This window comes from Arthrobacter sp. UCD-GKA (genome assembly GCF_001863355.1).
Classification (GTDB): Bacteria; Actinomycetota; Actinomycetes; order Actinomycetales; family Micrococcaceae; genus Paeniglutamicibacter.
In genome coordinates this window covers 110,985-151,928 of the sequence record NZ_MOLR01000009.1, presented here as the reverse complement: position 1 = coordinate 151,928, position 40,944 = coordinate 110,985, and the positions used below count along the sequence as shown (strand labels likewise).

Annotated in this window: 26 protein-coding genes (1 of these 26 cut by a window edge); 11 read left to right on the top strand and 15 right to left on the bottom strand. The window is 62.1% G+C overall.

The features are described from left to right. Positions 1-892 (top strand): BCCT family transporter (locus BLJ79_RS16655; protein WP_175475512.1); only part of this gene is annotated, 892 nt, incomplete at its 5' end. Between the two features lie 394 nt (positions 893-1,286). Beyond that, the gene (locus BLJ79_RS16650; protein WP_139194920.1) at positions 1,287-1,811 is read left to right on the top strand and encodes a hypothetical protein; all 525 of its coding nucleotides are present in this window, start codon (positions 1,287-1,289) and stop codon (positions 1,809-1,811) included. Between the two features lie 919 nt (positions 1,812-2,730). On the opposite strand, the gene BLJ79_RS16645 is transcribed toward BLJ79_RS16650, so the two are convergent. The 7 genes from BLJ79_RS16645 to BLJ79_RS16615 all read right to left on the bottom strand — a co-directional run bounded on the left by BLJ79_RS16645 (position 2,731) and on the right by BLJ79_RS16615 (position 9,622). Next, positions 2,731-4,056, bottom strand: a complete 1,326-nt coding sequence (locus BLJ79_RS16645) for an MFS transporter (RefSeq protein ID WP_286135470.1) — start codon at positions 4,054-4,056, stop codon at positions 2,731-2,733. Positions 4,057-4,126: 70 nt separating this feature from the next. After that, on the bottom strand, positions 4,127-5,806 hold the full coding sequence (locus BLJ79_RS16640) for an FAD-dependent monooxygenase (RefSeq protein WP_071215887.1): 1,680 nt from the start codon (positions 5,804-5,806) through the stop codon (positions 4,127-4,129). Between the two features lie 153 nt (positions 5,807-5,959). Next, complete coding sequence (locus BLJ79_RS16635; RefSeq protein ID WP_071215886.1) at positions 5,960-6,940, bottom strand: NAD(P)H-quinone oxidoreductase; 981 nt, start codon at positions 6,938-6,940, stop codon at positions 5,960-5,962. Then, positions 6,937-7,332 (bottom strand): cupin domain-containing protein, encoded by a 396-nt coding sequence (locus BLJ79_RS16630; protein ID WP_083411385.1) that lies wholly within the window; start codon positions 7,330-7,332, stop codon positions 6,937-6,939. Before BLJ79_RS16630 ends, BLJ79_RS16635 begins: the two co-directional genes overlap by 4 nt. Positions 7,333-7,383: 51 nt before the next feature. Beyond that, positions 7,384-7,803, bottom strand: coding sequence for a nuclear transport factor 2 family protein (locus tag BLJ79_RS16625; RefSeq protein WP_071215885.1), 420 nt, complete (start codon positions 7,801-7,803; stop codon positions 7,384-7,386). Between the two features lies 1 nt (position 7,804). Further along, positions 7,805-8,749 (bottom strand): 3-carboxyethylcatechol 2,3-dioxygenase, encoded by a 945-nt coding sequence (locus BLJ79_RS16620; RefSeq protein WP_071215884.1) that lies wholly within the window; start codon positions 8,747-8,749, stop codon positions 7,805-7,807. Positions 8,750-8,773: 24 nt separating this feature from the next. Further along, a complete protein-coding gene (locus BLJ79_RS16615) occupies positions 8,774-9,622 on the bottom strand; it encodes a fumarylacetoacetate hydrolase family protein (protein WP_071215883.1) in 849 nt (282 codons plus the stop codon). 224 nt (positions 9,623-9,846) lie between these two features. Between BLJ79_RS16615 and BLJ79_RS16610 the strand changes: the two genes are divergently transcribed. Beyond that, entirely contained in the window at positions 9,847-10,542 is a 696-nt protein-coding gene (locus BLJ79_RS16610; protein ID WP_071215882.1) for a GntR family transcriptional regulator, read from the top strand. Positions 10,543-11,103: 561 nt separating this feature from the next. Here BLJ79_RS16610 and BLJ79_RS16605 read toward each other — a convergent pair. From BLJ79_RS16605 to BLJ79_RS16590, 4 genes are all read right to left on the bottom strand, one after another. Next, positions 11,104-11,784: a GntR family transcriptional regulator gene (locus BLJ79_RS16605; protein ID WP_175475511.1), complete on the bottom strand. Its 681-nt coding sequence runs from the start codon at positions 11,782-11,784 to the stop codon at positions 11,104-11,106. A 546-nt stretch (positions 11,785-12,330) separates the two neighbouring features. After that, positions 12,331-13,497: an RsiV family protein gene (locus tag BLJ79_RS16600; protein ID WP_071215880.1), complete on the bottom strand. Its 1,167-nt coding sequence runs from the start codon at positions 13,495-13,497 to the stop codon at positions 12,331-12,333. Positions 13,498-13,751: 254 nt separating this feature from the next. Continuing rightward, the gene (locus BLJ79_RS16595; protein ID WP_139194919.1) at positions 13,752-14,792 is read right to left on the bottom strand and encodes a choice-of-anchor Z repeating domain-containing protein; all 1,041 of its coding nucleotides are present in this window, start codon (positions 14,790-14,792) and stop codon (positions 13,752-13,754) included. 165 nt (positions 14,793-14,957) lie between these two features. Next, positions 14,958-17,180 carry an exonuclease domain-containing protein gene (locus tag BLJ79_RS16590; protein ID WP_071215878.1) on the bottom strand — a complete coding sequence of 741 codons (2,223 nt, stop codon included), beginning with the start codon at positions 17,178-17,180 and terminating at the stop codon, positions 14,958-14,960. 239 nt (positions 17,181-17,419) lie between these two features. On the opposite strand from BLJ79_RS16590, the gene BLJ79_RS16585 reads away from it, so the two are divergent. Together BLJ79_RS16585 and BLJ79_RS16580 are read left to right on the top strand one after the other, a co-directional pair. Further along, entirely contained in the window at positions 17,420-22,270 is a 4,851-nt protein-coding gene (locus tag BLJ79_RS16585) for a DEAD/DEAH box helicase (protein WP_071215877.1), read from the top strand. Between the two features lie 368 nt (positions 22,271-22,638). Continuing rightward, positions 22,639-23,757, top strand: a complete 1,119-nt coding sequence (locus tag BLJ79_RS16580; RefSeq protein WP_071215876.1) for a restriction endonuclease — start codon at positions 22,639-22,641, stop codon at positions 23,755-23,757. 1,227 nt (positions 23,758-24,984) lie between these two features. On the opposite strand, the gene BLJ79_RS23005 is transcribed toward BLJ79_RS16580, so the two are convergent. Together BLJ79_RS23005 and BLJ79_RS16570 are read right to left on the bottom strand one after the other, a co-directional pair. Further along, complete coding sequence (locus BLJ79_RS23005) at positions 24,985-29,325, bottom strand: nSTAND1 domain-containing NTPase (RefSeq protein WP_139194918.1); 4,341 nt, start codon at positions 29,323-29,325, stop codon at positions 24,985-24,987. Between the two features lie 101 nt (positions 29,326-29,426). Next, complete coding sequence (locus BLJ79_RS16570; protein WP_071215874.1) at positions 29,427-30,062, bottom strand: recombinase family protein; 636 nt, start codon at positions 30,060-30,062, stop codon at positions 29,427-29,429. A 585-nt stretch (positions 30,063-30,647) separates the two neighbouring features. On the opposite strand from BLJ79_RS16570, the gene BLJ79_RS16565 reads away from it, so the two are divergent. The 6 genes from BLJ79_RS16565 (at position 30,648) to BLJ79_RS16540 (ending at position 39,543) form a co-directional block, all read left to right on the top strand. Then, positions 30,648-32,876 (top strand): polyribonucleotide nucleotidyltransferase, encoded by a 2,229-nt coding sequence (locus BLJ79_RS16565; RefSeq protein WP_071215873.1) that lies wholly within the window; start codon positions 30,648-30,650, stop codon positions 32,874-32,876. A gap of 236 nt (positions 32,877-33,112) precedes the next feature. Further along, a complete protein-coding gene (locus BLJ79_RS16560) occupies positions 33,113-34,516 on the top strand; it encodes a M16 family metallopeptidase (RefSeq protein ID WP_286135469.1) in 1,404 nt (467 codons plus the stop codon). A 248-nt stretch (positions 34,517-34,764) separates the two neighbouring features. Continuing rightward, positions 34,765-36,282 (top strand): alanine/glycine:cation symporter family protein, encoded by a 1,518-nt coding sequence (locus BLJ79_RS16555; RefSeq protein ID WP_071215872.1) that lies wholly within the window; start codon positions 34,765-34,767, stop codon positions 36,280-36,282. A gap of 164 nt (positions 36,283-36,446) precedes the next feature. Further along, on the top strand, positions 36,447-36,989 hold the full coding sequence (locus tag BLJ79_RS16550; protein WP_071215871.1) for a PadR family transcriptional regulator: 543 nt from the start codon (positions 36,447-36,449) through the stop codon (positions 36,987-36,989). A gap of 6 nt (positions 36,990-36,995) precedes the next feature. Further along, positions 36,996-38,708, top strand: a complete 1,713-nt coding sequence (locus tag BLJ79_RS16545; RefSeq protein ID WP_071215870.1) for an ABC1 kinase family protein — start codon at positions 36,996-36,998, stop codon at positions 38,706-38,708. Between the two features lie 241 nt (positions 38,709-38,949). Further along, positions 38,950-39,543, top strand: a complete 594-nt coding sequence (locus BLJ79_RS16540) for a peptidoglycan DD-metalloendopeptidase family protein (protein ID WP_286135468.1) — start codon at positions 38,950-38,952, stop codon at positions 39,541-39,543. 89 nt (positions 39,544-39,632) lie between these two features. Here BLJ79_RS16540 and BLJ79_RS16535 read toward each other — a convergent pair whose 3' ends face one another. Then, the gene (locus tag BLJ79_RS16535) at positions 39,633-39,926 is read right to left on the bottom strand and encodes a MoaD/ThiS family protein (protein ID WP_071215869.1); all 294 of its coding nucleotides are present in this window, start codon (positions 39,924-39,926) and stop codon (positions 39,633-39,635) included. Further along, positions 39,927-40,944: the 3' portion of a GTP 3',8-cyclase MoaA gene (gene moaA, locus BLJ79_RS16530; RefSeq protein ID WP_071215868.1), read on the bottom strand. Its footprint extends 41 nt past the window's final position; only the last 1,018 of its 1,059 coding nucleotides appear in the window; its start codon lies off the right edge, out of view — the gene reads right to left on this strand; its stop codon occupies positions 39,927-39,929.

Below are 40,944 nucleotides of genomic sequence, written 5' to 3'. Positions count from 1 at the left end.
CCTCAAGGACGCCGAATCCGACGGCCCCAAGTGGGTGCGCGTCTTCTGGTCGGTGGCCACCGGCCTGCTGACCTTGGCGATGCTGCTGGTCGGCGGGGTGCCCACGCTGCAGAATGCCACGGTGATCATGGGCCTGCCGTTCTCGGTGGTGCTGGTGTTCATCATGCTGGGGCTCTACAAGGCGCTGCGCGTCGAGCGCGCGCTGGCCGGAAGCTACAAGAACACCCTGCACACCGTGCTTACCTCGCGCACCGGATCGACCGGGATCGACCACCGGCGCGGCTGGCGCCAACGCCTGGCCCGCACCATGGCCTACCCCGGCCAGCGTGCGGCCCAGCGCTTCGTCCAAGGGGTGGTTCGGCCGGCCCTCGAAGAGGYCCTGGCGGAATTCATCGCCGCGGGTGCCGTGGGTGAACTGAGCGTCGAACCGGTAGGGCAGCTCGGCATAGATTCCGTGGATGTGGTGGTCCAGCTAGGGGACGAGCGCTACTTTAAGTACCAGGTCTACCCGGTCCAGCTCAAGGTGCCCTCCTACGCACGGATCTCCTCCACCGGGGAGCACTATTACCGCATGGAGGTCTTCTCCCAAGAGGGCTCCCACGGATACGACCTCATGGGCTGCACCCGCGAGCAGATCATCTCCGACGTGCTTGACCAGTACGAGGTGCACATGTCCTTCCTGCGCGCGCAGGCAAACACCGACGGTCCGAGCCGGATTGCCGAGACCACGCTGCCCAAGACCGACTGGGACAGCGACTTCGACACCGGGATGATTCCCGTGACCGTCGTGAACGGGGCTGATGGCGATGCAAGGAAATCAAAGGAATTCACCTTAATCCAGGAACGAACCAGCCCGCCGATCGCGGCAGGAGAGGAAGAATCCCGTTCATGACCAGCACCAACCATTCCAATGGCATGGACCCTGAGCCTCGAGGGCGGAACCCGGGWGATCACCTGTCCGAACCCGGTGAACCCGTGGCCACCGTTTCCGGGGGCAGTGCAGAGGATTCGGATACGTGCCGCGGCCGCAGTGCGCTCCAACTTCTTACTCCCGGTAGAGGTCACCGCCTTGGGAAGGGGGAGAAGCTCTTGACCGGGTAGTGCAGGATCCGTGTCGCCAACTGTCTTTCATGGGCCCATCGATGCCTTTTGCCGGGTGTGGCAAGCCCGCTGGCATCACTTGGATGTATTGCGGGCGTTGGGCGCAGCCCGGTGGCCGCGGTTCTCTGATAGAAATCCTCAACCCGAGAGTCTGGACCCTGCGTTCCGGGGAATCCGCACCCACGGTGGGCAATGACCAGGACGCGGGCCCGGAATTGGTCAGTTTCCTCGGCGGGCCGTGCGAGGCAGACCACCTGGTGATGACCCGAGGCGAGCAGAACAACCACTGTGACAGGGACAAAACCGGGACCCTGTTCCGGGAGGATGAGGCAAACCACGATCGTGCTACCATCCAAGCCCAGGAAGAAGCAGCGAAGAAGGCGGCGCAGGAGACAGCCGTATCCGGAGCCAACGCGACGAAAGCTCCACAGGAGAAGACTGCTGCCGAAACCAAGGCCAAGAAGGCAGCCGACCGGAAAGCCGCGGCGGAATTGCTGCTCGGGGACGCACTTGAGGCCTCCACCTCCTGCCAGAAAGGTGATGCGGTGCGGGAGACGAGGACCGACACGATCTCCGTCGGAGACCCGGGGTACAGCCGTGATTTGGGCAGTGAGGGGGACGGCGTCGGCTGCGAATGGGGAACCTCCCACAGCTATGGCAGATTTTCCGGGATGTCCCTGGCGCTGTTGCCGCTAACCCAAACTCTATAAGACGAATCCGACGCTTCACCGCCGAAGGCTAGTCCGTGCCGTCCGTGCCGTCCGTGCCGTCCGTGCCGTCCGGCAACCGACCGAGGTCCGCGGCGAGCTGGCCATAGGTCCGTCTTCGGGAAGACAAGGAAGTTCGGTCGCTGTCATTCCTCCGCACTTTCCAAACCCCCGTTCCCTGCAAGCCAGCAGGGACGGGAGACTCATTCCGCCACCAAACGACCGGCAAGGTTCGTTCATTGTAGGAAGTTTTCCAACTGGCCGAAAGGACGCCATCTGTCCGGTCTCATCATATTTGTCAGTGCCGACTTGGGAACTGACAGGTTGGATGAGACAAGAATGGCTCGTGGCGTCTCATTCATTCTGTCAGTTTCGTATGGGCAGCTCGGCAAGTAGGGCTGCGCGTCGATAGCCGGTAGGCGGCCGGGCGGCCGTACGGATGCAGGATTATCAGCAACTGGCTTCTTTGAACCGGACTGACAGGTCAGATGAGACAGACCAGGAATTCCGTAGACTGACAGTTTCAATGAGAAAACTGACAACTATGGTGAGACCGGACACCATCAAAAGTGGGAAGGCCAAGGTCGAGAGCCGTTCTACAAAACGTATGAACCGTTATCGGCGTTTCGGCATGGCGGAGCGGCATGTTAGGGACGACTGCCAGCGTCGGCTTTTTACAAGAAACGCGATGGGTTAGGTGACGGGATCATGCCGGCGTTCTTGCGGGGTTGGAGTGGTACCCGGGGTGGCACCAGCCCGTCGTGGCCCGGTGCTCCGTCTTTGGAGCACCGGGCCGTGGGCACTTTCGGGTTTGTTGGACGGTTATCTGCTTCTTTGGGCGATCTGGGGACTGCTACAGGGCGAGGGGATGACTCGCGATCTGCCGAGAGTTCCCGTGGATCGTGTGCTCCCGCCCTGCACCCTAGAGCGTTCCGCGCGTTTCCCTGCTGAACCAGACGGCCAGGGCGCCGAACACGCAGAGCCCCGTGAAGAGAAGCGACACCAAATGGGTCCCGCCGCTTCCTGCGAACAGCAGTGATGAGGCGATGAGCGGGGCGAACCCGGCCCCCAGCAGCGTGGAGAGCTGGTAGGAGAGGGACACTCCGGTGTAGCGCGAACCCGTGTCGAACTTCTCAGAGAAGAATGCGCCCAGCGGGCCGTACATCATGCCGTTGGCGATCGGGTTGCCAATGACGATCGCGGCCAGGAGCAGGAGCACGTTTCCCGAGTCGATGAGCCGGAAAATGATCCAGATCATCGATCCGCCGAAAATGTACCCTGCCAGCATGACGGGCCTGCGGCCGATGCGGTCGGAGAGCGCCGCGAAGGCGGGGACCGAGAAGATCATCAGGAAGTTCGCGATGGTCACCATCCACAGCACCGTGGCCTGCGCATGTCCCTGGGTGACCGCGTAGGAGATCGCGAAGGTCGCCAGCAGCGACTGGAGGAAGAGCGGGGCGATGCCGGAGAGGATGGCGCTGGCCAATCGTCCCGGGTGCTTCTTGAGGACCGCCACCAGGGGGGCCACGGGCGCCTTTGCGTTGTCGCGCTCTGCCTTTTCGCGCTCGAACTCCGGGGATTCGGTGACACGGGACCGCAGGTACATCGCCAGGAACACCAGGCCCACCGACAGGAGGAACGCGACCCGCCAACCCCACTGCAGCAGCTGTTCTTGCGGAAGCATCGACACGGCTCCGAACACCAGGGTCGCCAGGACCGCACCGGAGGGGGCGCCGCTCACGGCCAGGCTGGCGGCAAAGCCGCGGTTCTTGGGTTGCGCGTGCTCCAGGGCCATCAGCGCGGCGCCGGCCCATTCGCCGCCGACGGCGATGCCCTGGACCAGGCGCAGCAGCACCAGGACCACCGGGGCCGCATAGCCGATGGTTTCGGTCCCGGGCAGCACGCCCATGGCGATCGAGACCAAGCCCATCATGAGCATGGTGATGAGCAGCATGCGCTTGCGTCCGACCCGGTCGCCAAAGTGCCCGAAGAGGATGCCTCCCACGGGGCGTGCGACGTAGCCTGCCGCCAGCGTGAGGTAGGACAGGGTCACGCCCAGCTGCATGGGCAGGTCCGTAAAGAACACCGTGGGGAAGATCAGGGCCGCTGCCGTCCCGTAGATGAAGAAGTCATAGAACTCGACGGTTGTGCCGAGGTAGCTGGCCATCATGGCCCGGCGCGCTGCGGTTTTCTGGCTCAGGGGCGGCGCTTCGATGGCCTGTCCCTCGGGGGTTGTTAGTTGCTTCACCATTGCTCCGTTTCACTTCGTTGGGTAACCGTGTGTTTCATGGTCTGGGTGGTCCTTGGCGGGAGGTTCCCTACCGGTGGGCCCCGGTCGAGGACCGGGCGGTCTGCTTCAGGTGGTCGGGGATGAGCCGGACCTCGTCGGTGTCCACGCCGTAGACGATGTGGTCAGGCCGGACGACGGCCAGGCGTGCGTTCTTGTGGCTCTGGAACCACTCCCAGAGCCGACCCACGGGATCGCCGACCTCGTCGGTCCCGGCCAGCAGCGTTCCGGTGCGGATCCGTATGAACCGTGCACCGAGCCGTTCCCAGGCCCGTACTTCTTCCGCGTCCAGGAGGGTGCGGGGGTCCTCGTCCAGGCCGAACACGGCGAAGTTGTAGCCGATGTAGTCGTCGATAAGCATGCGGCCGTGTTCGGTGCCGACATCGACGTTGGGGAAGGTCCTGCCCGCGGGGGTCTTCTTGTTCGTGGAGGCGGCCACGAAGCCCTCGGAGAAGCCGGGGACCGGCTTGCCCTTCATCGTGGTGGTGTAGGCGCGCAGCCCGGGGATGTGGCGCAGGGTCCGGTAGTAGGCGTTGCGCAGCAGCGCGAGGACCGGGGACTTGACCTGCACGATGCGACCGAGCTTTTCGGCGTACTTGGTGAAGGCCTCCACGTGCGGGCCCCGCTCCTGCTGGTAGGTGTCGAGCAGGGTGTCGGCTGCACGGCCGGCAAGGACCTCGTGTATCTTCCAGACCACGTTGACGGTGTCCCGGATCGCCGAGGCCATGCCCGCGCCGGCGAACGCCGGCATGAGGTGGGCGGCGTCGCCCACGAGCAGGATCCGTCCGGATCGCCAGTTGGCGGCCCGGCGGACCTGGAAGACATAGCGCCAGGTCCTTTTCATTTCCAGGTCCCGCTCATCGATGGACACCGAAGGGTTTCCGGTGGTCTTTTGCGCCAGCCGGCTGATCGTGTCCCAAACCTTTCCGTTCTCGGTGATTTCGGTGGGGTCTTCGTCCGGGTTCAGCCGCCACTCGTAGCGGTGCATCCCGGCCGGGCAGGGGCAGTCGACGCCGGCGCGTTTGGGGTCGCAGACGAACTTGAAGTGCGGGGAGCCGGGCATCTTTCCCAGGGCCTCACCCTGGACGTCGAACCAGGGGTCGGGCAGGGACTTGCCCTCCATGGCCAGGCCGAGGGACTTGCGCACCGAGCTGCTGCCGCCGTCGCAGGCCAGGACATACTTGCCGCGCAGGGTTTGGGTTTCCCCGGTGGCCACGTCCTTGGAGGTGACCAGGGCGAAGTCGGGGCCGTCCTCGACGCTGAGGACTTCGGCGCCGAAGTAGAGGTCGGCAAGGTCTTCGCGGCGCAGCACGCCCTTGCGTAGCTCGGATTCGAGGTAGGGCTGGTGGAAGAAGTTGCGCTGGTGGTAGCCGTTGTGCGTGATGGTGGATGCCAGGCTCAGCAGTGTCTTGCCCTTGGACGTGACGAACGTGGAGGTGACGCCCTCGTGCATGGTGGCCCGGATGGGAGCGACCAGGCCGATGGTCTGGAACACGCGCATGACTTCGTCGTCGCACGAGATGGCCCGCTGCCGGGGAAAGACCTCGGTGTCCTTCTCCACGACGGCGATCCGCATCCCCTTGAGGATCGCGAGGTTTGCGGCGGTGACGCCGCTGGGGCCGTACCCCACGATGACGAGGTCATAGATGAGATCGCCTGCCGGTCCGGCGGCCGTGTCGGGCTCCATGACCTGTGTCGATTCTGCGTTCATGTCGGTTCCTTAGGAGTGTTCTTGATTGTTGGATGTGACGGGCGCAATCGCGTCCGCCGGGGTGTGGGGCGGGTCCGTGCCCTCAGGTGCAGGCACGGACCCTGGGTGCCGGGTCGGGGAGAGCTTCAGCCTCGCCGGTGGCGGCGGAAGCCGCTACCGGGCCTGGAGGAGATCCAGGACGATCTTGCCGACGTGGCTCTTGGTCTCGAAGTGGGCGTGTGCCGCTGCCACGTCCGAGAACGGGTAGACCCGTTCCATGACCGGCTTGACGGCGCCGGTTTCCAGCAGCGGGACCACGACGCGCTTGACCTCGTTCATGATCTCGGCCTTCTGCTCCGGGGTGCGGTCTCGAAGCAGGGTTCCGGCGACGGACGCCTTCTTCTTCATCAGGGCCGCAAGGTCCAGGGTGCCCTCGGCCCCGCCCTGCAGGCCGATGGTCACGATCCGCCCGAACGTCGCCAGGGCCTGGAGGTTCGATCCGAGGTAGGGGCCGCCGACGGTGTCGAGGATGATGTCGGCACCTCCCTCGGCACTCATCCGGGCGGCGAAGTCGTCCTCGGTGTAATTGATCAGCACGTCGGCTCCCAGGCCCCGCGCCGTCTCCAGCTTCGCGTCGGTGGACGCGGTCACCGCGACCCGCCCGCCCAGGGCCTTGACCAGTTGGATCCCGAAGACCCCGATCCCGCCGGTGGCCCCGTGGATCAGCACGGTTTCCCCGGGCTGGAAGCGGGCGGTCCCCAGGAGGTTGGACACCAGCGTCGCGGCCGCCTCCGGTATTCCGGCCGCTTCGAGGAGGTCCATGCCGCGGGGGACTGGAAGGACATGGCCGGCGTTGACGGCAACGAATTCCGCGTACCCGCCCGAGGCCAGCAGCGCCATGACGTGGTCCCCGGGGACAAAGTCCTCGACCCCGGGGCCCACCTGGGCGATGGTGCCGGAGACTTCCAGTCCGAAGATCTCCGACGCTTCGGGTGGGAGGCTGTAGCGTCCCCGGCGCTGGAGCGAGTCGGCTCGGTTCAGGCCGGCTCCTGCCACCTGGATGAGCACTTCGCCCGGCCCGGGGGTTGGGGAGGGCAGTTCTTCGAGGGCGAGGGTTTCGGGACCGCCGGCCGTCCTGAAGCGCACGGCTTTCATTGTCCGTACCCCTGGTGTTCGCACAGTGCCAGGTAGTCCTCGCGCAGCGGGGCGAAGACGTCGAGGTTCAGCACCCTTTCCTCTCCCAAGGGCTCGGCGCAGTGCGGGGCGCCGCCGGGAATGTGGAGGACCGCCGGAGCAACCAGGTCAAAGACCTCGTCGTTGACATAGAACCGCATGGCCCCGGTCAGCACGTAGCTGAGCTGGTCGAAGGGGTGCGAGTGCGGGCCGGCCGTCTTGTAGCCGGGCTCGAACCAGTTGACGGTCGTGACGGCCTCGTCGGACCGGATCCCGGTGCGGGAAAACCCGGGTCGGACCTGCTGCAAATCCAGCTCGTTGAGGTTGTAGGCCTTGGCTTTCATGCCGGCACTGTGGGTGGAAGCGGTACTCATAAAGATGTTTCCCTTGCGGTGGTGGGGAGGTAACGGGCCACGATGTCCTGCCTAGCGTTGCGCCCGGAAGGCGCGGCGGATGACCCGGCGGCGGATTTTCCACTCGCCGTTCTCCTGCACGAAGTCGTCCTCGTAGTCGCCGACCATGAAGGGTGCGGTGTCGCTGGTATCCGGGCTGTCGCTGCGGTACACGGTGGCGCACAGCGTTCCCGTGAGTTCCCCGTCGACCCACTGCAGCCGGTGGTTGGTCTCGACGTGGCGGGAGGTGCGGGGCAGCTTGACGCGCTCGGCACCCCAGGCGGCCAGGGCTTCGCGCCCGATCAGGTCCCGGGGCGGCAGGCCGAGCATTTCGCCGTCCACCGAATAGAGTTCGTGGAGGGTGTCGGCCAGGCCGTGGTCAAGCCTGTAGGCGTGTTCCGCGGTGAGTGCCTGGATCGCCAGGCGGGTTTCGATGTCGATGGTTTTTTTCATGTCAAGACTCCTTCGAGATAGCTGTCATGATGCCGAATCCGGTCATCCATTCCTGCACCGGCCAGTACCAGCGGTTGGTCACCGTGTAGTCCCCGGTCGTGGACAGTGCGGCGTAGGACGCCACCCACGTTCGGATCTCGTGCGCGGAGTGCCCACCTTCCTTCTCCATCCAGTCGTTGGCCCACCCGTCGGTGGCCGTGACGTCGCCGGCGGCCAGGGTGTCCATGACCAAGGTGTCGTACCCGGGGTTGATTTCCTGGAAGGGGGAGTCCCCGGCCGCATGGGCCTTGCCGGCCTCGATAACCCGGCGTTCGCGTTCGGCGCGCAGCTCCGGGGAGGGATTGCGGCCATCGATCAGGCGTTCGATGACTTCCGGGGAGGCTTCCTCCAGCCGCGGCACCGGCGGGTCGTGGGACAGGCCGCCCGATCCAATGATCAGCACGCGCTTGTTCCAGGAGGAAACCTCGCGCCCCACCGCTTCGCCCAGGAGCCGCACGCGTTCCATCGGGCCCAGGGGGAGCCCCACGGCATTGATGAAGATCGGGACGACCGGGTTTTCGTAGCCCGGTCCGAAGATGAACTCCAACGGCTGGGAAATCCCGTGGTCGACGTGCATTTCCTCGGACTGGGCGACGTCGAGGCCCGCATCCAGGACGGCGGCCACCAGGGTTCGCGCCGCGGCACGGTCCACCGGAAGCGGGCCGGGCTCGGTTCCCCAGTCCCCGACGGAACGGGCCGCGGAACCGATGCAGAAGGCAGGCATCATGTCGTAGAAGACGCCGTTGTAGTGGTCGGGGCCGAAGACGATGGTGATTTCCGGGTCGAAGCGCTTCACGAAGTCGCGGACCTCATCGAGGGCCGCGTTGACCTCGGCCAGGGTTTCGGGTCCCGGGTCGTTGATGCCGAAAAGCGGCGAATGGGACAGGGTGCAGACTGCAACCGTCATGGTGTGTTCCTTTGCTCGGGGGTGTTAGGCGGCGTCGACTACGGTGTTGCGGAGTATGCCGAGGCCGGTGATCTCGACTTCCACCACGTCGCCGGCGGAGAGCAGGCCCTCGGGCGTGAACAGTCCCACCCCGCCGGGGGTCCCGGTCACGATGACGTCGCCGGGGGACAGGCGGGTGAACCCGGTGATGTAGGCGATCAGCTGGGGGATCGTGAAGTAGAGGTCTGCCACCGAGGCCTTTTGGCGGACCTCTCCGTTGACGCGGGTCTGCAGGGTCAGCTTGGTGACGTCCCCGAGGACCTGTGCCGGCACCAGGTAGGGGCCGAAGGCGCCGGTGCCCGGGAAGTTCTTGCCCGGGGTCCACTGCGAGGCGGCGCGTTGCCAGTCCCGGACGCTGAAGTCGTTGTAGGCCGCGTAGCCGGCGATGTGGTCCCACGCGTCGTCCTCGGAGACCCGGTAGGCTTCCTTGCCGATGACCAGGGCCATTTCGCCCTCGTAGTCGTACTGCTCGGTGGAGGCTGGCTTCAGGGCCGGCTGCAGGTGGCCCATTTGCGAATCGGCGAACCGGGTGAAGATGGTGGGGGCCTTCTGCTCGGTCTTCCCGGATTCCTCCTGGTGGCTGCGGTAGTTCACCCCGACGCAGATGATCTTTCCCGGGTCGGTGAGGGTGGGAAGGAATTCGAGCTCCGCCTCCGGGCGGGACGGTGCGTTGAGGTATTGCTCTCCCACTGCCCCGAAGATGCCCTTGACCACGGCTTCACGCAGGCCATCGGCCAGGCTCAGGCCCGTGGGGCCCAGGTCGTAGGCGGTGCCCTCGGTGATGATGCCCCAGGTGGGGCTCCCGTCGGTGGCGACAAAGCTGGCGTAGTTCACGCGTTGTTCCTTTCGTACAGGAAGGTTCCCTGTGGTTGGTGCCTGCCGGGACCGACTGGCATGATGCCGGGGCGGTCTCCGGCCCAGCGGAGTCTCCGCTTCAGGTGGAGGGAGATCCCTGGCTGGTCCGGAACCGGCGAGGTGTTGTGACTCACATGGAGCCTAGGGGTGATTTACCTACTTGTCAAAGATAATGTTTTATTCAGGGATGGTAGATTATTGCTATGGCTCTTGCATCGCCCAACAACATCACCCGCACCATTGACGCGGTACGCGCGGACCTCTTGGCCGCCCAGTGGCCCCCCGGGGGGAAGCTGCAGCCCGGGGTGCTCGCGGCCCGGTATGACTCGAGCACCACCGTCATCCGGGAGGCACTGACCAGGCTGGCGGGCGATGGGTTGGTGGTGGTGATCCCGAATAGGGGATTTTTCGTCAGCGAGCTGGACCTCAGGGAGTTGCGTGACATCACGGAGCTGCGGTGCATCACCGAGGAACTGGCCGTGAGCCTGTCCCTTGAACGAGGCGGCCTGGAGTGGGAGTCGGACCTGATGGCCGCCCACTACGGGTTGGTGCGCACCCCCCGCCGGGCTGCCGGGGACCTGGTCCACATCAACGGGGAGTGGGCCGCCGCGCACCGGGCGTTCCACACGAAACTGCTCGAGGCCTGCGCCTGCCCGCACATGACCCGACTGGCCGCGAATCTGGCCGACCACACCGAATTGTACCGATGCTGGGCGGCACCCTCCGATGCGGCGTCGGTGCGCGACGTGGAGAAGGAACACCTGGACATCCTGGAGGCAGCCCTCGCCCGCGATGCGGTCCTCACGGCCTCGCTGCTGCGGGCCCACTACCAGGCGACCGTTGACGTGATCCTGCGCGCCGGCCTGGTGCAGGGAGCAGCGTCGCCCTCCCGCGGCTAGCCCCACACCTCCGGGGACACGGGACGTTTCCCCGGAGGAACGCTCGGGCACGATCCGTGGTCCCCGGGCGGTTTCGAAGCCTGGCCGGGGGCCTGGCCGAACGCGGTTCGGCACACTGCCTCCCAAGCCAATCTTGGGTGCCTTTTCCCGCGGACAAGAGGCCTAGGACCCGTTCGAGGGGGATCCCGGATGGGGCAGGATTTACCGCACGCCGTTGAGCCCGGCTCGACGTGCCAAAAACGGTCGAACACCACGTCGGGGCGTTCCCGGGATTGCGCAGCGCGGAAGACCGGCTCGGGGGTCTTGGGTGGGTTCGGAAGCGTTGCGGGTGCCGTTGACGTGGAGGTCGTTCATTCCGAGCTGTTCGTCCCCGGATGTCCCCGTGACGTGCAACGGGGGTAGGTAGGGGAGGAAAATTCTCTGATTTGTGGCTTCCGTGCGTGTCGTCCAGCGGTATCGCGAGAGTCGGGAAGTGCCGGGGCAGCGGTTCCGGGCCACGGCCCTCTTGATGTTCCAGGTGGATCCGATTCGTGCGCTCCCGGTTGCCGGAGGCGTGGTGGCTTAATGTCGCGGGGACTTGCTCTCGTGCGCCAGTCCGGCAGCGAGGACCACATTTACCGTTTCTTCGTAGTGGGTGCGCAGGAGGCTCGCGGTCAGGGGTGCGTCGCGGGCAAGTGCCGCATCCAGGATGGCTTGGTGTTCCGCGTCGATGTCGCGTTTCGCCGACACCGGTGAAAGCGCGGCCCATCGCCTGTACAGAGCGGTATGGTCAGCCAGGTTCGAGGCCAGGTGATTGATCACCGGGCTCCCGCTTGCCCGCAGCAGAGCCTCGTGGAAGCCCCGGTGGGCGGCTACCCATTCCTCGCTCAAGTGGGTCGAATCCTCGCTGGTGTGCCGGGGGATTCTGGCCAGTCGATAGTGGGCCGCTACCAGATCAGTCTCCCACGTGGAGTCCCCGCGTTCGATGGCCAATCCGGAGGCGAGGGCCTCGGTGATGCACCGTAGCTCGGTGAGGTCTTGGAGTTCTCTCACGTTAAGTTCCGGAACGAAGAAGCCCCGATTTGGCTTGATGGACACCAAGCCGTCCCCGGCCAGCAAGGTCAATGCCTCGCGAATCACCGTGGTGCTGGTTTGGTACAAGTCGGCCAGGGTCGCCGGCTGCAGCTTGCCCCCGGGTACCCACCGGGCGTTGAGGATGTCGCTGCGCACCGCGTCGCTGATGCGCATTCCATTCGTCGTCACTTTTCCCACGGCTGGCATAAAAATAATATATCACGGCCCAAATCATATTTTTTAGAGCCCGAGTAGGTGGATCCAGTGGGTGCCACGGTCGCCTTCGGTGGGCGGGTGAGTCACGGCGGAGGATGAGGTTAAGCGGTTCCCAATTGAGCATGCGAGAACGGTGCGCTGCTGCGTGTGAGTCGGGCCCGCATCCGGCAGTAAAAATTGATCATTCCGCTGCCAGGTGGCGAAATCCACCCACAACTCAAAGCCCAGGACGGGATACGTGCCCCGGCTGATGGGGTCGACGTGTGGGGCCGGAGGAACCTGGCCTGGATAGCCAATCCAGTAGAGCGGTTTCATGTCAGATGTGCGGTTATCGGCGGTTGGAATGGATCGCCCCAGTAACAAGCCACTCCGTTTGGTGCGCCATGGCTCCAAGATCAGTCCGGATTTCCAAGAATCCCCGTCTGGGCATGCGTGAGTGGTTCGTGACTGCGCCCGGGCACAGCGATGGCCCCGAGGCCGCCGGTGATCGGGCAGCCGCGGGGCCATCAAGGAGTGTGACTATGCTCCGCAGACCACGCGTGCCGAGTACTTGGTGCTTCCAAAGGCGCCCTTGAGCACCTTGAGGTCCGCCGCATTGGCTTCGCGCCAGCCCTTGCCGAATGTGGCTACGTTGAACTTCGGGTTCGCGCCGGTGTCCTTGAGCTTCAGCTTGATCTTCGCATCCTGTCCCCAGTTGTAGCCGACGGTTGCGGTCTTGCCGGAGCGGACGCCATGGAAGCAGGCGCCGTCGCCGACCACGCTGCTTTCAAAGACGGTGACCTTGCGCCCCTGGACCGAGGTGGTGATGGCGGTCCCGTAGTAGTACTTGGTCTTCTTGTCGTAGCGCAACCCATTGACGTAGACACGGTTCTTGACGGTTCCCTTCATGGCCTTGGCGGTCGCCACTTCGCTCCAGGGCAGCAAGACGCTCGGTGCACCGCACGCACCGGCTCCAATCGAGTACTTCTCATAGTGGAACTTGATGCCCTTGGTTGAGAGCGTCCAGGCGGTGGGCCGGGGGATGTAGCCCTGTGAATTCTTGGGCGCCCTCGGGGCTAGGTCGTCGATGCAGGTGTTCTTCGCTGCATGGAAGTTGGTGGCCACCGCGACCTTGGTGGTGATGTCGTCCTGGGCCACGAAGGTGCCAATGCCAACCTTCTTGCCGGTCTTCAAATCCAGGGTGAATGACCGTGCCCCGCTATGGGCGCTGGCTCCGCACATGTACATGTAGCTGGAGAGGCTGACCGACGCGTACCGGCCCTTGTAGATGCCCTTGTCCAGTGGCGTGATCTCGAATTCGGCGGTGTTGCTGCCGCAGCCGCCCTTGCGACCGCTGTTGAAGGTTTTGAGCTCGGCTTTCACCGCGGCCTGGGCGAGCTTGGCAAAGGCCTTGCGGTTCTTGGCCGTGGAGTTCTGCAGGACCGGAAGCCTGACCTTTTGCACCGAGGCGTTGGGCTTCTTGGTCCTCGTGGTCGTGAGCTTGCCGTTGACGATCTTCGGCGCCTTGGCCTTCGCGGCCGCAACGGAGACGTTGAAGTTCTTCGTCGGTGCCACAGGTGCAGCGGCCGCCGGTGCGGCCAGGCCGATTGAGCCCAAGATGAGCGCGCCGGAAGCGAGCGCGGTGATGATCCGTTTGATGGTTCCCCCAGAGGTGTGTGCGAGTGTGATGACGGCAACCCTATACATCTACGGTTTTACTTGGGGTTTTGTGACAGGAGGCCGGCTGAATGGGTCGCAAATCAGCCTGGTGGCATGCGGCGTCCAAAGGCCATTCGCCCGTTTCGTACCCATCGTCCTTGTGGCCGATACCCCGAGAAATCCGCGGGAAGTTCTCTGCGGACCAGACTGGAACTCTCAAGTCGAGGGCCGACCGCGCAATCCCGTTCCATTGCTGCCCAGACCCGCAACACTTTATGCGGCCCTTCCCATCCAGCTGCGAACTAAACCTTGATGCCGTAGGTGCGGATGTAGCCCAGGGAGTTGCTGGCAATTTGGTTGTAGGCATCGCGGGTGGCGGCATACTCCGCGGCCTGGGTGCGATACTGCCGCGCCTTCCCTGCGTCTCCCACTTGTTCCGCGTAGCCGGCCATTTTCTCGAGGTTTTCGTACTGGTCGCCGGCGATGTTGGCCTCGCGTATGGCGTCGGAGTATTCCAGCGCGTAGAGGGCGATCTGCCATTGGTCGTAGGCCTTGGCTTCCCAGGCCTTGGGGGAGGCAATGTAGCCGCGGGCGTTCGCGTAGATCGTTTTGACCTTTGCCGCGGGGGCCCCGTAGCTGATCAGTGACTGGTCGATGCTGCGCAGGAACGTGGTGCGATCGGCATTGGAAAGGTAGGTGAAGTAGGTGATGTTCTTCGTGACGCGGCCGGCTGCCGAGGAGACAACCAGGCGGACGCTTTCTTCCATGTAGCCGCGCGGCACGGTGAGATCCAGCCGGGTCGTCCCGGTCTTCTTGAACTTCGCGGGATACCCATCAACGGTGATGGATGTGACGTCGTGGAAGTTCCGGCCGGTGATCCGCAACGTTGCGGCGCGTCCCACCTCGAAGGTTGTGGTCGAAAGATGCGACACCACGGGCTTGTAGTGGTTGCGTACGGTGAGCGTGGCCTTCTTGGAGGTCACCTTGCCGTTGGTGCCGGTGACGCGGACCCGGTATTGGTTCTTGGAGGCACCCGTTTTGATCTTCTTCAGTGTCAGTGACTTCCCGGTGGCCCCTGAAACATTCTTCCAGGCGGGTGCCTTGGACGTCTTGAGCTGCCACTGGTATTTGAGCTTGTGGCCCTTGGAACTCGCGGAGAACTTCGCCGTTGATCCCTTGACCGCGGTGACGGACCTGGGATGGGTGGTGATCGCGGTTTTGGCGACCGTTTTCTTGGCTGCCGGCAGGGCAACCGACACCGCGGCTTGGGCAGCCGGCACCGCGGTGACACTGCCTCCAAAGAGTAGTGATACGGTGAGTGCGATGGTCGCCAAGCGTTTCATTTTTCCCCCAAAAAAGCGCGTCCTGACTGGACACGATGTCTCCCAGAGTAGTTGATTTGTGGTCGAAGGGCTGGTTCCCGCCACTGCTCGGAAGCCCTCACATCCAGGGTGGAGTTCAGGCGCCCGCGGTGCCGTGGGTTCTTGCCCAGGAGAAGCACCAAGGGGCTAGGGAGATTCCAACGACGCTGCACCAAGGGAATCCTGTGCACGCGTCACTGCCACGTACGCCAGCCGTTGTTCGTCGGCCGCGGCTTTGGCGCCGCCACGTTGCATGGCGAGCTCCACGGCCCCTTCGAAGTCCCGGGAGATCTGCACCGATTCCCATTCCAGGCCCTTGGCCTTGTGGGCGGTGGAAATCACCGGGATACCCGGGGACAAGGGGACGGTCTTGGCGATGGCTTCGGTAAGGAATTTTGTGCCGTGGCCTTCAACCAGGGAAACCCATGTGGTCAGGTCGCTGCGGCCGTTGAGGGTGAATTCACGGACCTCGTTCCAGGAGGAGAAGTTCCGCAAGAGCTGGTGGGTTGCCCGCTGTCCGGCCTGCAAGTGTTCTGCACTTTTGATGAATCCGAGAACTTGGGCATTGTCGAGCTGCAGCGCGACCTGTTTCCCCTGCTTCTGCATTTCCATGAGCTCATACAGGGCGCCCTCGTTGGTCCGGGTGAGGACAGCCGCCGGGTGGGACGTGCTCTGGAGCGTTGAGATCCGGTCGGGGTTTCCCGTCAGGAAGTGCTTGGCGCCCAATGCCGTGAGCCACCTGTTGGCCACTTGGGCTATTTCGGTTCCGAAGCGCCAGGACGTGGTGAGGGGCAGTTCGTGTCGGGTCTTGATGGAGGGCAGTGCGTCGGCTCCGCCGGCGAATCCGTAGATTGCTTGGTTGGAGTCACCGACGAAGACCTTCTTGAGGTGGGTCTGGCGCTTGAGGAGGCCCGTCACCGCGGGGCTGAGGTCCTGTGCCTCGTCGACGAATAGTATCCCGCCGGGGCTGCCGATTTTCGGCTTGGTGAGCAGCCAGGTCTTGAGGTAGTGGTCGTGGCTGATCGGGACGTGGCGGTTGCGCGGGTCGATCACCTGGTCCCAGTACTCCTGGGCGAACAGCAACACCATTTGGCCGGCGTCCTTGCGCAGGGAGACGGGCATGCGTTCGAGGCTTTTGGTGGCGTGCTTGCGCAGAATTTGGGTGCTGTCGCTTTGGCAGAATTGGGCCACGGTTTCCATGGCCATCCGCGCAAGGTCCTGGGGTCCGCATGCTGCGGTGAGGTCTGCGCCGCCCAATCCCTGGATCAGGTTCCGGTCGGTGGTTCCCAGGCGTTGGGCGATCAGCCTGGTGGGTTCAAAACCGAGGTTCAGCCGGTCCAGCAGGGGAGACTGGGCCTGGGCTTTGAGGGTTTGGAAGGCCAGGGAGTGGATGGTCGAGGCGGCGACGTGCTGCCCGAATTTTCCTTGTGCGTCTCGGGCAATGGCCCGGTTGTAGGCCAGGTAGGTGATGGGGGCCGTGGTGGATTGGGCGAGATATTGGAGCGTGGAGGTCTTACCGGTGCCTGCGCCGGCCAGGATCTTGAGGTCGCCTTCGCTGTGGAAGGCATCGTAGATCGCCAGCTGTTCGCGGCTCGGATTCCACGAGGGCCTTCCGTCAAGGCCCTGGGGGTGCGGATACTTGGATTTCTGGCGTCGCTTGGGGGTCGGCTGGGTGCCCGGACTTGGCTGCGTGGTCAGCTTGATGCCCGGACTTGGCTGCGGGGCCAGCTTGATGCCCGGACTTGGCTGCGGGGCCAGCTTGGTGCCTGAACTCGGCTGGGAGGCCGGCTGGGGGCTCTTGCCTCGGGGTTCCATGGCGGATCGAACGAGGTGGACCGCTACCTGGGCGCCGGTTTCGGCATCGGCCAGGGCGCGGTGGGCGGTTTCCTGCTTGATGCCAAAATGGGCGGCGAGGGTGGCGAGCTTGTGGTTGGCGGAATCCTTCACGAGGCGGGTAGCTGCGCGATACGTGCAGATACCCCTGAACGGGGCAGGGGAGAGGCTCGCTGCCAGGAGCTCTTCGGTGAGGAAACGGTTTTCAAAGGACAGATTGTGGGCGACCACGACTCGGTTGCCGATGAAGTCGATGAGTTCGGACAGGACGGCGGCGATGGGTGGCGCTCTTCTGACTTCTGCCTCGGTGATGCCGTGGATGTGTGCACCCCAGTGGACGTATCCGGGGCCAGGGAACACGATCTTGGACAGTTTTTGACTGATCCGTCCGGAGCCATTGAAGCGCACGGCGCCAATCTCGATGATGCGTGCGGATTTGGGCGACAGGCCCGTGGTCTCGATATCCAGGGAGACGAATTCGGTTTTGCCCCTGAGCTCGGAGGCGAGGTTTTCAAGTGCGAGTACTTCACAGAACATGGATCCCCAATTCAATGCCGCTATTCCACTGATCCTAGGGCCACCGTTGAGGGAATATGAATCCTAGGCCACACGGATACGGAAACTGGCGACATGTGGGGGAATCCTGCGAACTCCTGCACCTCTGGTTTACACGGGTCTCGATCGTGGCCGATATGAATCGGGCTGGCCGTCCAACATAAGATCAGAGGTACACCTATACCCGGGTGTTCATTGGTTTCTTTTCTGGGGGTCTTTCCTTGTCCACGACGTTCGACACACTGCTTGGCTCCTACCGCGATCTGGCGGATTCGGAACGGATGAAGGGCAGCTACTTCGAGCAGCTGGTTGCCAGGTACCTGGAAAACGACGGAGTGCAGGCGCTGCAGTACACCAACGTGTGGCTGTGGAAGGACTGGCCCGAGCGCGACGGCAAGAAGGACAACGGCATCGACCTGGTCGCCGAACGCCAGGACGGCGGATTCACCGCCATCCAGTGCAAGTTCTACGCCGAGGGCCACCGCATCCAGAAATCGGACATCGACTCGTTCATCTCCGCCTCCGGCAAGCCGCCCTTCACCCACCGCCTGCTCGTGGACACCACCGCCGCGCAGTGGTCCCCGAACGCGGAGGAAATGCTCGAGGGGCAGCACCTGCCCATCCAGCGCATCGGCCTGACCGACTTCCGCAACTCCAACATCGACTGGTCCACCTATCGACTCACCGACCCCACAACTGCTCCCCGGCTCTTCGACAAGAAGCAGCTGCGCACCCACCAGCACGAAGCGGTCACCAAGACCCTGGCGGGCTTCGAGGAGAACGACCGCGGCAAGCTGATCATGGCGTGCGGCACCGGCAAGACCTTCACCGCCCTGAAGATCGCCGAACGCGTCGCCGAGCGGGAGGGACATGCACGCATCTTGTTCCTGGTCCCCTCCCTGGCGCTGATGTCCCAGTCCCTGAAGGAATGGTCGGACGAAACCTCGATGCCGTTGCATGCCTACGCGGTCTGCTCGGATACCAAGGTGGGTCGGCAGAAGAACTCGGACCTAACGGACGTGGCGATCCACGACCTGCAGATCCCTGCCACCACCGACGGGCATACCCTGCTGGCGGCCATGGGCCAGCGTGAACTGGACGAGGGCATGACGGTGGTGTTCTCCACCTACCAGTCCATCGAGGCCGTCTCCCAAGCCCAGAAGGCCGGGCTTCCGGACTTCGACCTGGTCATCTGCGACGAGGCACACCGCACCACTGGCGCCACCCTGGCCGGAACCGACGAGTCGAACTTCGTCAAGGTGCACTCCAACGCCGTCATCGCCGCCGACAAGCGCCTCTACATGACCGCGACCCCGCGCCTGTTCAACGACGCCACCAAGGACAAGGCCAAGGAACGCGACGCGATCCTCTGCTCCATGGACGACGAGGAACTCTACGGCCCGGTGTTCCACCGGATCGGGTTCGGCGAGGCGGTCACCAAGAAGCTGCTGACCGATTACAAGGTCCTGGTGCTGGGGGTGGATGAGACCCAGGTGGTCTCCAGCTTCCAGGGCCAGCTCGCGGATTCGAACATGGAGCTGCAGATCGATGACGTGGCCAAGCTGATCGGGTGCTGGAACGGGTTGGCCAAGCGCCGCTCGGGCATGCACGAGGCATCCTTCGGCAACGACCTGGCCCCCATGCGCCGGGCCGTGGCCTTCAACCGGGACATCAAGTCCTCCAAGCTCGTCGAATCGGAGTTCCCGGACCTGGTGCGCGTGCACCTGGCCAACCTGGAAAACGAGGATACGACCGATGACCTGAGGGTCCAGGTCAAGCACGTCGATGGCGGGTTCAACGCGATCACCCGTGCCGAACGCCTGGACTGGCTCAAGGAAGAGGTCGACAGCGCGAATCCGGTGTGCCGGATCCTCACCAACGCCCGCTGTCTGACCGAGGGCGTGGATGTTCCCTCGCTGGATGCGGTGTTGTTCCTGAACCCGCGCAACTCCATGGTTGATGTCATCCAGGCCGTGGGTCGGGTCATGCGCATCGCCAAGGACAAGCAATTCGGGTACATCATCCTCCCCATCGCCATCCCCGAGGGCATGTCCACCTCCGAGGCGTTGCGGGACAACGAACGGTACAAGGTCGTGTGGCAGGTCCTGCAGGCGCTGCGCGCCCATGATGAGCGTATGGATGCTGCCATCAACCAGATCGAGCTCAACAGCAAGGCCCCCGAATCCATCCTGGTGGACACCATCGACCTAGTCCCCAAGAAGAAGGCCAAGACCAACGTGGGCGGGAATGCCGGCCACGAGGGAACTGACGGCACAGGGGGAGGGGACACCGACACGACCGAGCCCGGTCCTGTGCAGCCTACTTTCGATTTCCCGGTGGAGGAGTGGAAGGACTCCGTCTATGCGAAGATCGTGGACAAGTGCGGCAACCGCATGTATTGGGCCGACTGGTCCAAGGACATTGCCGACATTGCGAACAAGCACATTGTCCTCATCAACGAACTCCTGGCCGGCGCCAACCCCGCGCACCGCAAGGCGTTCGATGACTTCATTCAGGGTCTTCAGGAGAACTTGAACCCCGAGATCGATGAAGCCCAGGCCGTAGAGATGTTGGCCCAGCACCTGGTGACCAAGCCGGTCTTTGATGCCATGTTCAAGGACTCGAACTTCACCGAACACAACCCCGTCTCCTTGGCCATGCAGAACATCCTCACCCAGCTGGATGAGAACTCGGCCTTCGAAAACGAACGGACCGGCCTGGAAAAGTTCTATGAATCTGTACGCGCTCGAGTCAAATCCATTGATAACGCCGAAGCCAAACAAAAGATCATCCTCGAGCTGTATGACAACTTCTTCCGCAACGCCTTCCCCCGGGTCGCGGACCGACTCGGCATCGTCTTCACCCCCGTCCCCGTGGTCGACTACATCCTGCGCTCCGCCGACGCCGCGCTGCGCCTGGAATTCGGCAAGTCCCTGTCCGACGAGGGGGTCTCCATTCTGGAGCCGTTCGTCGGTACCGGAACCTTCGTCACCAGGTTGCTGCAATCCGGGCTAATTAAGCCCGAGGACTTGCACCGCAAATACACCCAAGAGCTCTTCGCCAACGAAATCGTTTTGCTCAGCTACTACATCGCAGCGATCAACATCGAAACCGTTTACGCCGAAGAAGCCACCAAACACGGTGTTGAACAGGGATATGTCCCCTTCGAGGGGATTGTGCTCACTGATACGTTCCAACTGAACGAGAGCGACGGGCAAGTCCAGTCCAGCGAGTTTTTCCCCGAAAACCATGAACGTGTGAAACGGCAAAAAAACGCTCCGATTAAAGTCATCGTCATGAATCCTCCCTACTCTGCAGGGCAAAGCAGTGCGAACGATGATAATCAAAACCAAAAATACCCGGTCCTCGACGCATCTATCGCTGACACTTATGCGAAGCTTTCCACGGGTACGAACAAGAACAGTCTGTATGACTCCTACATCCGGGGAATCCGTTGGGCCTCCAACCGTATCCAAGGCGACGGTGTGATCGCGTTCGTCTCCAACGGCTCCTTCATTGACGGAAACACCGCAGATGGCATCCGAAAGACCTTCGCCAACGAATTCAGCCGCATCTTCATCTACAACCTCCGCGGCAACCAGCGAACCTCCGGAGAAACCTCACGTAAAGAAGGCGGAAAGGTCTTCGGCAGCGGCTCACGCACGCAGGTGGCCATTGCCATCCTGATCAAGAACACCACCCACAGTGGGTCCGCAGAAGTTCAATACCGCGATATCGGCGACTATCTGACGCGTGAACAGAAGCTCGACGTCCTCAGCATTGAACAATCACTCGAGGGAACCGACTGGGAAACCATCACCCCCAACGATCACGGAGACTGGATTAATCACCGCGATGAAAAGTACGACACTTACCAGCCCATCGGTGACAAAGCAACGAAGGGTAAACCACACACCCCTGGAGTATTCCAAAATTACTCTTCAGGGCTAAAAACAAACCGCGATGCATGGTGCTATAACTACTCACGAACAGCCGTCGAATCGAACATGCGTCGAATGATAGAAAACTACAATTCGGTGCTCGAAGCGGGAAATTCGCACCCCGATCACGACCCTACAAAAGTTAGCTGGAACCGAGCTCTCTTGGCAGACCTGGCCAAGGGCAAAAAACATGAATTCGAAGGATCATCCTTAATTCGTTCCGTCTATCGGCCGTTCACTAAGCAAACGGTCTACTTTAGCCGTGAAATGAATGACATGATCTACCAGCTGCCGAAACTTTTCCCGACACCTAAACATAGAAATTTGGCGTTCGTAACAACTGGTGTCGGAGTGCCTCAGCAACACACGGCGTTAATGGTGGACATACTTCCGGATCTCAATATTTTGACCGCAAACCAGTGTTTCAGCCTCTATAGCTATGAACCAGTGATAGCCGAGGCACAGGGTGGACTGTTTGGCGATAGTGATTCTGACGTTATCGATGGCTACCGTCGCAAAGACAATATTACCGAAGCGACGTTGTCCTCGTATCGGGGCTTCTACGAAGACTCCCAAATTGGCAAAGAAGACATTTTCTTCTACGTATATGGTCTCCTCCACAGTGCAGGGTATAAACAGGAGTACAAGGCAGATCTCGTGAAGATGCTCCCGCGCATCCCGAAGGCCAATGGCTTCTGGGGTTTCAGTACCGCTGGCCGCAAACTGGCTGACTTGCACCTGAACTACGAAACGGTAAATCCGTACCCGCTGGAAGAAATCACGAATGGCTCTGTTGAAGACGAATATGAGCTTTACCGGGTCAAGAAGCTCTCATTTGGTAGCCGTAAAGACCGAAGCAAGATCATCTACAACGGCAATATAACCCTGGCCGGAATCCCTAATGAAGCCTACGAATACCAAGTCAACGGGAAATCAGCGTTGGAGTGGATCATAGACCGATACCAAGTCACCACACACAAGGCCTCACAGATCACCAACGACCCTAACGACTACGCCAAGGAGATTGGGGACCCTCGCTACATCATTGATCTGATCAAGCGGATCGTCAGCGTTTCTGTGGAGACGAACAAGATTGTCGCGGCGCTTCCACCCTTAGACATATCAGAATGAATGGTTCGCGAGTGATGCAATACTGTCGCCAAAAGATTGAAAATGTACTCGGTGCGCTAGTCAATGTGCGGCATGAATTGTTAGAACGAACCAAGTGAGAGATATTTTTCAAGACCACCGATGTATGGTCATCTGTATCGAGAATGGCGATGATAAGACGATAAGTGATGGCTTTTTTCAAGATATTTAGGAAAGCAGAGCGGACGTCCGATGAGGTGCAGGCCCCACGGTCAGACGTCATTCTCGCTCGCAGAGAATCTGCCTTATCTGCGATAGTCCTCCGGTATCCCGGATTAGTCGACAATCCGTCGGTCTATGGAGAGTTTGCTGATCGGGCTTGGCGGGCTACTTTCCAAAGGAACCACGCTTTGAGTGAGAGCGAAGCGCTGGAGAAGGTTCTGGAAATGCTCCATGCCAGAATATTGCTCGTTCAAGGCCAAAATGCTGCGAGCCTGCGATCAGAAGAAGAGTCCGCCCGGAAGAGGGCCGCTGCCGCGTTGAAAAATCAGGAAGCCGAAAAGGCTGCGGTCGAGCGGCGCGCGGAAGAAGGGCGATGGATATCCGATGAGGTGCAGGCCCCACGGTCAGACGTCATTCTCGCTCGCAGAGAATCTGCCTTATCTGCGATAGTCCTCCGGTATCCCGGATTAGTCGACAATCCGTCGGTCTATGGAGAGTTTGCTGATCGGGCTTGGCGGGCTACTTTCCAAAGGAACCACGCTTTGAGTGAGAGCGAAGCGCTGGAGAAGGTTCTGGAAATGCTCCATGCCAGAATATTGCTCGTTCAAGGCCAAAATGCTGCGAGCCTGCGAGCAGAAGAAGAGTCCGCCCGGAAGAGGGCCGCTGCCGCCCTAGAAAAAGTTAAATCTGACAGAATTGCAGCCAAATTGAGGGCTGACGAGGAAAGCCAAGCGATTACCGACGAGCAGAGATGGCTCAATCTTCCGCTTGAGAGATTGAAAGCTCAGAAAGAGGATGCAGAGTGGCGTGCAGGAGCGGCAAAGCGGAAGGTTGCCGCTGCAAAGCGTGAGGCTGCACGAAAGGTCAAGGTAGAAGCTGACCAACAAGCTTATGCAGAGTGGTGTCGAAAGAACAAACCAAAGCAGTTACACATCACGGACTGGGATAAAGCTGAACGAAACGCAGAAATGTGGATGCGTTTCATGGGGTTTGTTGATGCTAGGCAAACAGGTGCTGGTGCAGATGGTGGGATTGATGTTGTAGCAACGGGAGCGGCGGCCCAGGTCAAGCGTGAAGGCTATGATATTGGCCGTCCCGCTCTTCAAGGTTTTAAAGGCGCTGCTTGGGAGTACGAAGTACACCTCTTCTTCTCGTCGTCTGGCTACACGAAACAGGCAGTTGATTTCGCAAATTCAGTCAAGATGGAGCTTTATGTTGTGGGCCCGTACGGTGAGGTTACGGGGGGAAACCAAGCTGCGCTCGACAGGTTGGAACGGGTGACCGAGCCTGTATGGGCTACGCCTTGAGTGGCGATTCTTCGTCAAGTAGATCCCATCGGGCCGGAACCTACCCGCCGAAATACTTTTCCTTCCATCTCTCTGCCGAACCAGGCAGAGGGCACTTGCCGAAAAATCAGGAATAGGTATGCCTCAACGAGACATGAAGAAACGAATGTAGAACGTCAGGTTAGGGTAAATGTATAGACGGGGCCTCGGATAGCAGGTGTGGGTCGATCCGGTAGCGGGCGCGTGGAGACCGGGTAGCGCATTTGGTCGCGCCGAATGAGGACGGCCTTCATGACTCGTCGTACTTGGCTTGGCCGCTTTGCGTCAGAAAGGCCTGCTTTCTCAAACCCCTGCAGGCTCTTCCGCATCCCCAAACATCGTCCATGTCGACAGACATCCACGAAAGCTGTTCAACGGCCGCTGCACGCTGATCGGGCCACGACCGAGGGCTTCGGGTTTCTGCCGTGGTAACCGACGCCGCCGGAGCGCGCTGCTGGGTCGAGGATGCCGCTGACGCGAATTGCTCCGTTACGACAGACATCCTTCAAGGTGCCCCCGCCAGCGTCGATGTGTTCTCATGCCCCAAATCCTTGCCACCACGGCAACCGTGGACCGGCTGCTGCTCCAGGGCTGCCAGGCCAGTGGCGAATCGCCTGGCTGCCCCGACACTGACAGGAATTGACGTGGTACTACTGCGCTAAATCACCGGTCCCAAATGGCCAGCCTACAAACCCGTATTTGCAGGAACATCTCACGGACGCGATTCCGTGTGCGGCGAGGCCATCGCAGAATCCACCCCACCCCGTCGTCTCTAATGCCGGCGAACACATCCAGCTCGAGGGGTCCAGCATGGACCGCCGCACCCACATCGGAAGGCAGGGTGGCGCAACCACCCATAACAAAAGCAGCGGCGTGGGACCGGGCGCTACCGGGTCCCACAGCTGCTACCCGATCGACCCACACGTACTACCGAAAGCCTCTGCTAAACAGGGTAAAAGCTTGTTCTTTGCTGACGCTTTTATTGCACACTCTTGGAAGCTAACTGGACATAGCTACGTTGGCAGAAACCTGTAGTCTCCCGGTAATCATGCCTCTCGCACAACGACGGTCTGATTTCCGGGGCGATTCAAAAGCCGATTCCGGCGTTTTAGAGGACGACAACGCTACAGAACATCTAAATGGTGCAGTTCTTGCTGGGCACACTAGCGGTTTGGAAAGATGAGTAGCTCGCGGCAGCTGTAGGTATGCTTACATTCTCTCCTGGTCTAGAGCTCCTTCTAATCCGTACGCCTCTGTCTCGGTCAATCGGTCTATGACGTCAAGGCATCGACTGCGGAGCTCCGCGTTGCCTTGCTTGTAGAGTCTCAAGACAGTTGCAATTAGGTGCGTGCTCATCAGCGCGTCGGACGTCCTGATATCTCCCAACGCCAGATCTTGTGTGTCCACGCACCGTTCACAGGCAACGATGGTTGACGGAGGCAAGACAAAGGTTGCCCTGTCTAGCGATGCAAACAAATTCTCCATATTCTTCGCGAAGGCGAGACTGCTGATGAACTCCTGTATCAGGTTTTCGGCCGCGGCTGGTTCGAGTTCGTGAGTGTGCCGAAGAGCCCGTGCTGCGGTGTCATGAACTTCGCTGTCACAGTCGTTGAGGAGATATGCCAATACCTCTGGTGCGACTCCAGGGGAGTTCGCCAGCACTTTCGCGACACCCGCGCGGGCATCTGAATTCAGCTCAGATATGACTCTGGGAGCGGGGTCTTCAAGAGCCCCATTAATGTAAGCAACGATCCATGGATATCCGGCCCGTTTCGCTCCGGGTCCATCTGTCTGGAGTGCTCGTGCCAGATGGGACGAGAAAATCCGGGGTGCCCTTAGGCACGCATGCTTCAGCAATTCAGCGGTTTCGCGGGAATCGAAGATATCCAGGGTGGCGCCTGAGAACATTTCATTAGCAATTTCTAAAGCCGGATCGGGATGTGTGTTCAGTAAAGCGAGAATGGCTTCCGCAGTTCGAACCCGCACGGCCATTATTGGATCGACCGACAGCTTTCGTACTAATTTCAAGATCCGATCGGAGCGCTCCGGCTGCGCGAAAATGATGCTCGTTGCGGCGTTGGCGACCGCGCCGCGGGTGCAGTTCAGCCCGGCCATGGACAAGTCTCCCCCGTAATAGGGTTCTTCGCCCTCAGCTCGAGTTCGCGCTTGCTCTTCTGCAGGATCATCATCCGATGCACAAGATATGAGGAGCTCGATGAGCTCCTCAGTAGCGTCGCCCGCAACTTCTCGGATTGCCCAGCAGATTTCGCGACCCAGGTCTTGCCCGGCCAGTTCTCGGCCGTGGACACACAAATCTGCTAGAAGAGTCACCGGAATTCTGCCTGCAACGGCGCGGATAATGGATCCCACGTGGGCCGCGTAGGTTCGGTCGTCCAGGGCCAATCCGATTCGCACGAATCGTTCTGGTTCAGCTGTTGCACACTGGCCGAGTAAAGATGACAATTCCCGTAGGCCTCCCCGTGGGCCGTGCTCATGAGACCACTCAACTTTGTCGCTGTCGTGAGTCCTAATCGCTTCCATCCACTGCGCATCGCTCATGTGTTTGACCGCCTCTTGGGGGATCGGCGCCCCTACTGATCCGGACGTCACGCCCTGCGGCGCTTCTAGCGAGTTGTACCCGAATTTGCGTTCAAGTTCCTGGATCCGGCCAATGACGGTGGAGCTACGGCGCTCCGGGACGATGCCCGTAAGGAGCTCAAGCTGAGCGCGTCCGAATGATTTCCGTCCCCACGTGCTTCTTTCGTAAGAGGGGTAGTACTCGAGGAGGATGCGGCTGATGGCCTCAAGCAGGTCGGAGGCGCATGTCGCGGTAGCTGCGATCAGCAGGTCACGGGTCGCCCATCGTGGTCCGGATGCATAGCCCAATTCGAGGTTTCTCTGGTCTGAGACCAGCCACCGGATGGCGTCGTCCGCTAGGGGGTAGGAAGTCAGAGCCCGACATGCCAGGAACCTGATTTCTTCGAAATCGCTTGTCATCAGTGGATATAAGAGTTCAAGCAGATCAGCCGCATTTTGATCGTTGAGGGATTGGAGAGCTGTCTCCACACCAAAGAATAGGACTTTGTCTATGCCATGAGGTTCCCCCGGCCACCGATAGCGCCAGCATGATCCAGAGCGGAACTCATCACTGGCAGCCTGATCTGCAGTGTCTTCTGATACACGGATAATGAATGGTAGTACTTCGTCAATGAACCTTTCGGGCGCGCCGGATGCGATGTTCAGGATGGCTTTTTCTCCGCCAGAAGAAGAATAGCTGGGTAGATGTTCACTCTCGAACGGGTTAGCGAAGCCGTCCTTTGAAGATAGGACAAGCACGCGGCGAAGATAGGTACCCGTCACAGTGGCAGCATCAGCAGGTGACTCCTTGGACATCGTGTAGAGGACGGACCAGAAATCACTGTTTACAGCTATTGGGCCACGCAAGCCGTCAGAGTGTCCTCCCTCCAGGATTTCAACAGCCAAAGGAACGAGTCCGGGACGTAGAGACCAGCTGAGAAGGGAAGAACATACAGAATGCCAAAACGCTGATTCACCCAGATGGGGTCGCACTAGTTGTGACACTCTCTCTGGTCTCGTTCTGGCCGCGGAAATGAGTTGATTAGCGACCCTCTTGGCGCTGGTCTCGTCTGCTAGCATCACTTCCCAATCGCCGGTCGCATCGGCGGCGTCGAACCACGATGGGAGTGCCAGAAGCGCCAGCAAATGTTGGGACTTCCAGGAGGTGCCAAGTGCGGTTGAGTTGAGTGATTTCCAGTCGTCTGGGTTCGCCTCTAGTTGACCTAGCAATGTGATTGGGATTTTCAGTAGATGTGAACGAACAGACTCGTCCGAAAACAGGCGGATCACTGTCTTGCGAAACTCAGCTCGATCAGTTCGAGCAAGATACTCAAGGACTTGCCTGGTTTGTGCGCGTCGGAACAAAGCTTGTCCTGATTCCACTAGAAAGGCTATAAGATCGCGGTCCTCGGCTACAAAGGACTCTGCAAACAAGTAGTCAAAGTATGTTTCATGGAAAAAAGAAACTGACGAGTTTTCCTTGAACAGCACGCCTGCCGAAAATAATGCATCCACTTCAGCCGGATCAGCGGAACGCAAAATTGATGCTGGCGCTGTAAGCACTTCTTTCCTACTCATAAAAGCGATCAGTGGCCCAGTGATAGATAACCAGTTCAGGGAACCGACGCGAGATCGCAAGTTACGGATGGTTTGATTCGTGAAGTGTTCGTACAGATCGGGCAGGCTTGTATAAGAAGCCGTTGGGCTCGTGTGATCGAGTTGGCTGAAGATCGCATAGTGGAGTGGCACTTCCAGTAGCTTCAGGGTTGCGGGGTCCACGGATCGCGGACTGACACCGGATCGTTCCAAGGCTTGAGCAAGCTGTGCAGGGGTGTAGGGGCCGATTTCCAATTCGCCTACGCGTTCCGTGTCCGCGCGGAGTTGTCTCAGGCGGGGATCAAAGTCGAGATCAACAGTGCGGACGACAAGGACCAGCCTCAAGTTAGGATTTGCGGCTGCCTCCGCAAGGACATCGCTGACTGAATCATAGTTATCCTGCATCCGGCCGCTGTAGGCGGCAACTGCATCCAACTGGTCAATGAAAAGAGCAGCTGGTAGTCCATCGGAAACGCCAGATAAGAGAACAGCCGGGGAAGCAGATAGATTTTCAGAATTTCCCAGCGCAGCGGATGTATGAACGCTCGTCGAGGTCTTATCCATGCGTAGGACGGCACAGAACCAACCCATCATGGAGAGCCGGCTGAGTACCGATTCAGTGAGAGTTGATTTACCGGATCCAGCAGCTCCATGGAGTAGCAAGATTTGCTGACCAGTCGATTCTGCTGAAACGAGCCACTGGATCACAGCGTCGACACGGGATTGGTCGAGCAAGGCAAACTTGGGCTTGAATGGTGCCAGCCGTGTTGTATGTCTTTCCACTGTTCGCCGGAGAGCAGCTAGAGTTCCTTGGTCTCCAACTAGGTATCGACGACTGAAACCACGCTCGGCCATGTATGCCCATACTTCGGGGCCAGTCAGGGTCTGGTGGAGCCGCGTAGTCAACCAGCCGGATAGTTCATTCATGACGACCTCGGGGTCGTCACTGAAAAGTTGCTGATACTTAGACCGGACCAAGGGCACTAGATCATGCTCTGTGTGCAGCCCAACGGTAATGCGTTGAAGGTGGCTCCATGTGGATTCTTCAGAAATGTCCCAGTGAGCAGCTAGGTCAGCAAAGTGTGGTTTGGATTTATCTGAGAGATTCGCGCGAAACTCTCCTAGGTTCTCGGCAGTGAGCGAACGCGCTACTAAGTCCGCCAAATCAGGAGCGGGCGTAGACAGCACTAGGCGAACTCTGTGCCCGTTCTCTAAATGTCCTAGAATTCGAGAAAGGACCTTGCGTTCCTTCAAAGTTCCGATCGTCCAGGTCCTTGTGGAAGGCACAAATTTGACCTGTTCGCATGATCGGACGCCGTTCTCCTCGATCCAGAACTCGATTCCTTCGCCTTCATCACCGGGGGGTTCGATGCGCATCCGTGAAGCGTTTCCACGCAGCAAGGATTCTAATCTGTTGAGCGTCCACCAAGTTTCGAATTGGTTGCCAAGTTTGTCCGCAGCTCCGCCTGGTAGAGCGGTCACCTTGTTGGCTCCAAGAGATGATCGTTTCCGCGGCCTTGCATCAGATTCTTGTCTGATTCGGATGTGCTTCTTTGTATGATGCGGTAAACCGTGCTGCGGGCGACGCCGAAGAGTTCGGCGATCTCCGCGCTGGTGTGCCTGCCGCCATGGTGGAGGGCGACGAGGTGTTTTTCCTGGGCGGGGGAGAGCTTGGGTTGCTTGCCGCGGAGCCTGCCCTTGGCCTTGGCGATCTGCATGCCTTCGCGGGTGCGGGCGCGGATGAGGTCGGATTCGAATTCGGCGACCATGGCCAGCACGTTGAACAGCAGCCGACCCACGGGGTCGGTGGGGTCGTGGACGTTCCCGCCGAGGCTGAGCTTGATGTTGCGCTTGGTGAGGTCCTCGACGATGTCTCGGGCGTCGGGCAGAGAGCGGGCCAAGCGGTCGAGCTTGGTGACCACCAGGGTGTCCCCGGACCGGCACGCGGCCAGGGCCTGGTTCAGCCCGGGGCGTTCCCGGTTCCGGCCGGTCAGCCCATGGTCGACATAGACCAAATCGTCGGGCACACCGAGGGATTTCAGCCCGGCTTGTTGGGAGGCGAGGTCTTGTTGGTTGGTGGAGACGCGGGCGTACCCGACCAGGTGTGGTGACATGGCTTCAGTGTAGCGTTTAGGCCACCGTCACCGGGCTTTATTGCGGGCGGGCTATACGCGAATCCGGTTTCCTTGAGTTTTCACTGTTTTTGAGGGCGGGATTTTTTGGGTCCGGGGTGTCGCGGTGGGGGATCGTTCACTGCGACACGAAAGGTAGTATTCAGGCGTACCTCCACGAGCACCGAAGAAAATACTCCTAGGGGCTCCTTCCTCGACCTGGGGTATGGCGCTTGGAATGAACTGATTCTGAGCGGGTCAGATGCGTCATGGGGTAGTGCCGGTGACGTGACTCAGCTCCCAGTCGGTTCCGACAAACCCGGAGCTCGCGCCGTCACTGCGCCGAATCCTTAAACCCGGTAGGCTGGTGCATGTATGGTTTGCAATTTCGCATGACCAGCACAGAAACAAGACGAAATATCCGCGCACCTCGCGCACTGGACCCACCGGAAGACAATTGCGGTCCTCGGTAGTGGCTTTCGCTCTCCAATATTTGAAGAGCGCGAGTCTCGATCGAAGACCAAGTTGCACCGAATGTGTGGCCTGTTCGCAGTGTGCTGCGGATATTGATCGAAAGGACACGCCCCAATGGAGGGTCCCGAAATTCAGTTCGCAGAGGCCGTGATCGACAACGGTCGATACGGCAAGCGCGTTATCCGCTTCGAAACCGGCCGTCTGGCCCAGCAGGCTGCAGGTGCAGCCATGGTCTACATCGACGAAGAGACCGCACTGCTCTCGGCAACCACTGCCGGCAAGCACCCGCGTGAAGGCTTCGACTTCTTCCCGCTGACCGTGGACGTCGAAGAGCGCATGTACGCTGCCGGCCGCATCCCGGGCAGCTTCTTCCGCCGCGAAGGTCGCCCGTCGACCGAAGCCATCCTGGCTTGCCGCCTGATGGACCGCCCGCTGCGCCCGACCTTCGTCAAGGGCCTGCGCAACGAGGTCCAGATCGTGGTCACCGTTTTGGCGATCAACCCGGACGAGCTCTACGACGTGGTGGCCATCAACGCCTCCTCGATGTCGACCCAGCTCTCGGGCCTACCGTTCTCCGGCCCGATCGGCGGCGTCCGCGTTGCCCTGGTCGACGACGGAAACGGTGCCCAGTGGGTTGCCTTCCCGAAGCACAGCCAGCTGGAAAACTCCGTCTTCAACATGGTCGTTGCCGGCCGCATCGCTGGCGACGACGTCGCCATCATGATGGTTGAAGCCGAAGCAACCGACAACGCCTGGACCCTCATCAAGGAACAGGGCCACACGGCCCCGACCGAAGAGGTTGTCGCCCAGGGCCTTGAGGCTGCAAAGCCGTTCATCAAGGCACTGTGCGAGGCACAGTCGGACCTGGCAGCTCGCGCCGCCAAGCCGACCGTCGAGTTCCCGATCTTCCGCGACTTCGAAGACGATGCCTACGCAGCAGTCGAAGCCAAGGCAACCGCCAAGCTCGCCAAGATCTACCAGATCGCCGGCAAGCAGGAGCGCGACACCGCAGCCTCGACCTTCAAGGACGAGATCGTTGCCGAGCTCACCGCAGAGGGAACCGCCTTCGAGACCCGCACAGGCGAGGTCTCCAAGGCCTTCGGTGCGGTCACCAAGCAGGTCGTGCGCCAGCGCATCCTGACCGACCAGATCCGCATGGACGGCCGCGGCCTGTCCGACATCCGCAAGCTCACCGCCGAGGTCGAGGTTCTTCCCCGCGTCCACGGTTCGGCGATCTTCGAGCGTGGCGAAACCCAGATCATGGGCGTCACCACCTTGAACATGCTCAAGATGGAACAGCAGATCGACTCGTTGTCGCCGGTGACGCGCAAGCGCTTCATGCACAACTACAACTTCCCGCCGTACTCGACCGGTGAAACCGGCCGCGTGGGTTCCCCCAAGCGCCGCGAAATCGGCCACGGTGCCCTGGCAGAACGCGCCATCCAGCCGGTGCTGCCGTCGCGCGAGGAATTCCCGTACGCCATCCGCCAGGTCTCCGAGGCATTGAGCTCCAACGGCTCGACCTCGATGGGCTCGGTCTGTGCCGCGACCCTGTCGCTGCTCAACGCCGGTGTCCCGCTGCGCGCTGCCGTTGCCGGCATCGCCATGGGCCTGGTCTCCGACGAAGTTGACGGCCAGACCCGCTACGCGGCCCTGACCGACATCCTCGGCGCCGAAGACGCCATGGGCGACATGGACTTCAAGGTTGCAGGTACCTCCGAGTTCATCACCGCCATCCAGCTTGACACCAAGCTTGACGGCATCCCGGCATCGGTCCTGGCAGCTGCGCTGACCCAGGCCCGCGAAGCCCGTCTGCACATCCTCAATGTCCTGAACCAGGCCATTGACACCCCGGACGAGCTCTCCACCTACGCTCCGCGCATCATCTCGGTGAAGATCCCGGTTGACAAGATCGGCGAGGTCATCGGCCCGAAGGGCAAGATGATCAACCAGATCCAGGAAGATACCGGAGCGGATATCTCCATCGAGGACGACGGAACAGTCCTCATCGGCGCCACCAACGGGGAATCGGCAGAAGCCGCACGCTCCGCTGTGAACGCCATCGCCAACCCTCAGGTTCCTGAGATTGGCGAGCGCTACCTCGGCACCGTCGTCAAGCTGACCACCTTCGGTGCGTTCATCTCGTTGACCCCGGGCAAGGACGGCCTGCTGCACATCTCCGAGCTGCGCAAGCTCGCCGGTGGCAAGCGCGTCGACGACGTCGAAGACGTTGTCTCCGTTGGCCAGAAGCTTCAGGTCGAAATCACCAAGGTCGACGATCGCGGAAAGCTCTCGCTTGCCCCGGTCGTAGCCGAGGACGACCTCGTCGAGGCTGCTGAGTAATCAGTTCCTAGTCTTCTAGGACAAGAATCCCGGCCCACCTTTTTGGTGGGCCGGGATTTTCCCTTTAACGGCCAATGCCATGGGGGAGAGGCAGCCGGGGTGTATGCCCAATTGGGAGTCCGCTCATAGTCCTGCTGCTTAACAGCGGCACTGTGGAAGAATGGATGAATGAGTTTCGCGTTTTTGAAGGCGCGCTCCGCCCCCAAAATTTTCGTGTACAGCAAAGGACATTCTCAGTGGTCATGATTCCCCTCCCGCTCAACGGCGTTGGAGTATCCCCTGCCAAGGCAGGGGAGCGCGGTGTCTGCGACACCGCCGCCCCCATCGAGGCGGGAGACCCCACCATCGTCCACGGGGAAGCCGGAGGGGCGCTGGTGCGCCGCTCCGTGTTGCCTGGCGGCGTTCGCGTGCTGACCGAGGCGATGCCCGGCCAGCGTTCGGCCACGATCGGTTTCTGGGTGGCAGTGGGTTCCCGCGACGAGCAGGACGGGCAACACGGCTCGACCCACTTCCTTGAGCACCTTTTGTTCAAGGGCACCAAGCGCCGCACCGCGCTGGAAATCGCCTCCGCCTTCGACGAAGTGGGAGGCGAGTCGAACGCCGCCACGGCCAAGGAAAGCACCTGCTACTTCGCCCGCGTGCTGGACACCGACCTTCCCATGGCCATCGACGTCATTGCCGACATGGTCACCTCCGCGGTGATCGATCCCAATGAGCTCGAGCAGGAACGCGACGTGATCCTCGAAGAGATCGCGATGGACGCCGACGACGCCGGGGACGTGGCGCACGAGCGCTTCGTCGAGGCAGTGCTGGGCGAACACGCCCTGGGCCGCCCGATCGGCGGCACCCCCGAGGCCATCACCGGAATCGGCCGCGAGGCCGTCTGGGAGCACTACCAGCGCTTCTACACCCCCGACGAACTGGTCATCACCGTGGCCGGCTCCTTGGACCACGACGAGGTCTGCGAACAGGTTCTCGCCGCGCTGCGCACCGCCGGCTGGAACCTTGAGGAAGGTGCCTCCCCGGTGCCGCGCCGCTCCACCGTCCCGGTGGAAATCACCGGCTCCGAGCGCATCGACGTGATCCGCCGCCCGGTCGAGCAGGTCAACATCATCATGGGCTGCCCCGGCATCGTGGCCACCGACGAGCGCCGGCACGTGATGAGCGTACTGAACGCGATCCTGGGCGGGGGGATGTCCTCGCGCCTGTTCCAGGAGATCCGCGAGAAGCGCGGGCTGGTGTACTCCACGTACTCGTTCTCCGCCGCCTACTCGGATGCCGGCTACTTCGGCATGTACGCCGGGTGCGCCCCGGCCAAGACCGAGCGCGTCATCAAGCTGCTGGCCGAAGAGCTGGAAAAGCTCGCCGAGCACGGGATCACCGACGAGGAGCTGCGCAAGGCCGTCGGCCAGCTCTCCGGCGGCATGGTGCTGGCCCTCGAGGATCCGGGATCGCGCATGTCGCGCCTGGGCCGCGCCGAGCTGGTCACCGGTGTCTTCCACGACATCGACGAGTCCCTGGACCGCGTCAAGGCCGTCACCCCTGCCCAGGTGCAGGAACTGGCCGCGCTGCTGGCCTCGCGCCCGCGCACCATCACCGTGGTGGGTCCCTTCGATTCCCCCGCGGACTTCGGCATGTAGGAAATTCGCCGCTCCGGCGAGCTGCCTGGCCCGCCCCCTTCCCGAACCGGGACGGGGGCGGGCCTTTTTGGTGTTCCAAGAGACAAATCGAACCGCTTGTCTCCCATTTGCTACCGTTCGTCTTGGTTCACCCGGAGGACACGTGAATGCGGTTACCCGGCACGCGCCGTGACGTAGGATGGGTGCTTTGTGACGCTGATCACCGGCACAATACATCACTCGCACGAGAAGATATGGGGACCATAATTATGGAAGACCTTGCAAAATTCTTCGGAGACATCAGTAGCGTCATCTGGGGACCGTTCATGCTCATCCCGCTGCTGCTGGGCACCGGGCTTTACCTGACCATCCGCTTGGGCGGACTCCAGTTCTTCAAGCTGGGCGTGGCCCTGCGATTGGGCCTGCTCAAGCGCAAGGACGCCGGCTCCGAGGGTGACATCTCCCAGTTCCAGGCACTGACCACCGCGCTGGCCGCGACCGTCGGCACCGGCAACATCGTCGGCGTGGCCACGGCCATCGGCATCGGCGGCCCGGGCGCCCTGTTCTGGATGTGGGTCACCGGCCTGGTCGGCATGGCCGCCAAGTACTCGGAGGCCTACCTTGGCGTCCGCTTCCGCGGCACCGACACCGCCGGGGAAAAGTCCGGCGGCCCCCAGTACTACCTGGAGCGCGGCATCCGCGGTCCGCTCGGCAAGTTCCTGGCGCTCTTCTTCGCCATCGCCGCAACCATCGCCTGCTTCGGCATCGGCAACATGACCCAGGGCAACTCCATCTCGGCCAACCTGGAGAACTCCTTCAGCGTCCCGACCTGGACCACCGGCCTGGTGCTGACAGTGATGGCCATGGTCGTGCTGGTGGGCGGCATCAAGTCCATTGGCAAGGTCACCGCCGGCTTCGTGCCGGTCATGATCGTCTTCTACGTCGCTGCAGCCATCTACATCCTGATTGCCAACGTCGGGCAGATCCCGGCAGCATTGGGCCAGATCTTCACCGAGGCATTCACCGGCACCTCGGCAGTGGGCGGCTTCGCCGGCTCGGCCATCATCATCGCCGTGCAATTCGGCGTGGCCCGCGGTATCTTCTCCAACGAATCCGGCATGGGCTCGGCCGCCATCGCCGCCGCAGCCGCGCAGACCACCCACCCGGTGCGCCAGGGCCTGGTCTCCATGACCCAGACCTTCATCGACACCATCATCGTGGTCTCCTGCACCGGCCTGGTCATCATCACCACCGGCGCCTGGAACTATATCGACCCGGAAACCAACGAGCAGATCGAAGCTTCGCTGATGACCGGACACGCCTTCACCTTCGGGTTGCCTGGCGAATGGGGACACTGGATCGTGACCATCGGGCTGGTCATGTTCGCCTTCTCCACCATCCTGGGCTGGTCCTACTACGGTGAGCGCAACATCGAGCGCCTGATTGGCCGCAAGGCGGTCATGCCGTTCCGCGTCATCTTCTCGCTGGTCGTGTACGTGGGCTGCACCACCGAGCTGACCGCCGTGTGGAACTTCTCCGACATGATGAACGGCCTGATGGCACTGCCGAACCTCATCGGCCTGCTCATCCTCTCGGGCATGATCGCCCGCGAGACCCGCTGGTACCTCAAGCACGACCCGAAGCTCGAAGCCACCAAGGACGAGATCGAGGCGTTCATGAAGGAACGTCCGGGTTGGGCCGAGTGGAAGGCCGGGGACGTCAAGGGATCCAGCCACATGTCCCGCAAGACGCGCCTGGCCCTGGAAGACGAGCGCGACCGCGTCTAACCAGCAAGCACAACCACGCACCATCGAAGCGGCCCGGCTCCCAAGGATTTCCTGGAAGCCGGGCCGCTTCATTTGGTCTGCCAAAGGCATTGCCAATCGAAGAATCCCAGACGTATCGTTGGGTATCGCTATATATCGTTTGGGATTTTCTGAAGGAGACCGTGATGCGTAATCCCCACCCGGCCGGCGGATTCGCCGGCAGCAATTTCGATGGCGTGTGGCAGGCCATGGACGAGCTGCGTGCGCGCTTTGACAAGCGCTCGGGCAGCCGCGCCGGCCGCGGCGAGGTCCGCGCCGCGGTGCTCGCCCTGCTCGCCGAACAGCCGATGCACGGCTACCAGATCATCAGGGAAATCGAGGAGCGCAGCCACGGCAACTGGAAGCCAAGCGCCGGCTCGATCTACCCCACCCTCCAACTCCTGGCGGACGAAGGAATGGTGGACACCGAGGAAGCCAACGGGCGCAAGGTGTACTCGCTGACCGAGGCAGGCCGCGAGGAAGCCGAAGAGGCCAAGGGATCCGCCCCGTGGGACGCCGAGTCTGCGGCACCCGGAGCCGGGTTTGCCGTACTGCCCAAGGCAGGGATGGAACTCGCCCAGGCGGCGGCGCAAGTGGGCCGCACCGGGTCCCCGGAACAGGTCAAGGAGGCCGCGGCGGTGCTCGACGAGGCCCGCCGCAAGCTGTACTCGATCCTTGCCCAGGGCTGAGGCACGGTGAGCCCCGTTCCCGCCGGACCCGGGAAACCGGGTGCGGGAACGGGGAACACCCGCGCCCGCTACCGACGCATCCTGCGCTTTGCCGCGCGGCACCTGTTGACCATCTGGTTCCATGAGCTCTTCCTGCACCGCATCGGGCTGTCCGGGATCGCCAACCGCACCCGCGCAAGCCGCATGCACAACTTCGCGCGGCGCTTCCATGCCCTGGCGGTGGAACTGGGCGGACTGATGATCAAGGTCGGGCAGTTCATGTCCTCACGCCTTGATGTGCTGCCACCCGAAATCACCCAGGAGCTCGAGGGGTTGCAGGACGAGGTGCCGCCGGTGCCCTTTGACGCGATCCGCGTCCTGGCCGAAAGGGAGCTCGGCGCGCCGCTGGAGCAGCGGTTCGCCTGGGTGGAGCAGGCCCCGATCGCCGCAGCGTCCCTGGGCCAAGCGCACCGCGCCGGGCTGCTGCCCGCCGATGCAGCCGACACCGGGCTGGAGACCGTGGTGGTGAAGGTGCAGCGGCCGGGCATCGAAGATATCGTTGCCGCGGACCTGGCGGCACTGCGCAAGGTCGGCGGCTGGCTCAGCCATTTCCGGGTCGTCTCCAAGCGCGTGGACATGCCGGGCCTGGTTGCGGAGTTTGCCCAAACCAGCCTCCAGGAGATCGACTACCTGAACGAGGCGGCCAACGCGGAACGTTTTGCCGCCGACTTCTCCGGTGACCAGCGGGTGGCCGCGCCAGCGGTTGTCTGGGAAAGGACCACGCGCAGGGTGCTGACCCTCGAAGACGTCACGGCCTTCAAGATCACCGATGCCCGCGCGCTTGCCGCCGCCGGGATCGACCCGGTCCTGGTGGCACCGGTCTTCGCCGAGGTGATGTTCGACCAGCTGTTCACCAACGGGTATTTCCATGCCGACCCGCATCCCGGAAACATCTTCATCACCCCGAGCCCCGATGCTGATGGCGGACACCCCTGGAAGGTGACGTTCATCGACTTCGGGATGATGGGCGAGGTTCCCGCGGGCACCCGTTCGGGCCTGCGCAAGCTGTTGATCGCGGCCGCGGGCCGCGACGGCAAGGGGCTGGTGGAGGCGATCAGCCAGGTCGGCGTGCTGCTGCCCTCGGCCGACACCTCCGAGCTGGAACGGGCGATGACGCAGCTTTTCTCCCGCTTTGGCGGGATGGGCTTTGCCGAACTGCGCGAGGTGGACCCGCGCGAGTTCCGCGGCTTTGCCGATGAATTCGGGCAGACGATCCGGACCTTGCCGTTCCAGCTGCCGGAGGACTTCCTGCTGATCATCCGGGCCATCTCACTGACCTCGGGGGCCTGCAGCTCGCTGGATCCGGGGTTCAACCTGTGGGACTCGGTGGAACCCTACGCCGCCCAATTGCTGCGCGAGGAACGCGGCAACCTTGCCTCCGACGTGGCCAAGCAGGCCCTTGAAATTGCGGGGATCGCCCTGGGGATGCCCACGCGCCTGGACTCGATGCTCGCTCGGATGGAGGACGGGTCGCTCGCGGTGGCCACCCCGCGCCTCGAACGCCGGTTGGCACGGCTGGAACGCGCCGGGCAGCGCACCGCCTCGATGGTGATGTTCGCCGCAGTGCTGGTTGCCGGCGCGATCCTGCGACCAGGCGACGAGGTGCTGGGCAACGTGTTGATGGTGGCATCGGTGCTGCCGCTGCTGCACGGGCTCTGGGTGGGACGCCGCGGAGGTTAGTTGCCCCGTGCCGCGCGGTGCGGAAACCCTTGACGATTCGAAGCGCCGCCGGGGACGATGACCCGGAACGACCCCGGCATACCCACGGCACGCCACAGCGAAGGAACGGTTCCCATGACGTCTAGCATTCCGGCTTTTGGCTCCCTTGAGGCACCAAACAGCAAACGCCACGCAGCATTTGACCGGGGGCGTTGAGATGGATTCACCGTTGCTGCTGCACTACCCGTTTCACGGATCCTGGATGGCGCGGAACAGCCCCGCACGCCGGGTGCCCAGCCACGGAACCCGTTTGTTCGGCTCGAGCCATGCCATCGACTTCATCGGCGTCGATGCCGGCGGCCGCTCGGCACCGTGGGGGCTGCGGGCGGCGCTGGGGACCGAGCCGCCGGAGCGTTTCACCGGGTTCGGCCGCCCGGTTCTTGCCCCGATTGCCGGTGAAGTGGTCATTGCGCACCAGGGCGAGCCCGACCACGTTGCGCGCAGGTCGCTCCCGGCGGGGCTCTGGTACCTGCTGGGCCAGGCGGGCAGGGCCCGGGGCGGGGCCGCTGCCATTGCCGGGAACCACGTCGTGGTTGCCGCCTCGGAACACGGTCCGTTCGTGCTGCTGGCCCACCTGCGCGAGGGCAGCCTGCGCGTCGGGGCGGGCGACCGCGTGGCGGCCGGCGACCCGGTGGGGGAGTGCGGAAACTCGGGGAACAGCATCCAGCCACACGTCCACGTGCAGGCCACCGATTCGATCCAGTGGCAGTCGGCCAGGGGGCTGCCGATCCGCTTCCGGGGTGCCGACGGTGTTCCGGTTTTGCCTGCCGAGTCCCAAGTCGTCACGGTCCCGTAGGAACGCCACATCCGGAATGTGGACTGCCCACAAGCAACGATGGAGGGGAACCCCTGGTGGGTTCCCCTCCATCGCGGTGTATTGGCTTGCTATCCGCCGGCGAAGGGCGGGAGCACGTCCAGCTCGTCGCCGGGGAGCAGCACGCGGTCCTTGTCCTGTTCGCTGGTTCCGTTGACCAGGAAGCTGCACCGGGCCAGCACCGTGCCCAGCGAGGTGGTGCGTCGCAGCAGCGGCCCGTCGGCCACCGGGGCGGACGCGGGGGTGCGGGCGGCGAGGTGCTCGAGCACCGAGCCCAGGGTGGCCTCGGGCAGCCCAACCAGGTCGAGTCGTTCCTCGGTGATGCCGGCGGCCTGTGCGGCGGCGGCGAAGTAGCGAATGCGCACTTATCCTCCAATGGCGCTCATCGAGCGCTCCGATTGTACAAAGTCCTTCGAACCGAGCCCGGCATGGTCCATGCCGTGGGCCCGGGGCTTGCCCCACATCGCCGCGCGCCAGCGTTCGGCGAGTGCCGCGTCGTCCGAGCCGTCGCGCAGCAGCGCGGACAGGTCGGTTTCCTCCTTGGAGAACAGGCAGCTCATGACCTTGCCCTCGGCGGTGATGCGGGTGCGCTTGCAGTCGGCGCAGAACGGCTCGGAGACCGAGGCGATGATGCCCACCGCGCCCAGGATGGTCTCCGGGTCCTGAAGGGTGGAGACCAGGAAGCGTTCGGCCGGGGCCCCGTCGCGGGGCTTGGTGTCGGGGGAGAGCCGGAAGCGGGTTTCCAGGTAGGCGCGCAGATCCGCGGCGGTGACCATGTTGTCCTTGCGCCACACGTGGTCCGCATCCAGCGGCATCTGCTCGATGAAGCGCAGCTCCAGGCCGCGCTCCAGCGCCCAGGCCAAAAGCTCGGGGGCCTGTTCGTCGTTGATCCCGCGCATCAGCACCGCGTTGATCTTCACCGGGGCCAGGTTCGCGGCCAGCGCGGCGTCGATGCCGGCGAACACCGAGTCGATGTGGTCGCGGCGGGTGAGCTTGGCGAAGGTCTCGGCATGCAGGGTGTCCAGGGAGACGTTGATGCGGGTCAGTCCGGCCTCTTTAAGAGCGGCGGCCTTCTGCGCCAGCCCGACCCCGTTGGTGGTCAGCGAGACGGGCAACTGGGGGTGTTCGGCGCGGACCGCGGCGATGATCTGGGGCAGGTCCACGCGGACCAGGGGCTCTCCTCCGGTGAGGCGCAGTTCGCGCACTCCCAGGTCGCGCACGCCGATGCGCACGATCCGGGTAATTTCCTCGAGGGTGAGCAGCTTGGATTTGGGCAGCCAGGCCAGTCCGTCGGCGGGCATGCAGTAGGTGCAGCGCAGGTTGCATTTGTCGATCAGCGAGATGCGCAGGTCGGTGGCCTGCCGGCCGAACTTGTCGCTGAGC

What these genes read in the sequence shown, in the direction of transcription:
- BLJ79_RS16640 (WP_071215887.1), bottom strand. Translation starts at nt 5,806, where the DNA reads ATGAACGCAGAATCGACACAGGTCATGGAGCCCGACACGGCCGCCGGA.
- BLJ79_RS16635 (WP_071215886.1), bottom strand. Translation starts at nt 6,940, where the DNA reads ATGAAAGCCGTGCGCTTCAGGACGGCCGGCGGTCCCGAAACCCTCGCC.
- BLJ79_RS16630 (WP_083411385.1), bottom strand. Translation starts at nt 7,332, where the DNA reads ATGAGTACCGCTTCCACCCACAGTGCCGGCATGAAAGCCAAGGCCTAC.
- BLJ79_RS16625 (WP_071215885.1), bottom strand. Translation starts at nt 7,803, where the DNA reads ATGAAAAAAACCATCGACATCGAAACCCGCCTGGCGATCCAGGCACTC.
- BLJ79_RS16620 (WP_071215884.1), bottom strand. Translation starts at nt 8,749, where the DNA reads ATGACGGTTGCAGTCTGCACCCTGTCCCATTCGCCGCTTTTCGGCATC.
- BLJ79_RS16610 (WP_071215882.1), top strand. Translation starts at nt 9,847, where the DNA reads ATGGCTCTTGCATCGCCCAACAACATCACCCGCACCATTGACGCGGTA.
- BLJ79_RS16600 (WP_071215880.1), bottom strand. Translation starts at nt 13,497, where the DNA reads ATGTATAGGGTTGCCGTCATCACACTCGCACACACCTCTGGGGGAACC.
- BLJ79_RS16595 (WP_139194919.1), bottom strand. Translation starts at nt 14,792, where the DNA reads ATGAAACGCTTGGCGACCATCGCACTCACCGTATCACTACTCTTTGGA.
- BLJ79_RS16590 (WP_071215878.1), bottom strand. Translation starts at nt 17,180, where the DNA reads ATGTTCTGTGAAGTACTCGCACTTGAAAACCTCGCCTCCGAGCTCAGG.
- BLJ79_RS23005 (WP_139194918.1), bottom strand. Translation starts at nt 29,325, where the DNA reads ATGCGCATCGAACCCCCCGGTGATGAAGGCGAAGGAATCGAGTTCTGG.
- BLJ79_RS16570 (WP_071215874.1), bottom strand. Translation starts at nt 30,062, where the DNA reads ATGTCACCACACCTGGTCGGGTACGCCCGCGTCTCCACCAACCAACAA.
- BLJ79_RS16565 (WP_071215873.1), top strand. Translation starts at nt 30,648, where the DNA reads ATGGAGGGTCCCGAAATTCAGTTCGCAGAGGCCGTGATCGACAACGGT.
- BLJ79_RS16555 (WP_071215872.1), top strand. Translation starts at nt 34,765, where the DNA reads ATGGAAGACCTTGCAAAATTCTTCGGAGACATCAGTAGCGTCATCTGG.
- BLJ79_RS16550 (WP_071215871.1), top strand. Translation starts at nt 36,447, where the DNA reads ATGCGTAATCCCCACCCGGCCGGCGGATTCGCCGGCAGCAATTTCGAT.
- BLJ79_RS16540 (WP_286135468.1), top strand. Translation starts at nt 38,950, where the DNA reads ATGGCGCGGAACAGCCCCGCACGCCGGGTGCCCAGCCACGGAACCCGT.